Origin of the sequence: Mesorhizobium sp. M0030 (genome assembly GCF_040323695.1) — a bacterium.
Lineage (GTDB): Bacteria > Pseudomonadota > Alphaproteobacteria > Rhizobiales > Rhizobiaceae > Mesorhizobium.
Genome location: NZ_JAMYVE010000025.1, coordinates 1 through 44,214 on the forward strand (window position 1 = coordinate 1; position 44,214 = coordinate 44,214).

Here is a 44,214-nt window from a genome sequence, read left to right on the forward strand (position 1 = left end):
TCGAGACCAATGAAAACTGGATGGAGGCCAACCGATACATCAACATGGACGACCTGCGCGAGCACAAGAAGCTCGCTCTGCGCCAGCCGCATGACCAGCATCATGGCCGCCCCATTTTGCAGAACTTGACGCACACAACCTCAGAAAACATTCGAGGCATGTGGACAAGTCAGTCTGACATGTTGTGCATCCGACATTGTGGGCCATCGAACAGGGCTGAAGGCGACGCGAGCACGGCTGAGAATATCTTCTTCATTGGAAGACGATTGGGCGCGCTGCTGGGGAAGGGGGACGGGATGCGCTTCGAAGGCCGCTGCACCGACGGTCAGAATTGAAATGTTGTCGCTCCAGCGGACCGATGTCCTCGACAGTCAGACCGGGCGGTGCTGAAGGGTAGAGGCGTGAGCAGCGTAGCTAAGTGGGCGCGGACCCAGCTCGCGCGCGAAGACGGACCTGAAAAAAAACGGCGGGTGGCGACATTCGCGAGGCGCTGGAAAACGAGGTCGTAGGACTGGGCGGGAAAAACGATGCCGTTGCTGTCTTCTGGCGTGATGGCCTGCCGCGAGGCGGTTGAACCGTGATGAGTTGCTGCGGAAAGGGGAGTGTTTTCGCGGGACCTTGGTCAACGTAAGAAACAAACGTCGAGCTCGCCTTGGATGGGGGCATGCAGCACATTTGCCGCTGCAGGACAGCAGCACGGAAGCTGTCCGCGCTTGCCGTCGTCCATGGGAACCAAACAGCAGAATTTAGCGGTCGCGATTGATTTCATGTGCATAAAATACCGCCTGGTGCGCTCGGCTGCAAATGCACCCTGGCGAGTGGTCGCTTAGGTCAAGAGCATCGCGTGAGTAACAGCCTTACCTTGCTCAACCTGATGCGCGCTAACCGCCTCGCCGGATTGTGGAACTGCTCGGGGGTGGCTTCTACCACAAACAGCAAGGTCATGAAATCAAGCAGGAAGTCGTCAATCGCTTGGGCGATTGTTTCTGACTTGCCCTTGAACTGGTCCAGCAAAACGCGCGCGCTATCGATCGCTTCCACGCTGGTCGCATCGATCAACCCCTCGACCCTCTTGAAACAGTCCAACTCGAAACTCCTTAAAGCGCTTCCAAGCCGTTATGCACGAAGGCAGCTCCGTGAACTACCCGGCCTTTTACCTGACGGCACGAGCAGCAGTCGGCCTTACGTCTCGTGCCAAAGCACGAGCTATAGACCTGGGCGCTGAGGAGCGTTGGAAGATCGAGCGCTTCCGGCCTCTGAGCGGTAGTGTGGACAGTGCTTGCTGGCGGCTACGCCAACAATGGAGTGCGCCAGCTGATTGGGGCTTAACAATTTTTCGCTTTTTGCTGCGCCCAAGTCTCGGCTATGACTCGGACAGGCCCAATGGCCTGCCCCACGTTGCAATTGTAAAAGAGGAATAATTATATGCCGACTGGAACGGTAAAGTGGTTCAACAGCACCAAAGGGTTTGGATTTATCCAGCCCGACAATGGCGGTCCGGATGTTTTCGTCCACATTTCCGCTGTCGAACGCGCGGGCCTCTCGACCCTCGCTGACGGCCAGAAGATCAACTATGAGATCGAGCAGGACCGCCGCACTGGCAAGTCCTCAGCTGGCAGCCTGAGCAAAGCTGGTTGAAATTTTCTCCTGCGAAGTCGCAAGAGTGGGCGTGTAGGCACGGAAGTGCTCACTGCCGCTCGATAGGGACGAGCAAAAGTGAGGGCAGCAGATTGCTGCATGGGTCGCGAATTCCTCATGAAACAAGTTGTTGGAAAGGAAGGCGGGGTTGGCCCCGCCTTTTTTATGCGACGCCCAGATTAAGCCGACGGCTGCAACGCTGCAGAAGGAATTTCAATTGCCGCAATCAAGCCGCGACCTTCTTGCGAGTTCGCTTCGTCGGCACCGGCGCTTCCGGCTCTTTCGGCGCTTTCGGTTTGCGGCCGAGCCCCATCGTTTTCGCCAGTGACGAACGCTTCGCGGCGTAGTTCGGCGCCACCATGGGATAATCCACCGGCAGGCCCCATTTGGCCCGATATTCACCCGGCGTCAGCCCATAGTGGGTCGACAGATGGCGCTTTAAAGATTTGAATTTCTTCCCGTCTTCAAGGGAGATGATGTAGTCCGGTGTCACCGACTTCCTGATCGGGACTGCAGGCGTAAGGGCAACCGGCTCTTGTGCAGAGATACCTCCGGCCGTCGCTCTCAGAGCCGCATGCACTTGGCCGATGAGGGCAGGGAGATCCCCCACCGGGATCGGATTGTTGGACACGTAGGCCGACACGACGTCGGCGGCAAGCTCAATGAGGGTGTCGACGTTTTTTCCGGCTTCTTCTGTCATGAAACTCTCCAGGGGTGAAACATAGTCAGCGAAGCGTCGCTTCATAGGGCCGGTTGCCGCTGAAAGCAACAATGTCTCTGACTGCGTTATTGCCAATGCTCGTCCAGAAGCGACATCGATGCGCCATATTTCGCGGCGTGACCGCTGAGCCACTCGTTGTTGGCGACCCTGCCGAGGTGCGTGGCGCGTGCCGCTCTAACTTAGCGCCGAAGTCGCTAGTAGCCTCGAGGCTAAGCGCGCTGTTTTTGTCTCGCTTTGCTTCTTTGGACTGTGAAATCGAGCGATAGTGGTCGCTTGATGGTGGGCGTCAGGGACGATGGAACAAACGTTCATTGGCAATGGCCAAAGTGATGTAAGTTCATCGCCGGTGAGCCGCTCTTGCAAAGGGGCTGGGAACCGCCGCTGATAAACCTAGGACATCAATGTATTTCGAGGCGTTTCTTAGCCGGTCCTGGAGAGGCGGCAATGGCTGCGGATGACACCTGTCCAGGATATCAAACAGCGCGGCGACCGGCAGCTTCTCGAATCTGGAGCGGCTTCTCGCAAGTTGGCGCCGCGCCGAGAGGCCGGGCAAGGACAGTGAGCCGCCTGCATCAATGATATGCATCAACCAGCCAGCGACGCGTCCTCATACAGAATGCCGCGACCGGCCGTGTGATCTCGCCGGTAGTCGCCGAGGCCCTCTGCATGAAGCCTCGTGATGTGCTGACGATCAACCAGGCCAGAAAGGTCGACGTCCTGAAGCAGGGATGACATGAGTTTGCCACTATGCGCAGGCTTGCCATGCCCTTCCGCGGCATTTTGCGGGGCCTGTGAGTTGGGCAAGCTCGGCACTTCGATCGACTTGGCGTCACCCGGCTCATCGCCAACACGCGTTTCGGTCTGGTCCTACGCCGTGTGACGTTGACTCCGTTCGCGATGCCATTGAACTGCCGTGGAGAGCGGCCGAGGCGGAAGGGCTGATCAACCGCCTGAAGACGATCAAACGTACCATTAGGCAGCGCCGGCTGCGAACTCCTTAGGCACGCATGCTGCCACTCAGCCGGCCTGATCACCACACGAAGCGAGGAAGAACCTGGTCAAGTGCAAAGCGACAATTGCCTCGACAGCAGGTCCCGGAAGGTTTATGCTGCCCGATGTTACCGCAATCCTGAATGGCGATTGAGTACCTTCACGACTGAAGGGAGTGGAACTGCTTTGTCGGCCAAATTGTTGACGGAACGCCCGGCGCCCATTGTTGCTACATGTCTAGATTCTTGGGGCGTTTTGGATGATGCAATCCACCATCTCACTCCAAAGGGCAGTGGAATCTGGAACAACGTCGCTTTTGTACGCACTACATCCTTCGTGCCCGATTGGCATATTGTCTTTAACTCTGCTTCTCTTTTTGGGCTCCCTGTTGATATCGAGGCGAGCCCAAACAGGACAATCTTTGCAATCGGCGAACCGCCGACGAAAGCTCATCGTGCATTTCATGAAGGGCAGGGGAAGAATACTATCGTCCTGACGTCTGACGAAGAGCTGGCTGCTCGGCAGAATGCAGCGCGCCGATTCGTTTTGTCTCCACCTATCACTCGGTCTTGGTCTGTAAACAAGACATATGACCAACTTCTGGTCAGCGAAGTCGTGGATAAGCCGCTTCGGCTCTCATGGATTACCAGTAACATCGCCCTGCTAAAAGGACATCGATATCGGCTGGCGTTTCTGGAACGGCTGAGAAAGGAGCTCGATTTTGACCTGTTCGGCCGAGGTTTTCGGCTGATTGGAGATAAATGGAACGCACTCGCACCTTACCGTTACAGTATAGCGTTCGAGAATACTCGTGCTGACTACTATTTTACAGAGAAGCTTATGGACTGCTTCGTTGCTGAAACAATGCCGATCTATTACGGCAGCCCAGCAATCACGAGGTTCTTCCCTTCGGACTCTATGGTTCTGATTGACCCAGAGGACAAGAACGTAACCCAAAAAATTCAAGAAATCATCAACTCAGACCTCTGGAAGGAACGTCGCGGCGCAATAAGAGAGGCGAAGCGGCTAGTCCTCGAGAAATACAATACGTTTGCTTATCTCGCGGGCTTCATCGAAAGCGTTCAGGATAAACCCTTACCGCCAGAAATTATACACATCGAATCGCCTGAAGTTGATTTTGCAACAGACGAATGAATTAATCCAACGCTCGCTTCGCGTGCCCGGCGGTTGGTGGTCTGGCGAGATCGGTGCGGAGCGCTCGGCAGAGAATGCCTGCTGCGCAGACGGGCCGGCACGGGCGCACAAGGTCATGCGCCCCCGGCTGCCGCTGATCAGACGAACTGGGGAAGGCCAGGAACGGAATTGAGGACCTCGTCCACGAGTTCGTCGCCGGCATGTTCCTTGGCGCAGGCGATCGTCTCGTTGGCGAGGGCGGCGATCTTTGCCATGCTGAGACCCTCACCCATCAATTGCTGCCCGAGCCCCATAAGGCCGCCACCCTCTGGGTCGTCGCCATGATACTTCGCTACTAATTCCGAAGCTCCCGGAATGGCCTCGATCATGCGCGCGCCGGGACCGTCGGCCGCGTGGCTCCGCAGGAAACCCAGCATTAACCCAACGGCCTTCTCTGCGAGAGCCGGGCCGATGCCGGCACCAGTGGCGATGCGCGGTAAGATTTCTTCCATGCAGGGTCTCTCTCTCTTTGATTAGGTTTACAAGGGGCCGGTCCGGCGCCCCGCGCCCTTGGCCGAACCACAATGGAACTCCACTAAATAGGCCAGCGGAAGTGCTATTGCGCCTAAAACCGCCTCTGTCAACGCAAGCTGCGTCGGAAGTGCGTGTTTCGCAAACCGAAGATCATTGCAATTCACTTCAGTACGCATTGGCAACCGCACAGTTTGCGTTGGCTCGCTTATGGGCCAATGCCCCCCGCCCGTCAAATGATGACGACCAACGTGGTCGGCGCCTAGGATCTGTGGATCAAGGTGAGGCAGTTACAGCGGGTGGACCTGCTCAAGCGCGGCGCCGTCGACACAAAGGGCTAGATTGGCGATACTGCGCGTGTTGGCCATGTCTTTCCTGGCGTGATGGGATGTTCGTAGAAGCGGAGCTATATGCCGGTGTGACGGTCCACAAAGGCGGAACGCCTATTCCGATACGAGATCCATACTGTCGTATAGACCGTCGCTGCTTAGGTGTTGAAACCGCCATCGCTGGTGACATCACAATGTGCAGTCGGCGGGTCGACAAGGCCGATTGCGTAATCAGCAGGTCAGGAGGAACGAATGAACCCTGACGTTTCAGAAGCTCACTTTTCGCAAGGCGTGCAGCGCACATCGTGCAAGAGATTGCCAGTCTTGCGGATGCTGTCGACTTTCTCAGCCTTGGCTGGAAGATCGCAGTGACCGAATCTACGAAGCCGCCCTCAGGGCGTGCTTTGATGCATACAACCGGTTGCCGACCAGGGATACCCCTCCTCCCTGAAGTCCAATCGAGAAGAGCGATCCTTCCAAGAGGGTCCCAGCTCAGCTGCGAAAACAGGTGTGAGACCCCGTCCTCTCCCTCAAGCTGATCTAGCTCAGGGCGTTCATGAGCCGCAGATCGCATAATGGCTGCGTGGACGACGCAGGAAGACCAATTATGAAAATCCTATTCAGTACGATGGCTGTCACCTTGCTGGCACCCACCGCCTTTGCTGCGGATTCGATCCCCACCGACCTCAGAGATACGGCATTGGCCACCTTCACGGCTTTGCCATCCACCACGCCGACAGTCGCCAACAACCCGATCACCCCGGAAAAGATCGCTCTCGGCAAGGCACTGTTCTTCGATCCACGCGTCTCGGCGTCAGGCGTCTTGTCGTGCAATTCATGCCACAACCTGGCCACCGGCGGCGACGACAATCACGAAACCTCGATTGGCCATGGTTGGCAGAAGGGACAGCGCAACGCGCCGACTGTACTGAACGCTGTCTTCAACATCGCCCAGTTCTGGGATGGTCGTGCCGAAGACCTGAAGGCTCAGGCGAAGGGACCGGTCCAAGCCGGGATCGAAATGGCCAATACACCGGGCCAACTCATCGCCACTCTCAAGTCCATGCCGCAATATGTCGAGTGGTTCGATGCAGCCTTTCCGGCTGAAGCCGATCGGGTCACCTTCGACAACTTCGCCAAGGCGATCGAAGCCTTCGAGGCGACACTGGTCACACCTGCCCCGTTCGACAGCTTCCTGAATGGTGATGAGGTTGCCATGACTTCCGAACAGAAACAGGGCCTGGTGCTTTTCATGGACAAAGGCTGCTCGTCCTGCCATGCCGGCATCAACGTTGGTGGGCAAGCCTATTACCCATTCGGCCTCGTGGAACGGCCCAGCGCCGAAGTCCTGCCGGACAAAGACAAGGGCCGATTTGAGGTCACCAATGCAGCCGACGATTCCTATGTCTTCCGCGTGGCGCCGCTGCGCAACGTTGCACTCACCGCGCCATACTTTCATTCGGGCAAGGTTTGGGATCTGAAACAGGCCGTCGCCATTATGGGGACCACCCAGCTCGGCGTAGTACTGGCGGACGAAGAAGTTGACCTGCTTGTTGCCTTCCTCAACTCGCTGACCGGAGAGGCACCTGACGTCGCCTATCCCATCTTACCCTCAGAAACGGCGACAACGCCCCGGCCTGTAACGCAGATCTCAGGAAAATAAGGGCCAACTGGCTGCGGACTCGCAATCGAAAATGATTGGCGATTTTTACTTGGCGGCACGAATTGCGACGTCCATCTCCGAATTGGCGGGACGCTAGCGATACCCGAACCCTGCCACCTCGCCCGTAGTCTGCGCGATCAACTGGGGGCGGACAGACGCAGCACCATATATTGTCGCTGCCTGAGCGAACGCGCCAAGCAGTCTACTTTGAGAAACGACGCGTGTCCGATTTGTTCGAGGCGCGGGGCCTGTATGTCCCCAAGGAACCGATATTATAGCGTAGTGCCACATTTATATTTCTGCGGGATTAAGACACGTCCGTAGGGAAATTGCACATTTGCGCCGAGTGGCTCATTTCCAAGAGTGTGCCGGTTTGGCATGTTCACGGCCGACAGGAGCCAGCCGGTAGCTCACCACACGGTGAGGAAGGAGAAGCCTCAGGCCACTTTCTCCCGGAGCGCGCGCGCTGCAGCGACCATGTTCATGAGGGCAGGGCGGACCTCCTCCCATTTGCGTGTTTTGAGGCCACAGTCCGGGTTTACCCACAGTTGGCCGTCGGACAGTCGCTCGCGGGCAAGCATGATTAGGTCCGAAATCTCGCAGACCTCCGGCACACGTGGTGAGTGAATGTCATAGACGCCGGGACCGATCTCGTTCGGATATTTGGAGCTCGTGAAGGCGTCCAGCAGTTCCATCTTCGAGCGCGACGTCTCAATCGAAATGACATCCGCATCCATTCCAGCGATCGCGTCGATGATCTCGTTGAACTCCGAATAACACATGTGGGTATGGATTTGAGTCGCGTCCTTTACACCCGTTGAAGCGATCCGGAAGCATTCGACAGCCCAGTCGAGATAGGCTTTCCAGTCAGATTGGCGCAGTGGCAATCCTTCGCGAAACGCGGCCTCATCGATCTGGATCATCCTTGCGCCGGACCTTTCGAGATCCGTCACTTCGTCGCGGATGGCGAGCGCGATCTGGCGGCAGGCTTCGGAGCGGGGTACGTCGTCGCGAACAAAGGACCAGTTGAGAATGGTGACTGGGCCTGTGAGCATTCCCTTCACGGGCTTTTCCGTAAGCGACTGGGCGAATTGCCACCAGCGCACCGTCATCGGATTGCGCCTCGATACGTCCCCGAAGATGATGGGGGGACGCACGTAGCGCGACCCATAGCTTTGCACCCAGGCATGCTGAGTGAAGGCGAAGCCGGACAGCTGCTCGCCGAAATGCTGTACCATATCGTTTCGTTCGAACTCACCGTGCACCAGCACGTCCAGCCCGATCTCTTCCTGCCAACGAATTGCTGACTCGATCTCCTTCTTCAGGAAAATCTCGTAGTCGACATAACTGAGCTGGCCCTTCGCATGAGCGGACCGCGCGCGGCGTACCTGCGGCGTCTGCGGGAAGGACCCGATTGTCGTCGTCGGGAACGGCGGCAGCCCGAGCGTGCCGGCCTGGACTCTGGAGCGCTCGCCAAAAGCGCTCTCCCGTCGTTTCATGCTATGGTCAATGCTGGCGATCCGCCCCTCAACAAGCGGATCATGGATCTTCGTGGACGTCAAGCGAGTGGCGGCAGCCTCGGCAGTCGCTTTCAACGCGCCTGCCACCGCATCCCTGCCTTGGGACAGGGCCCGGGCCAGCAAGACCAGCTCGTCGGTCTTCTGGGCCGCGAAGGCGAGCCACGACCTGATGTCGGCCTCGAGTTCCGTCTCCATGCGCAGGTCAATCGGCACATGCAGCATCGAGCAAGAAGGCGCGATTTCGACGCGGTCCAAGGGCCAGCCGGCGACGATCGGTTTGATGCGGTCGAGAATGGCGGGCAGGTTCGCACGCCAGACGTTGCGGCCATCGATCAAGCCGAGCGAGAGCACCAGATCCTTCGGAGCGAGCCGACCCACCGTTTCCAGCTGCTCGGGAGCGCGCACGAGATCAATATGCAGGCCGGCCAGGGGCAGAGAAACCGCGGTTTCGAGATTGTCTCCCAGCGACCCGAAATACGTAGCCAGCATGATCTTCAGCTCGGGCGCGGCTTTCGACAGCTGGCCATAGGCGAATTCGAACGCAGCTCGTTCGTTCGGGTTCAGATCGAGGACAAGCGCTGGCTCATCGATCTGGACCCAGTCGGCTCCCGACAGCTTCAGCCTCTGCAGGAGCTGCTCGTAAACGGGCAGCAGCTGCGGTAGGAGCGCGATGGGACCGAACCCTTCGGCAGGCGATTTCGCCAGCTTGAGGAAGGTGATGGGTCCAAGGATGACTGGGCGTGTGTGAATGCCGAGAGCTTTAGCCTCGAGGAAGTAATCGACCGGCTTCGTTGACGAGAGGGCGAACGTCTGATCATCATGGAGCTCCGGCACAATGTAGTGGTAGTTGGTGTCAAACCACTTGGTCATTTCCATCGCGGCTACACCAGGTCCATGAGCCGCCTCCTGGTGACCAGCGTGTCCACAATCCTCCGTCTGACCCTGGTTGCCGCGCGCCATTGCGAAGTAGATGTCAAGTGGGACCTCGCCGCTATTCCAACCGTACCGGGATGGAATGGCGCCGACCGTGGCTGCGGTGTCGAGCACATGGTCGTAAAGCGAGAAGTCGTTCGAGGGGATTTTTGACACGCCGCGATCGCGCTGCTCCTCCCAGCTAGCGGCACGGAGTGCCTTCGACGTCCCAAGAAGGTCGCCAGCGGACGATTTTCCGGACCAGTAGCTTTCAAGGGCGAATTTCAGTTCTCGCCGACGACCGAAGCGCGGCACGCCGAGCGTTGCTACAGGAATTTGCTGAGAGACAGTCATGTCATACCCCGATGGTTGGGGGCGTCGGTGACAAGGAAGGCGCTAGCAGGCCGGCACGCCGGTTGCAGCGGCCACCGAGACACCCCGCCCGTGGACGTAATTCGTCGTGGCAGGTCTCCTGGCTCGCGGGGTCATAGCCTCTACCCATCTTCCCGAGGGTATTCGCCTCAGTGACATGAGTGGGTTGACTCGCCGCTAACAGTTGCGGGGGCAGCGCCGGCATCGCACCGGCTTCCCTCTTAGCTTCGCTGCGGCAGCGCCGCACGCGAAGAACCACGACACGCAGACAATCACAACAATCCGCTCTCTTGTCAATGACGCATAACGAAATGTTTATGTCGTTATGCGATCGCGCTTTTACGTTTGTCTAACATTGGTGAAATAGCCAGTCGCCCTTGGCGGCGCTGCTGCGCTGCCAGCATTGTCCAACTAATGGATTCCTGTCGGGCTGCGACATCCCTCGCAGGTCGCCCATGAAGGATCTCGGACGAGACTTCAAGCGCGTGACAACGTCGTTAGAATGCAGAAGATCCCAGCGAGCTTTGACACAGTTCCGCCACTGCGATGATCGCGTCAGTAGGGCGGCTGGTTAGTTGCCCGCATTCGGCATCGTGGGACGTGATCGCAAGTCAAGTCCGACGGACGCCGCGAGTTCTCCGTTACCTCAGGAACCTTACTGGCCTTCCCCAAGCTGAGCTTCTGGAAAATGCTGGTGACGATCTGGATGACGGTGAATGCCGTCATGGCAAGCACGCCTTGCACCGCTCCTCCAGCGAGCTTCACGGCAGCAGCATGGTCAGTTCTCCGAAGCGAATGGCTGTCGCTATCAGCGAGCTTTGACACAGTTCCGCCACTGCGGTCATCGCGTCAGTAGGGCGGCTGGTTAGTTGCCCGCGCATCTACAGCAACCCAGCCCCTTCCGCCTCGCGGCGCAAATTCTGCCTTGGCCTTGGGCCGATCTGCTGGATCACCAGGCCGGCCGCCAGCGAGCCAAGGTCGCCGCAATCCTTCAGGCTGCGCCCCGAGGTGTAGCCGTAGAGGAAACCGGCGGCGTAGAGGTCGCCGGCGCCGGTGGTGTCGACCAACTCCTTGATGGCGGTCGCCTCGATGACCACGGTCTCGTCGCCGCGCACGATCACCGAGCCTTTTTCGGAACGGGTGACGGCGGCAATCTTGCAGTCCTTGCGGATCTGAGCCAGCGCCTCGTCGAAGGATTTTGTCTGGTAGAGCGACTTGATCTCGTGGCTGTTGGCAAAGACGATGTCGACAGTGCCCGAGCGCATCAGCTCGAGGAACTCGTCCCGGTAGCGGTCGACGCAGAACGAATCCGACAACGTCATCGACACTTCGCGGCCGGCGGCATGCGCCAGTTTCGCCGTCTGCCGGATCGCCTCCTTGGCGCGCGGCGGATCCCACAGATAGCCCTCGAAATAGGTCACCTTGGCGCCGGACGCCTTGTCGGCCTCGACATCTTCCGGCCCGAGTTCGACGCAGGCGCCGAGATAGGTGTTCATCGAGCGCTCGCCGTCCGGGGTGACGAAGATCATCGAGCGCGCCGTCGGCGGCTGGCCCTCGAGCGGCCTGGTGTCGAAGGCGACGCCCTGGGCATGGATGTCATGCGCGTAGATTTCGCCGAGCGGATCGTTCGACACCTTGCCGAAGAAGGCGGCGCGGCCGCCGAAGCTGGCAATGCCCGCCGCCGTATTGCCGGCGCTGCCGCCGGAGGCCTCGATCGCCGGCCCCATGCGGCTGTAGAGCAGCTCGGCGCGCTTGGTATCGATGAGGTTCATCGCACCCTTGATGATGCCGTTGGTCTCGAGAAAAGCGTCGTCGCACTGGGCGATGATGTCGACAATGGCATTGCCGATGCAAAGCACGTCATAATCCGGCATCAATGTCTCCGCCAAAAACCCGAGCCGGCTTCTCGCCACCCTGCCAGGCGCGAGTCTGCCCGGTGGAAATGGGCTTTCCGCTTGCCAATCCGTTCGCCGGCGGCTTCACGGGGCGGCGAGTCCTGCCTCGCGACGCAATTCGTCCGCCCTGTCTGTCTTCTCCCAGGTGAAATCAGGCTCTTCACGTCCGAAATGGCCATACGTCGCTGTATTGCGGTATATAGGGCGTAAGAGATCAAGCATCTTGATAATGCCTTTCGGTCTGAGATCGAACAACTCAAGAATGAGGCGCTCGATCCTGCTTTCCTCAACCCTGGCTGTCCCGAACGTGTTGACCATGACGGAAACCGGACTGGCCACGCCGATTGCGTAAGCAAGCTGCACCTCGCACACGTCCGCAAGTCCGCTAGCGACGATGTTCTTTGCGACATAGCGGGCTGCATAGGCAGCCGAGCGGTCAACCTTGGACGGGTCCTTGCCCGAGAAGGCGCCGCCGCCATGACGACCCATCCCGCCATAGGAATCGACGATGATCTTGCGTCCAGTGAGACCGCAGTCGCCGCGCGGCCCGCCGACTACGAACCGCCCCGTCGGGTTGACCAGAATTCTGATGCCTTCCGTCTCCAGGTGGGTCGGCAGGACAGGCTTTATGATTTCCTCAATGACGCCCTCGCGGACAGTCTCTTGCGAGACCTGCTCGTTATGTTGCGTCGACACGACGATGGTATCCAGGGCGACCGGGCGCAACCCCTCATAGCGCACTGAGACTTGGGATTTCATGTCAGGACGCAACCAGCCAAGCTGTTGTGCCTTCCGGACATACGCCTGCCGTTTCGTCAAGCGATGAGCGAGCTGGATCGGCAAAGGCATCAGGGTATCGGTTTCGCGGCATGCGTAGCCGAACATGAGGCCCTGATCTCCCGCTCCCTGCTGGAGGTCTTGCCCTCTTCCCTCGTCAACGCCTTGGCTGATGTCGGGCGACTGCTCGGTGAGGGCATGAACGACGGAGCAACGCCGGCCGTCAAAGCCGACGGCCTCGTCGTCGTACCCAATGTCGAGAATCGTATCGCGCGCAACTTGGCTGTAATCCACCTGGGCATCGCTGGTGATCTCGCCAGCCAGAACGACTATCCCTGATTTTACCAACGCTTCACAGGCGACGCGCGCCTTGGGATCTGTGCGGAGGATGGCATCGAGGATGGCATCCGAGATGTTGTCGGCCAACTTATCCGGGTGCCCCGCGCCAACCGATTCGGAAGAGAACACGAACTGCCTAGCCATGAATACCTCGCTTCGGATGTTGGATGTGGTATGGGCATTTTGCTTGGCCCACCTTACTTGTCGGAGATGCCCGGGACCTCGAACGCAGCGCACAAGTCGGCAACGTCTCTTCGCACGCAGGCATGGAGATCTTCGTCGTCTGGCCGCTGGAGGACGGAGTCAATGAAGCCAGCAATTTGCACCATTTCCACATCGCGCATGCCCATTGACGTCACTGCTGGCGCCCCCAGGCGAATTCCGCTTGTGACCGCCGGATGCCGCGGGTCGCCAGGCACCATATTAAAGTTTGTGATGATTCCTGCCTTTGCTAGTCGCTCGGCATAGGCCTTGCCCGATAGTGGCCGATCGCGAAGATCAAGGATCAGCATGTGATTGTCCGTCCCCCCGGTAACCAGGTCATAACCTCGCTCAAGCAGTGCATGTGCCAGAGCCTTGGCATTCTTGACCGTCTGTTGGCCGTAGCCTCGGAAGGACGGGTTCGCGGCTTCGTGCAAGGCAACCGCTAGCGCAGCGATGGCATTCATGTGAGGTCCGCCTTGCAGGTGAGGGAAGACCGCCCGGTCTATTCGTCTGGCGAGATTGTATTTGCTCTTTGTATGATACAGGGCCTGATAGCGATCTTCGTTCCTTGACAAAATGAAGCCACCGCGGGGACCGCGGATCGACTTGTGGGACGTGCTGCTGACCACGTCGCAATGGCCCACGGGATTCGGGTGCGCTCCCGCGGCAATCAGGCCGCTGATGTGCGCAATGTCGGCTACGAGATAGGAGTTCGCTTCCAGGGCAATTTCTGCCATTGCCGCGTAGTCAAAGACACGCGGGTAAGCGGTTCCGCCGACCCAAATGAGCCGCGGCCGTTCCCGCTTGGCTGTCTCGCGCAAGCGGTCATAGTCAATCTGCTGTGTCTTTTCATCTAGTCCATAGGGCACGCGTTGATAGTCAGTTCCGGAAAAGTTGATGGCCCAACCATGAGTCAGATGGCCCCCTTCCGGAAGGGGCAAGCCCATGACTTTGTCACCGGGACTCAAAAGCGCACGATAGACAGCCTGGTTGGCCGGCGAGCCGGAATAAGGCTGGACGTTGGCATGCTCGCTGCCAAATAGCGTTTTCAGGCGCCCAATGGCCAGATCCTCAAGCTCATCAACGATCTCGTTTCCAGCGTAGTAGCGCGCGCCGGGGTACCCCTCGGCGTACTTGTTCGTGAAAATTGAGCCGTTCGCTTCCAGCACGGCCGAGGACGCAAAGTTCTCTGAGGCGATGAGCTTGAGGGTCGTCCGCTCCTGCTGCTCCTGTCTCAGAAGCAGCTCGTGAACGCGGCAATCAACCGCGGCCAAGGAAGACCGCCCATAGGTGTCGGGCTGTGCGATCGCGTCGTCGGCGGAGTTGTCCATGGTAGCTTCGCACTCCAATTGGATTGACCTACTTCACTATCAGGCATGCGGTACCCTTCGGCCGCGTGTTTCGTACCGCTTCAAGCCTTTGCAGGTCCTGTTTATGATAGCCGTCGCGATGGGGCAGGAGATCGACCAATAATCGAACCAGCCCGCCGTCGTTGGATTCTGCTTTGAGATGGTACGAGCGCCACGGAGGCTGTTCGTTGCAGCAAAGCAAGTCGGCTCTGGCGAGTAGCCGGACGTGTCGCGCAACCCGCTCTCGACACACGCCCAGAATCTCCGCTAGCTCGCAGACAGTTAGGTCCGCATGCGCACAAAGGCCCAGGATTCGAAGGCGATCAGAATGGGCTGCCATGCGCAGGCGACTGACCAGTGCCATCATGGGTCAGGCCCAAGTTCTACCGAATTTCTCATTTCCCGTTCTCCACAGAAGTTGCAGCTTTCGAAGGTTGTCCAACGACCAGACAAATCTTGGTGGCCGTGACCGACCGCCGAAATCGCTGTGTCGAACAAACTAATGGGCGCTCTTCTTGCCATTGCCTTTAGCCGAAATTTGCAAGCAGTTCGGCGAGTCGGAGGACAAGCGGCGCCACGGTTTGACCACTGATCTCAGACGTTGCAATAAGCCTACCATTCACAGCGAGCCGGAGTTGCTAAGAGTCTATGAATTTCCTTGAAGGATCTGTTGCAACGGTTGTCGATCTGGCCTGCTCCCGGTTTGCAGCGATCAATCTCGAGCAGACTGACCGTGATACAAAGATGAAGGAAGGTTCCCTTTCAATCCGATCTTCTTCCCGACCAAGAACCGTCCCGGTCTAAGTGAACTGACCCCCGAAAGTTGGACACAACCTTCGGGGGTTTTGCATGTCCAGACACGGCGAGAGTTTCAAGCGCTCGGTTGTCGATAGCTATTTAGGCGGGGATGAGAGCTACGCGAGTGCGGCGTCGATGCATGGCGTTGATGCGGCCACTGTTCGCAAGTGGGTTGCGTTGTACCAGGCGCATGGCGATGCCGGGCCCTGCGACGATGCTTGAAAGCCTACTCCTGGGGTGGCCGGAACATCCCCGCCTCGAAGCCCTGTTGCGCGATGCGCGATCGTCGATCTCCGCTCCCCTGCGGCTGGTCGGCATTGCCGGCCTTGCAGCGCGCGGCGAAACACCAGCGGAAACGCGCGACGAAGTGCTGGAGCTGTGCGGCTTCTGGTCGGGCCTCGACTACGCTGACCGGCCGCTAGCACTGCACTTGCTGATCAAATATTGGAAGGATGACGAAACGCTCATCACTGGCGCCGTGGACATGCTGGAGCAGCGCCAGTACCGGTCTGTGTGGGAGTTTACCGACGCCAAAGCCTACCTGCTGCATTGCTCGACCGACCAGCACAAGGTCAGGCAGTGGCTTCAGCGGGAGTTGGAAAAACCGCGCTCGATCAACATAATCGGACTGGACAATGTCTGGACCCGGGTCGGCCTCTTCGCCAAAGACGACCCGCGCCTCCTCGAGCCAGCGATCGCGTCATGGAACCAGCCTGAGCTACGCATGATGCATCTCCGCGAGATCGTCGGATTCGTGCAGTCGGTCCGGGCAGTCGGATTCGCGACATCTTGATTGACGTCGTGCGCGGCAAGGAGGATTTCCAGAAGCACTGGGCGGCAAAGGCGCTGGTCACCGCCTGGGGGAGGGACGACCCGGCCGTGGCGGGCCTGTTTGATGAGATCTTGAGTTGGCCGGCCGAACGGCTGATCAACCTCGCCGCCGTCTTACCGGACATAGATCCAGACCGCCGGGCCTGTCGGCAGCGCCTGCTCGACCTTAGCCGGGATCCACTGGTCAGACGCGACCTGCTCGCCGTCGGCCTCGAGGCCTGTGGTTGCGATGGAAGTGACGACGCGGCGGTTCAGGCGTTGCTCCAGCCCAGCCAGCGCAGCGTTTATTCGCCGATGGCAGTGCTGGGGCGGAGTTTCAACACCCACTCGGATGTCCGGGCGTTGGCCGGCACGTCCTTGAAGGCACCAGAGCAGCCCTGGGTGGTGCTCGCAACCGGCTTCGGTGACGAGCCTGAGGTACGCGAGGCGCTACTTCGAGCGGCTGCTCCACTCCCGCTCGAGCTGCGGACAGTGATCGCCGAAACCGCAGTCGCAGGCGGCGTTGGAACGTCGTTGGGCTCGACACTCCAGCACTATGAGCTTGAAAGTGACCCCGAGCTGATGGTGCGCCTGTCCATCGCATACCATCGCGCGTTGGTGGCGGGGGGTCGTCAGGCCGATGCCATTCCGAAACTAGAGGCCGAATTGCTGACCTATGGTTCCGACTTGGAACCACTTCGCGCCGCCGCGTTGGCGGGCGCCACGATCATTGGCGAGCTAACCCGCGTTGCGGGCCTGGAAGAGCAGGGTCGATTGGCCAATATTGTCTTCACAACGGCACTGCATCCGCTCCCCAGCATGGTGCGCCTCGTGAGCGAGCAATGGCAGTCCTTCCGAGCCGCTTTCGGCGACACGCTCGAAGAGCGGCTTAAGACCTTCAGCGAAAACGGCGTAAAGCACACCCTGGCTTACGGAGCCGCCTTGTCTGAGGCCGCATCCTCTGAGTTCCTGGCATCGGCAGAGGCCGGCACGATGGCTAGGAATCCGACTGCGCTCCGCACTCTTGCGATGCTGAGGCCAGCCAGCCCCTTGCTGCTCACCCGGTGCCTTGAAGCGCTGGACCTGGAACATGGCCGCAACGATTACATGACGGTCAAAGCAGAGATCGCGCTCATCCTCGCCGAGCAGTTCGGCGGCGACGCGGCGGTCCGCGACCAACTGGTGGAGCGGATGCGGCACAGCCACAGCAGCGCCTCCGTCCTGGCTCTTGCGCTCCATTCGCCGGGCGACCCCGCGCTTGCCGCGTTGCCTGAGATCCGTGTGCCCCAGCGGGAGCTCGGGCAATGGGCGACCATCGTCCATATCGCAGCGTCCTTTGCCAGCGCGACGGAATTTGCGCAACTCGTCGAGACGTTGGTGACGCGCTCCCGCCGGATTCAGTTTGATGCCCAGAAGATCAGCAATCTCGGAATCGAGCGCCGACTGCGTCGCGACCCGGAGGTTGCAGAGCTGTTGGGGCGAATGGTTGACCCAAAAGCCCATCCCAGCATCCTGGCCAGTATCCCCCGCTATCTTGCCGCGACTGGCACCCTTGGCGAGAAAGAGCGGGCGAAGGTCCTCGACGCGCTGGGGATGTTCGCTCGCGACCAGATCGTGCCCCTGGCAGGTTACGACGCCGTCGCCGACCGTGTCCGCTCAGTCAGGCTTTCGATGCTCGATGCGCTTCATTCTGGAGCCGAGATCTGACTGGCTAGAGTCGCTCACGTTCGCCTTTAGTCACCTATAGAGCCGGCCGGCATGACCGACACAAGGTGCACTGCGGCCCGGCAGCAACTGGGCCGGAAGCAGACCGCGTCATGGTTCCTTTTGTCCCTCGCGCCGCAAGGCAATAGAATAGCCCGATGACGCAACGATCTTCATGGAAAGCGTGCCGACCAGCTCAGGCTGTCCCAAAACGGCAGCAGCTGGCAGAAAGCAATGTGTCCCCATCCGACCCGCCTACCAGGCGGGTTTCTATTACAGGATGGTCTGGACCATCACGACGGCGACTCGATGCGTCGCCTCGCCTCATCTGTGAGAAACACATATCGAAGGCGTGGACGACGCAAACCCTGAAATTCCGTTGCGTAAACCCCTCGAGGGCCTTGCTTGAGGTCGCGGTCAAATGTTCAATCCTTTGTGTTTGAGGAGTGTCGCCAGCTCAACAATGAACATGGTCGACACCTCTGTACGCGGAAAGGATTCACTCACGATGGAGCAGATAAACCTATTATGCCGCGATGCAGTTCGACCATAGCGGGCCGGACATTCCTATTTCCCTGCTGCGTGCGCAGCGAGCAGGAAACTTGCTATTTATCGTCGGCGCCGGGGTTTCAAAGGCTGCCGGGCTTCCACTTTTTGGCGAGCTCGCCGATCTCGTCTATGCCCGCCTCGGGCAAGCGATTCCTGGCGCTCCGGGCAGTCTTGCTAGCCGGGCGGAGTTGGAGGCACGCCGGGACGGGCAATACGATCGGCTGATCGGGCTTCTAGAACAACGTTTGGTGTATCGCGGCGCCGATTGGCGACAGCCGCACAACAGGGTTCGAGAAGCCGTCGCAATCTTAGTTCAGCCGGGTCCGAGAGCTCGCGTCGCCGCACATACCGACTTGCTCGATCTCTCCCGCGCAACCGATGGTCGACCGCGGATCATTACCACAAATTTCGACACGCTCTTCGAACGAGCATGGCGGCGACGCACCGGCCAGCATCTGACCAGCACTGCGGGACAGGGTATGCCGACAGTTGGCTCACACGACTTCACGGGCGTGCTCCATCTCCACGGCCGGCTGGGCGACCGTCGCTATGGTCTTAGCGAAACCGATCTCGTGTTGACCTCGGCAAACTTCGGCGAAGCCTACATGCGCAGCGGCTGGGCCTCGCGCTTCGTGTACGATCTCCTGCGACGATACACGCTCGTGCTTGTGGGCTACTCCGCAGACGACCCGCCGATGCGCTATATGCTTGAGGCGACTGAGGAAGGGCGTCTCAACTTCCCGGACCTGAAGCCAGCGTTTGCGCTCGTGGGCGACACGGCCAACGATGCGGGGAGCTTGCGCGAGGCATGGCGCGGAAAGGGGGTTCAGCCTCTGGTCTATCACGCGCCCAATCATGACCATGGTGCCTTGTATCGTACGCTGGACGCTTGGGCGCAGCTGGCCCGCGAACCCCTGGAGTGGTCTGCGAGGCAGCTTGCACGTATCGCCGCTGCCAGCCGGAAGGACGCGACGGCGGAGGATAGGGCGACCTTCGCCTATCTAACCAAGGAAGTTTCCAGCGTGACGGTTGCCGCGGTGCACAGTAGTGATCCCGCGTGGATCGAGGAAATCTTGCCGCCCGATGCCGATGAAGGTTGGACGTTCATTGCTTGGTTCCGAGACCGACTGCAATCGGCGGCTGCAGCGCGTTACGCAGCTGCCACCGGCGAGGCCATCAAGCCACGGATCGCCCGCGCGGTCGACATTTTGCTACGCTCCCAACAGCATCCCTTGCCCGAACCCTATCAGCGTTTCTGGCTGCTTTACGTCCAAGCCAATCTGCGAATTGCCCCCAGTCCATACGGCAGGATGCGTGAGGGCACGGCGGTCACCACTAATCGCATTCAAGAGCTTGCGGGCCTGATCGAACCTCGGTTGCGGGTCGAGCGTAAGTTTCGTTGGCCCGAGACGGATGAACCCGAAGCCGAGCCCACCAATGTTCACGACATGGCCCAGTTCAGCTTTCGGGCTAGCGACCGCGATTGGCGTCGCCACCTCGATCGCTGGCCCACAGACGTTCGTGCCGAAGAACGCTTGCTCCTAGCGCTCGATCGCAGCCTGTGTGAAGCCATAGAGATCGGGAGCGACGTCGGGCTGGTTCAGGCGGATGGCGACCTGATGTCTTTCGACCTTGCACTGGTTCATGCGCCCGAGGCCGACGAAGGGCTCGTCGACCCAAATGATCGACACAAGAGTAGTTGGCGGCTTAACGAGCCTGACGCCCATAACGACCACTTCGCACCGCTCGTTCGCATGATGACTGGTCTATGGCGACGGCTGGCTGGCCGCGACGCACGACGCGCGAGCCGGATTGCGACGGTCTGGATCGAACGCGACCCACTGATCTTCAAGCGGCTCGCAGCTTGGGCTGCGACCGAAGGCGACAACGCTTCGGCAACCCTAGTTGAACGCTATCTGCTCGACACGAACCGAACGCGATATTGGCAGTCCGACAATAGCCCGGAGCTCGTGCGCTTCTATTGCAAACGCTGGAATCACCTCGCGCCTGAGACACGACATGCGATCGAGCGTGCGATTTTGGCCGGCATGCTCCCCGAAGTCATCCATCGCATCGCGACGCGAGGAAACCGAGATCATGCGCGGGCGCTCTACACCACGCGCGAGCTCGTTCGTATCAGGACAGCGGGCGGCCGACTGTCTCGCGAGGCGAGCCGGCGGCTGAATGGCTACTATCGTGCCTTTCCCGACTTACCCCGCCAAATGCCGATCTACGCCCACCTATATAATCCGAGTTGGTCAGGATCGGGCTATTCGGCCGACATTCGAGTACTCGATGAAGTCAGCGATTCCCAACTGCTCGAGAGCGCTGAAGCTTTCGAGACCAACAATCGCATTGAACAAGCCGACTTGTGGAGCGTATTCGCCCGAAACGAGCCCGTCCGAGCCTTTGCGGCGCTACGGGATGCGCAGGCTAAAGGGCAGTTTCCGTCGCATCGCTGGCAGCCCTTCCTGAGCCTCTACGCTTCCCCCGAGGCCGAGCATGCGCCAGAGACATGCCCGCCCTTAAACAATGTCTTGCAAGTCCTCGCGCAACTGCCGGGCGACGCCCTTGCTCCCGTCACACACCAACTTGCCCGTATCGTCGAGCGCCACGCCTATGCGATTGACAATCCCCTCTTCCCACAGATCCTTGCGCTATGGGACCAGTTGGCACCCGTCGCCGCTCACGAACAGGACGAGCGCGACTCCCCCCTATCCGAGTTGGTGTTCTCACATCCGCTAGGTATCATCGCCGACAGCCTCGTCAGCATGCTCGACAAGATGCAACTCGCACCTGGCAGCGGCATTGCCCTGCCGCTTGCGGGGCGTTTCGACATGTTGGCAAAGCTAGCGGGGCGGGCTGGACTGATCGCACGCGGTGCCCTCTTGCAGCAACTGGCGTTCCTTCACACGATTGCACCAGCTTGGGTGGACGCCAACCTGCTACCAGGCCTACTTGAGCAGAACGACGATGCGATCGATCTGATGAGCGTCGTCGCGCGCTCGGTCGCGCCGGGATATGCCGAGTTGTTTAATCTCCTGAAGCCGGCGATCTTCCACGCGCTCGAGCATGAGCGCACCGACGAAGCGATCCAAGAGCATCTCTCTGGCGCGTTGATCGGCGCTGCCTTCGCGATCATCGAAGGACAAGGCGGCTTCAATTTGACCGGGTTGGAGTGCCGGCAGACGCTGACCCGCATGCCCAATAACGTGCTCTCTCGCATAGCGTGGGAGCTTGGCTCACTGCTCCGCGACAAGAAAGACGCGGATGCGAAAGCGGCCTTTTGGGACGCGTCCATTGTGCCCTTCTTGCGCGATTATTGGCCGAACGACGTATCAGCCCGGACATCCGAGGTATCGGAAAACCTTGCGCACCTGCCCGCGCTGGCCGGTGAGGCCTTCGAACGCGCGGTTCCCACAATTCTTGACCTGGTCTGCCCGATCCAGCGATACGACTTGCGCTATGGGTTTGGGCTTGAGGATGAGGAGGATCTCCTGGCGCAGCAGCCGCGCGCCTCACTGCTGCTGATCAGTTCCATTCTTGATCGTTCTGCGCCGCCGCCTCGCGATATCGACGAGGTCATCGAACGGTTGCTCGCAGCCGATCCCGACATCGCATCGGAGCCTGCATTTTGGCGCCTGCGGCAGATGCGGCGAGCTGACTGAAGCAAGTTCTACACAGCGAACATTTCAACGCATGGCAGGCCGCTAGCAAAATTGCCGCTGTGGCGACAGAATTCCTTTTGGAGGCGAACCGAGAACAGGAATAGGCTCGGTGTTCGTCAGGCGGCATTGCCGAGCATCCCGGCTCTTCAACGGGGCAAACCGGAGGCGAGGTGGACGACCACGAAAATGCGAGAATATCTTTCGGCACCGATCGTGCACAGCTTGTCTATGGGCTGAGGCCGGACCGCACGTTGGCGCATATCAGCGAGGTTCAGCGCGGCATTGCTTGCGGATGCAATTGCCCTGCCTGCGGCGGTCGGTTGGTGGCTCGCAAGGGTGATGAGAACGTGCCGCACTTCGGGCACGACGGTGGCGACGCGTGCGGGGGCGGTCCTGAAACCGTTCTACATCTCCTTGCCAAGGAGGTGTTTCGAGCAGACCCGTCGCTACTCCTGCCGAAACGCCTTGGGCTCAATAAGGGCAGCGTCGTGACGAAGCCGGGTCAGCAGGTCACGACGCAATTCCTTCGAATCGAGTTCACTGACCCGAAGACGGTTATCCCGGACCTCTATGTTCGGGCGCTAGGGTATGACCTCTTTGTTGAAGTCGCGGTCACCCATGCGAGCGACGAAACAAAGATTCAACGCCTTCGGGAACACGGCGTCATGGCTGTCGAGATCGACCTGTCAAAGTTGCCCCGAGACTCGACACGTGAACAGATCGCGGATGCGGTGCTTCGATCCGCGCCACGGTGTTGGCTCTATCATCCCGATATCGACAAAGCGTTGGCGAAGACCCGCGCCGACGAAGAGATATGGCAGGCTGCACAGGAAAAGCGGTTCGCCGACTATCAGGCCAGGCATGAGAAGCGGGCAAATGAATTGGCGCGCGCCTATGTCGATGGGCTGAAACAACTGGCCGGAAAGAAGATTGCTGTTCCGCGTGATGCAGAACTCAAAGCAATCGGACTCGCCGAACATGTTGGTATCGAGGTCGCCGGCTATGCGTGTTTCACTGTCCCGCCTGCGGTATGGCAGGCGACAATCTTAGCGGAAGTCTTTCACGACCACTGCCTTGGTAGCGCAGCTACCAAGGCAGTGCCGATCGCCAAGCATTTGGAAAAGAGCGCGCTGATACGCCCGCAATTTCAGCGTGTTACTACCGAAGTAGCGTACGGTGTCGCTGTCGCCGAACCTCGCTTCGCGCCCGCTTGGAAGGCGATCGACAACTATTTGCAAAACCTGCTCGGAAAGGGCGTTCTGGTTCAGCAAGGCTACGGAGTGACGCTGGAGAGGTCCCTTGCGGACAAGTGGACCGCGCGCACGCTGGCAGAGACACAGAGAACCGCTGTCGTGCATGCCGCAGTGCAAGCAGTCGATTGGATCTTAGCCGAGCTTCCGGCCGAAGAGCGAGGGGACATGACGGGCGAGTCGTGGCTGAATTCTATCCACAGAGAGACGAACATGACATATCGGGCCGCGATCGAGTCTGATGTCGAAGCGCCGAAGATCGCCGCCGAAATAGAAGCCGTTGTCGCGATGTTCGGAAAGAGCGGCGCGATCCCACATGCTGCGTTGGGTTTGCCTATTCGAGGCGCAATCGAGCGCTGCAAGGCTCAGAGATCAAAGCAGGCCGAAGGGCTACGGCAGAAACAGATTCAGGAAGCCAACCGACTTAGGCAATCGCGTCGGGACCGGCTATGCGTTGACGCTGAAACGGAACTGAGCGGCCCCAATCTTGGGGCCTTTCTGAACGCGAAACGCGACGATCTGAGCGGCATGTCGCCGTTGGAAGCGGCGGAGGATAGCGAGTCGGGATTGACCAAGGCTCGAGGCGCGCTCTCCGCCGATGTCAAGCGCAAGCGATATCAGGAGAAAATCACTGCCGATACCAAGCAGTCTTTGTCAGCGAAGCATGTCGATGCTTTCCTTAACGGCCGGGATGACGACTTAGAGCGGACAACGCCACTCTTGTACGTCCGAGATGACGCCACCTACCGGAAGGCGCTCGGGAAGCTAGCTGAATGGCAGAGGGGGTTCGGCGGACCGTTTTGATCATAGGATCACCACCGTAAAAAATCATGGCTGGCAGGAGTCTCGGTCACTTTTCTGCGCTCATTTCACCTGGGGCCAGTGACCTGCGTTAGGATTGAGCCGTCCGTCCGCGTAGACTGCCGTAAAGCGTCGTAAATCAGCGTCAGCGGCGTGACCTTTCTCAGGCCGTTTCTAAGGCACGCCGCATTGATTTCAGTGCAGAGTCTCGTGGCAGCAGGAGAGCGCTACATCGCAAGACCCACTATTGAGCAGGCGCTGTTTTGTTATCGTTTACAGGGAATCGCGATCGAGGGTCACGGCGCTCGTCGAGGCTGACACCAAGCCAGCTCACTCATAGTAAGATCACCTAGGCGTCGCTCGCGCGCCTGTCGAACAGCCGATTTATCGAGGATGAGGTGCACGCGGAATCCAAATTGTTTAGAGCCCTAGTTCTGACCTATAGCAATAGCCCAATACCATTGGACCAAGTATTAGAACAAAGTAAAGCCAATATTCTGCGACGATCAGAGCCACGTAGCGAATAAACATTAAGGCGAGCGAAAATCTTCCAATTTGCATATCTTTATGAAACATCAATTCAAATCTAATGTAGTCAACATCTTTGTGATTTAGTTGATGTGTCTTCAGAATTTCACTGTAATTTGCGCTAAACTCAGGTCTACGGCTGTTTGCCTCCTCCAAAGTCAGCGCCTGAAATTGGTTGTATATGTCAGAAATGTCCAGCGCACACTTCTGCATCCTGTCTGCTTCGCCGCTGTAATTTTTGGCGCTCTCTAGCAAAGTGATGATAATTAGGAAAATGGATATAATTAGGGACACAACCGACAGAAACTTCGGTCCGCCCGGCGGGAGGCTTGCCTCATAGAGCAGAGGTATGAGCGCCACGATTACCAGGTAAAAGGCGAGGAAAGACGTTGCTGTGGTGGACAACGACTGTTTCGCTTTGAGTCGTGTGTGGGCGTTAAAGCGGGCACTTTTTGTTTTCCACATCTTTCCTAGTAGCGGGTCGGTGGTTCTGCCGGGATGTGGTTGCATGATCTTCTAAACTCGCGAATTAATGGATTGATGTAGATAGTGGATAATCATGGCCCGACGCAATCAGAGAATTCGACTGGAAGATACCTTCTCGCTTTCGGAAGATTATCTCCAACGTCCTCAAGTCGAAGAGCTGCGCCCTGGATTGATCACGGCCGTCGTCAAGGAGACAGGCGAAGATCGAACACTTAAGATCTGGTGGAAAGCTGGAGATCAGGCAGACGGGGAATTTAGGGAGCTCTGGAACCATGAAAGGCTTCAGGTTGATCGGGTAATGAACTATCCTGACGCCGATGAAGTCATGGTCGAAGTCATCGAGATGATTGAGACCGCAGATTCATTTTGCGTGGTATATGAGGCTGCAGCCACGCCGTTGGCGGCACGTCTGCGCACCCTAAGCTCTCGCCACTGGCTGAAGGGGCTGGACATCGTTTCCAATCGAGCAATCCTTTGGAACAACCTTTCCCGCTTAGCAAAGGCCATAGGGCTATTGCATGCCCGGGGACTGGTTCACGGTAGGCTTGACCGGCATGCAGTGTTCACGAACGGCAGCAATTCTGCGGACTTCAAACTTGGAGGCTTCGAGTGGTGCGTTGGCATGGGGGAGGCCAAAGCCCTTGATCCTATGTTGGCGAAAGCGCGCGCGCGGATCGACCGGTTGATTTATTCCTATGGTGACGATTGGAAAGCTCTAGGCGCGCTCTTTGCTGATATATTGGGTGTGGACGTGACTCGGCTTCGGTCGGATGACCCTTTTCAACGGGGCCGACCCGTAATTGATCTGAGCGAAGGCGAGATCGATTTTCTGCGTCGACTAACCGATCCCCATAGAGAAGACGCCGCTGATGCACGTTGGGTCATGCGTTCGGTCGACACGCTACTACGCGAGCTCGTCCGGTTTGGGACCACGAAAGCGGCCCGCTTCATTCTACTTGCCCGTCCTAACCGGAAAATGGCGGAAGCTATCGATCAGGCTACTGATGGCGGCATACCCATCGATGACTTGGATGGTCAAATAGCATACATAGAGGGCGATATTGCGAGCGGTGCCAAGATCGTCGTTTCCAACCAGAACGATTTGGAGACGCTCGATACTTTGACAATCATTACCGAGGCACTCTCGTACCGCGTTCGACAGTTCGCGGACGAAGGTCCACCCACCTGGCAAATCGCAACTGTGGTTTCGATCGTTCCGAGGGATCGAGCGCGACTGCCGGGCGATCGAGAGGTTCATCGCCTTAGCCACGAAGTCCTAGTTGCCCGCAACAAGCACGACGCGCTAGCATTGCTCGGCCGCTTGAGAAGTATGGCAATCGATTGGACGATTCCAATCGTCCCTCCAAAAGTCGACGATATTAATCGCGAGAGTGTGCCTTTGCAGCGAGCGGTACTGCTTGTTCAAGTCGTCGAGGCGTTAGTCAAATCGTTGGACATCCTGCCTGTCAGCGTCGCGTCAGCGAAGACGGATGGAGGGAGAAATGTTGTTCGCCTTGCCCCTCGCTTGGGTACAGCTCGCGACAATCTCGCGGCCGAAATTGAAGAGCGGAACACCGCCGAGGTTATGGATCGGATATTCGAAAAGGAAGATCTTGGAACTGACGTCGACTGGAGGCTCAGTGTATCAGGAACATTATCCTCAAAGAATGCAACTGAGATAAGGGCGCGTTTTCTCGGAGTAGTGGAAGGCGCCAACGGATCTCCGCTCTACGAGTTTGAAGTTCTGGATCTCATCCGTGACGAAAAGAACCTGTTTCTCAAGCGCAGCGGAGAAGCGGGGACGGAAGCTTTGATCCGGCGCCGTTTGCGAACAACCAAAGTGCTTGGCGAGCAGCGAGATTTGGCATCGCTGTTTGTCGACTTGAGAAGGCGGATAAGAAGCTCACAGGACGTCTTGGTAGAGGATAGTGAATATCGCGACCTAGATGGCCCAAAGCGGGAAGCATTGGAACAGATCTGGAAAACATTGCCTAACCATCTAGTCGTCGGACCCCCAGGAGTCGGGAAAACGCGACTAAGCGCCGAGGTAGTCAGGCGACGCCTTGAAGGCGACCCAGCCGCCCGAATTCTCCTGAGTGCTCAAAGCCATCAAGCACTTGATCACCTACTCTCAACGGTCCGAAAGAAGGTTGTCGCGGCGCTGCCGGAAACGATCATAGTTCGGTCTAGGGGAGGAGACGATTCAGTCTCGACGGATGAAGATCTTCGAAAGACCGCGGCTAGCTATCTCGATCGGGTTCTGAGTTCAGCTTTGATAAATGATGCTCCGGGCCCCTTGCAACTCGGGATATCGTCGCTCAAAGAGGCTGTGTTGCACGCCACATTTGATGATGAAGGTAAGGTCACCCGACCGCTTAACCGCCGTGAAGAAGTTGGCTTACGTGCATTAGACGCATTAGTTTTAGAATCGGCAAACGTTGTTTTTTCAACAAGTAATTCTTCCGACGTTGAGCGCCTATGTGAAGATGGTGCTCAGTTTGACTGGGTGCTAATAGAAGAAGCAGCTAAAGCGACAGGCCCTGAATTGATAGCCCCATTATCGCTGTCAGGGCGCCGACTGCTGATAGGAGATCATCATCAGCTCCCTCCCTTCGATTCGGAGCGGTTGACTTCAATTCTCTCAAATAACACCGCAGTCCGTAATGCACTACAGCAAGTCGAGCATGTACTTGGAGCCACGTTCTTTGAAAGCGGTTTGGACGAGCTTAGATCTGCCGTCCGAGACGAAGCGGTGTTAGAAACGACGACACAACTCGCACTTCGTATGCTCGAACCCTTTCGGTCCCTCGTTGAGGAGGAGGAGCGTAAGCGCGCCGTGGCTGGAGGGCAGAGACGCACGGTATCAAGCGAATTGTGGTGCCAACATAGAATGGATCCGGCGATCGCCGAGTTGGTCTCACGTTGCTTTTACAAAAACCGGCTTTACACAGGTGATGACAGGATTGAGAGCGCCAAGGTACCATTGCCTTTTACGTTCGATAGCAAAATTCCAAGCTCGCCTATCGTCTTCATCGACATGCCATTTGCCAGCCGATCCGGTCGAGCTGAGCCGGTTGAGAGGGGGCGGCCACGATGGCATAATCCATCTGAGCGCAGGATTGTATTAGAGATACTTCGTCGTCTGAAGGTCGCAGATTTGAAACCCGACCCTGCCGACCTGAATACTCTGGCTGTGTTATCCCCCTATAGGGCTCAGGTTGAGCGTATGGCGAGGGACCTGGACGTGTTGCGAAATAGCGGTGCGAGTTCCATCGCGCAGTTCTCAGGTTTCACCCACGATAGCCGCATGCATGGAACGGTCGATTCTTCTCAGGGCAGCGAGGCAGACTTGGTGATCGTTTCTTTAGTACGAAACAATCACCGCAATGGCGTCGCCTCGCTCGGCTTTCTAAGAGATCCGCGACGGATGAACGTGCTTCTAAGCCGGGCAAAAATGCAGCTAATCGTCGTCGGGTCTTTGGAGTTCTTGAAAGAAAGCACGCGGCACGCCTCCGCCGTCGAACAGGATGACCTCGCGTTCATACGTTTGTTCCTCGACACGCTAGAGCACCTTACTACACAAAAAGCATACCGAGGTGGACCTGCGGCGGTTGTCACTAGCGCGGCTGATGCTCTTGAAGGAGTGACATTTTGATCACGAGCAAAAGCCGTCCACTGGCGATTGCCGCAATCCCCATTCTTCGTGTTTCGGCCCGGGTTGTTCTTGAGAAGGGACGGGGCTGGAGCGCCATTGATGAACTTGTCCTATGGGCATTTTCAATTAAGGCACGATCAGCAACACAGATGGCGAGTGAGTTGAACCTCCCGAGGCGCGTTATCCTGGAAATCGTCTACAGGATGATGCGCTTCCGGCTGATCGAAGCGGTGTTGCTTCATGGTGTTCCGGCATTTCAGGCCACCGCATACGGGTCGGCAATCGTCCTTCATGGTGAGGAAATCCCCACGCTTCAGCGAAGATTTTCTCGCAAGATTGCCTTCGTGGTCGACAAGATAACGGGAACGGTCTTTCCTAAAAGGGACGTTCGCGTCGAGAATGCAGGGGCGCTGACGGCTTTCAAAGAGAGTGGGGCTGCTGTCCATGAGATCGAAGTACGTGGACAAAAGATTCAAACAAGTCCGTCTCAAAATGTCGCAAGATTTCAGGAGATTCTTAATCCCGATGAGACTTTAATTTATTTTGATGGCGATACTCTAATCGAGAGAGATGACGAATACATCATCGTGACTGCTGACGGTCATGATCTAAGGGGGCTGCCAGCAAAGGCACCTACGCAGCTAAAATCTCAAGTTGTTTATGCCCTTTCGCTTCCCGTATCGGGAAAGAAGGTCGTGATGAACTCTCTCATTTCGAAGGACGACGAACCGATCGTGCCATTGATGGCCCGAATTGATTTTGATCCGCGCACAGACCTGATCGTGGGTGGTCAAGAGCACCGGGATGCATTCCATGCCATTCTTGCGACGGCCAGCCGTCGAATATACCTCCACTCGTCGTTTTTGAAAAAGGACAGCTTCGACAATGTTGTAGACCTTTTGCGTGGCGCTGTAAGGAGGGGGGCGCGCATAGATATATTTTGGGGAGCCGGAAGCCCGAACGAGCCAAAAGAAAAGACTCTTTTGGAAGCGACGGCGATCTCAAAGGCGATCTCGGGTGATGACTCTCTCAGAGGAAGTGTCACTATTCATCTGCGCTCCACCGGGTCGCATGCCAAACTGATTGTTGCGGACGATGGGCTCGGTGGTTGGATCGGAGCAATAGGATCTTGCAGCTGGCTCTTCAGCAAGTTTGATCGCCTTGAAGTCACTGCAATATTGCGATCGCCTGGTGTCGTAGCGCAGCTGGTTAGCAGCTTCTGCAAACTTATAGCGCAACCCGGCTTTCGGCCCGAAGTCGGTAGTGAACTTTACCTTTTGGGTAACGCTCTCAGGCATCAGCCTCAACAAGGAAAAATGACCGCGGGAGTAGTATCGGGCCAGATGCATGAAGCCCTCTTGCGCCACGCGAGTGGGACCGCCGAAAAGCGCTTCCTGATTGCCAGTGATCGGCTAGGAAATGCCGCATTTGCCAATGCAATAATCCCTTCTGAACACTTCCATTCGAGGACAGGTTTAACCCCCGTAGTCGTATACAGTCAGAACTCCGGTGCCATGGCCGAGGCCGGAGCAGCTATGTCGGTCGCAGTGGAAGCACTGGCAAGAGGCGTTCAGGTCGTGTCCCCGTCAGAGAGTTTCCACGCGAAGTTCCTCCTATGGGGCGAGGACGACGTGGTGATCACGAGTCTCAACATGGGCTCTGCAACAATCAGTCCAGACCTTCCGATGGGGGAATTGGGCGTTCATCTGTCAGGTTCGCAGATTGCAAGCCACCTTATTGATAGGCTCCGAGGGTGGTGGGCCTTTCTTTAGGAAGTTTTTGCTCACTACGAGGATGTTGGCATGCTTTTTGATGTAACCACCTATGAAGTTAGCGTCGAAATTGGAAACAGGCTTGCTCTGGACATAGCGTAAGGCTGGCGCCGATATTGCGTCCGGATCGCTGTCGGCGGGCGCAAATATGCGCCGGTCGTCAAGCAGATCGACCGCCGTCATTCCATCCGGCGGCTGCATGAGGTCGCGCAGCAGAAGTGTCGCTGGATCGCCCTCGGTAAGTGCGACGAGCGCAACCTTGGCACGCTTCTTTTGCGCCACGCCCAACTGCACACGCCAGCGGAACACATGCCCGTTACGATCCCGCCGACGGGCAGAGTGACCTTGCCCCCAGTTTCTATCCAGTTTTGAGTTCGTTTCCGGCGTGGGTTGTGCCCTGCTGGGCGGGTGAAGGGGCGGGCGCTGGCGCGGAGCCTTTGGCATAGCGCAGCGCGAGCGACCGTCGCGGATTGAAGGTGCCGGCGAACTCGGCCGGTGTCTGCCAGGCGATTTGGGAGTGCGGCCGCGCGGTGTTGTAATCGGCGCGCCACAGGGCGATGGCTACGCGCGCCTGAGCCAGCGAGGTAAACAGCGTCTCGTTGAGCAGTTCATCGCGGAGTCGGCCGTTGAAGCTCTCGATGAAGCCATTCTGCATCGGCTTGCCGGGCGCAATGTAATGCCATTCGACGCGGCTCTGATCCGCCCAGGAAAGGATGGCGTTCGAGGTGAACTCGCTGCCATTGTCGCTGACGATCATCCTCGGCCGGCCGCGCTCGGTAATGAGCCGGTCCAATTCGCGGGCAACCCGCATGCCCGAAAGAGACGTATCAACGATGAGTGCCAGGCACTCTCTCGTGCAGTCGTTGACGACGGCCATGATGCGGAAGCGGCGCCCGTCGGTGAGCTGGTCCGATACGAAGTCGAGCGACCAGCGCTCGTCGGGCCTCAGCGGCACCAGCATCGGCGCCCTTGCCCCGATCGCCCGTTTGCGGCCGCCAAGGCGGCGAACGGCGAGCTTCTCCTCCCGATAGAGCCGGAACAGCTTCTTGTGGTTCCGATCAGGCCCTCCCGCCTCAGCATCACGAGAAGACGCCGGTAGCCGAACCGACGACGTTCCTGCGCGATCGCCTTCATCCGCTCGCGAACCTCGCGGTCGTCCGGCCTGCTGGTCTCGTAGCGAACCGTCATGCGGCAACAGCCGATGGCTTTACACGCCCGCCGTTCGCTCATCCCGAAGCCTTCCTTCAGGCGAGCGACACATCAGGATCTGAGGATCCGGAAGCTGCAGCGGGCGCTGCATGGTCAGAGTTCTGAACGTGCCGCCCGCCTGCACGAGCAGATGGAACTCACCTTCGAGGAACTCGAGAGCACGGCAACGGAAGACGAGATCGCCGCCGAGCAGGCAGCGGCCCGGACCACCGAGGTGGCGCCTGATGTGCGCAAGCGACCGACGCGCCAGCCATTTCCCGAGCATCTGCCGCGCGAACGCGTGGTCGAGCCGGCGCCGACCGCTTGCCACTGCTGCGGCGGTCATCGGCTGCGCAAGCTGGGTGAGGATATCACCGAGACGCTGGAGGTGGTGCCGCGGCAATGGAAGGTGATCCAGCACGTGCGGGAGAAGTTTACCTGCCGCGACTGCGAGGCGATCAGCCAGGCTCCGGCGCCGTTCCACGCCACCCCGCGCGGCTGGGCTGGCCCCGGCCTGCTGGCGATGATCCTGTTCGAGAAGTTCGGCCAGCATCAGCCGCTCAACCGCCAGGCTGAACGCTATGCCCCCGAAGGCGTGCCGCTCAGCCTGTCGACGCTCGCCGGCCAGGTCGGCGCCGGCGCCGCGGCGCTGACGCCGCTGTTCAAGCGGCTCGAAGCCCATGTGCTGGCCGCTTCACGTCTGCACGGCGACGATACGACGGTTCCGGTCCTGGCCAAGGGCAAGACCGATACCGGCCGATTATGGACCTATGTGCGCGATGACCGACCTTTCGGCGGCGCCGATCCGCCGGCGGCAGTGTTCTATTATTCTCGCGATCGTCGAGGCGAACATCCCGCGGCGCATCTCGCCGGCTGGAGCGGCATTCTGCAGGCCGATGCCTATGGCGGTTATGGCGATCTCTATGCGACGGGCCGTCAGCCGGCGCCTATTCTGGAAGCCAACTGCTGGGCCCACAGCCGGCGCAAAGTGTTCGAGCTAGCGATGTCGAAGCGGCGGCGCGCAAGAAGGGGCACGGCGAGAAGCCCAACCTGGTCTATCCGCTGGCGGTCGAAGCCGTGAAGCGCATCGATGCCCTGTTCGATATCGAGCGCGAGATCAACGGCCTGTCGCCGGCCCAACGCCACGCCGTGCGGCAGGAGCGGAGCGTGCCGCAGGTCACCGAGCTTGAGCGCTGGATGATCGAGACGCGCGACAAGCTCTCGCGCGGACACGATCTGACCAAGGCCTTCAACTACATGCTGCGCCGCTGGTCATCCTTCACCCGGTTCCTCGATGATGGGCGCATTTGCCTATCGAACAATGCCGCCGAGCGAGCCCTGCGCGGCATCGCTCTCGGCAGAAAGTCCTGGCTGTTCTGCGGTTCCGATCGCGGCGGACAGCGCGTTGCCGTTCTCTACAGCCTGATCTCAGCGCCAAGTTGAATGACATCGACCCTCAGGCTTGGCTCGCCGATATCCTGGCGCGCATCGCAGCCCACCCAGCCCATCGGATCGATGATTTGCTGCCGTGGAATTGGAGATCCGCACAACTGCGGACCCAACCAGCGGCGGCCTGATCATGCAGCGCAATAAGGTGCAACACGTATACACCGTCGAACGTGTCGCCAGGGACCTCGGCGTCAGCGAAGCGCTCATCCAGGACCTGACCCTCGGTCTCGAGCCCGAGGACGGCGTCATCTGGGTGTACGGGGCCATCGATGACGACGGGATCTTGGCCTTCACCGATGAAGGCATCGAGGAGGTCAAACTCCTCCTCGACGAATATCATCGCGTCTCCCCATCGAAAGCTTGACCCCAGCACCGCTGTGCTCAGGTGCTCATGGCCGCCGGATACGCACGTCTGCGGTCTTCACCGGATGCGTACGGGGCACCCCCAACACCCTCCCGTTCTCTGGCTCTACGCCACTCCATCCTCTCATCTGCCGGCGAGCGGCCTGTCGGGGGAACGCAGAAATTAGGGCTTGCCTGCCTTGGTGTAATACGTCTCGATCGCCACAGCGCTGATGCTCCCGACTACTTGCCCCGCCAGACGAGCGAGAGGGCACGCACCGTGACGAATAAAGCGAATACACTCAGCAGCAGCATGACAACCGGTTGGACGAATGCGAAGAAGGTTGTCGCGTCCTTGCAAGCATCTGGCCCGACGACTTCGCCGGCCAGCCGATAATAGTCGCCGAAGATATGTCCGAAGGTGGCATCTGCTGGAAATCGGAAGAAATCATTCGCTCCTGCGGCCAAGGGACCCCATTTGTCTTTGACTTCGGTACAGAGCTTGCCCTCGCCAAGGAACACGCGCCAGAAATGCCCGAGTGCAAAAAGCGGCAGGATCGAGAAGAAAACATAGGCGAGAAACTGGGCTTTTCGCCCAAGGCCTGTTGACGGCGACGCATCCCAAAGCCGGAACGGATATCGCTCGTACCAGGTTGGGCCTGAGCGATGGGCATGCTCGCGCATGACCGCTGCGTTGAGGATGAGCAAGATCGACACGATCAGGATGGCCCACATCGCTACGATCGAGTCCAGCAGACCTGGCACGAACGAAAAGCCGACAACTACACTCAGCTTGGGATCGATGTCCGAGCCTTGTGTTTGGCCATGCGCGACAATGACGAACAAGGTTGTCGCGAGGGCAATCGAGAGCCAAAGCTTCTGCGTTGTCGCAAGCGTAATGCCATTTGTCGCAGGATCATCGCTAGGATGTGGCTCGCCTGCATTCAGCTTCGAATTCATCTACGTCTCTCACTTCAGAGGTTGAGCAATAGTCCGGCTACGGCCGGCAAGGTGCCTTCGACGACCAGACTTGGCTTAGCGTCGATCATGACGAAGCTGGCGGTTGTGAGGGTCACGCCGAGGGCCTGCACCGCCGGTGGCAGAGCCAAGCCTGCACCTGGCGCGGCAAGTGCCTCATTCAGCAGGCCGCCCAACTGGTCCATTACCAAGTCGTCGAGATGTAACGCCTGAGCGGCATTTCGCGTGAAATCGTTCGAGATGTTGAACTCCGCGATACGACCGGTAAGCGCGACACGATTGTCCGCTACTGTCGGTTTGAAATAAGCCACAACGCTGCCATTGGAGCTTGGCACGACTTCGGGACGCACGTGAAAATGCACCTTGGCGCGAAGTGCCGGACTTTCGATCGAAAGGAGGGTGCCGTTGTGCGTCAGCCTGCCGCCAAGGTCGATGTGTCGCTTTGTCCAAACGGACCCGATCAAGGGATCGACCTTGGCCACAAGGTCGGACAGGCCAATCGTCAACGCGATTGCGACGGGCTGCGCTGGATCATTTCTGCTTGCAGTGATGCCAACTGGGAAATTGATCGCAATGCCTTCGATGGTTTTGGAAATGACGGCAGGCGGGAGGTCAACGCTTTTGGCGTATCCCGGTAACAGCCCAAGGATCATCCAGAAGCATGCCGTGACTGCTCTAAGGCCCATTCTCGCGCTCCACAGTGTTCTGTCCACCTGCTATTGCCGCTGTTGTCTTAGGATCACGATCAATCTCAACGCAGCCTAGTCGGTCGCCATCCAGTCTGCCGCGTAGGCACTACCCTCGATCCGGCTCTCGTCGGGCCGATCATAGACGATCAGGTGACCGGGCTTCCCGTTTCGCTCGAGAAAGCACAACCCTTCCGGCTTTTCGCTGCCAGTCGGCCAATCGTAGAGCTTTTCGGGGTGCTGGATAAGCGGGGTCACGTCTGGCTTCCAGCGATAGAGTCGAAACGGGCCCATGGCATCGCCCACCAGGCCCGCGATGATAAAAATGTCGGTTCCATTCTGGCTAAGGTCACAGATCGCCAAGCTACCGAGATCGAGAAAGGACAACCTGTAGCTCTTACCTCAAGGTCCTTGTTGAGACTTAGGTAAACGATGACGGCGCTATTGTCGAGCCGCGGACCGCGAAGCCCCAGAAGGACCTCGCTTTCAGTTACGATCAGACCTTCAATATCGAGGCCGTTCTCCTTGCTCGGCAGATCGAGGAATGGCTTGAGATAAGCATCGCCGGCCAGTACTCCGCGAATGGAACCTGGCCCCTTCCTTGGGACGACTTTCACCGCCCCCAGGCGCAATGCATCGTCCATGAGGGGGATGCGCGCCAGCAAATGCCGGCTTGGCCGGGGGCGTATCTTGGACCGGAGTTGATCCTTATCGTCGTCCTCGGAGGTCAGACGGACAAACAATGCGAGCCGCAAAGCCAGAGTGCTCCTTGAGCGACATTGACCGCTTCCAGGTCCAGATCCGCTCCCCCTTTCTTCTCCCCGGCGCCGGGCCAGCGCGCAATCAAGTCGTCAATTCGATACTGACCGGCGAGCACATATCCGGCTTCGTTCGCCTTCAGGCACTCGAAGGTCCGCCCTTCGTCCGAAACAGTCCACAACAAGCTCCTGTCGGCCGCTAGTTCGGACAAATTGTGCAGCACATCTTTGTGGCCGCCGCAGCGTAGTCGAGCCAGATGCGCTATGCCGGCTTCTTCGCCATGGCGCCCCTTCAACTCAAATTTCAGTGCTGCCCACTGCGCATGTTTTCGAGGCGCATCATTCTCCGGAATACTGCCATTTTCCAGTCTGCGTACAGCCAGATATTGGCATTTGCCGAATTTCTTGGCCGGAAAATTGACCATTTGCGCAAAATTTTTCTTATTCGATCGCCGATGCTTAGAATTCAGGAGATGCTATCCATCAGTACCTTGAGCTACTGGACCATTTCCAGAAAATGTTTCGAAAACAGCGGGCTTCGCGGTGAATGTCGGCGTGACCGTGCGACCGGTCGGACGAACTGGGAGGCCGGTAATGGGCTCCGATAGCACCCCACTCCGCCCAAAAACCCGTTCAACTACGATGCGTACGATCAACCGCGCATCGCGATCCCGCTTAGGCCCAAAAGTGCAAGAACCTGCAATCATTGTAGGATCATTCCTCGATGGGCCCCGTGCCGATGATGACGGCGTTGTCGGCCATCCTCGGAACGAGCTTCAAAGATTGATTCAGCACCATCACTTCGGTCGCGGGAATGTCCACCGACGTTGAAGGGATATTGCCCGAGGCGCGATACTCACCGTCGATTAGCAAGGCAGCCATTTTGGCATTCTTATCGCCCGGTAGCGCGGCCCGGATCGCATCGGCGAGCAAACCTTGTGTCAGTTTGGGCAGCGCGACGATTGTAAGGCCGACAATTGCCTGTCCCGCAGCGCAAGTGAGCAATCCAGGGTTGCTTGTAATAAGCTTCTCCAGCGGTGGATCGGACTTGAGTAGGACTTCTGCCTTGCCGAAAGAAAGAGTCGCCTTCAGCGTGTCCGGGCTCGGCGCCCAGGTGATGCTGCTCGTCAGCTTCGGCGTGGTCAGCGAAGCCGATGCGTCGAGATGAACCGCGAGCTTGCCGCTCGGACACGCCAACAAGTTCCCGAAATCGGTCCATACGATGTTCAGCCAAGCGTCGAGACCCGCCTGCGCGGACGCTTCGATCGTCAGGTCCAGACCTGTAAGATCGGGTTTTACGACGAGACGTGCGCTGGGCATGGTCGCCGCCGAAGCATCAAACGCCGTACCGCCGGATACTTTGGCAAGCCCTCTCAGATCCGTGGCCTCGATCGTCTGTAGAGCAGCTTCGCAAGCCAGTTGCAGCCCAGATGACCAAGCCGTGGTGCATTTGGTCACCTCTTCGCCACAAGACTTTATGCGGTCGATGCAATTGCTGTCGTCATGAGATTTGCAGATCAGTTCCTTAATGGGTTTACAGACTTCCGAGCAACCTGGAACAAACCGGGGGCAAAAGCTGCACAGTGTTCCAGTAACGGTCTCTTCGCAGATGTTAATTTTACAGCTCAGAATGTCGCCGCAGCTTTCCACGCCCTTGCACGGATTGCCGCACGACGCATCGGCGGGTACAATCTGGATTTCGCCGGCATCGAAGGTGGTGTCATCCTTGAAATGAGCTGAGATGCTCGGGTCCAGTTTGATCCACGCCGCCTCAAGGAGATGTGCAAAACCCGGCTTTGCAACCGCAAGTGACAGGCTGTCATTGGTTTCTCCGACGACCGATAGACGTGCTTTCTCCGACAGCGCGATTAGCCGGGCCAGCTGACCGGGTTTGAGCTCCGGCTGCGGAAGTTGGGCCGGTTCCTGTTCAAGCGAAGGAACTGCAAAGATCTCGACACCCTCTGGGGAGATCACGGCGGCGCGTCCGGTGAAGTTGATCGTGGTCGAGGGGATTGTCGTGGCAAGCTTGAAGGCGCCGTCGTCGCTCGCGACCTTGATGTCGATCGCCGGAATTTTCAGCAGGGATTCCGGAAGATTGGCGATAAGCCGCGCCACGACCTGGCCCAACCCGTCCTCGTAGGGGATTGTGAGCGTGGTTCCCCGATCGCCCCAGGCCACGCTCAGGTTTGATATTCGGATTTCGCGGGGCGCATAATTGACAATTACCCCGCCCGGTGCTGCGCGCATCACCGCCCAGGCCGTCAGGCTGAAGTCGACGCTAAGCTTGCCGCCGCCGAGAACGGCCTTGCCGGACGCGGTGGCTTCGGCGACGCCGTCCTGTAGTTTGACGATCACGTCGTCCGGCTTCACCGTCAAGACGACGTCTTCTACCTTAATCTTGGCGATCGCATCGAGGACGATCCCCTTCAGCCGACGCTCGAACCATCGTCCTTCCGCGTTGGCGATGGCCAAGCCAGCGAAAGTGGTAGGCGCGATCGTTTCCGGCGGAACAGAACCGTCCATGGCAAGCATCGCTTCGAAGGCTGCGAGATTGCTCGCGGCGGAATCATCGCGCAAGGCGTCACTGACATCGTGAAGACTTGCCTTTCGGCTTTACCGCGACAACGCCTTTCCCAGGCGCGTATGATGGCAAGATGGTCTTTGCCGTCTCAACGAAGGCGTCGCCATAGTTTGCGACTTGCGCGCCCGGACTTGCTGCAAGCGATCCGAGAAGCACCGCGATACCTGCGTTGCTGACATAGACCGCGGGCCGCGCCTTAGCTTGTTCCAGAAGATTTATGCTGAGTGGGGATCTTCGCATTGAGCGCAGCGAGCGACGCCGTGACGACATTCTCAAAAAGGCCCGCCACTGCGTCAGGGAATTTCAGACCTCGCGCCCTGAGCGAGCGGATCTTGACGCCAGTGACGACAGGTTTTGCATGCAGCGCATCGTCCGAAACGAAAGGCACCACATCGAGGGTCAAGGTGAGGCTCGCGGACCCGATCTTGTCGCTCGAAAGTGTGACCGGCGCCGCGACGCGGAGATCGGAGGGATGGAAACTGACGACGACGGGTCGGGCAAGAGTACGCTTCTGGCCAGGCTCGCCCGTGTCATTCACGCTTCGCAAGCCGAACGGGCTGGCGATCTCATTTCCCGACTAGGCACGATTGAGCCGGTCGGAATCGGCTTCTCCCGGATCATCGCTGTTGCATACAGCGCCTTCGATACCTTCCAAGTGCCAGGCGTCAGCCCGCAGGACAAACGCCAGATCGTCAGCGACCTGAGATCCGGCACCGGCCGCTACGTCTTTTCTGGATTTCGCGATATTGCGCGCGAACTGGAGGAGCGGCTCGACGAGGAGGCGGCCCGCCAAGGGCCTGGGCCCGACGATCCCTTCGCGCTCGACCGGCAAGATCGAACATACCTGAAGTCGGCCGATCAACTTGCGGACGAGTGCGCGAATATCATCAATCTAATCATGAACTCCGACAGGTGGCGGTTGCTCGATCGGGTCTTAAAGCTGCTCCTTACCGATCCCTCGTTTTCCGACGTTCTGAATCAATCCCCCGATGCTTTGCTCGGCGATGATCGTAGGGCCACGTTCATGACTTGGAGCACGGGACACAAGATTGTCCTGCACACAATAGCAACCTTGGTCGCGTACACCCAGCCCAAGGCGATCGTACTGATAGACGAGCCTGAGAGCCATCTTCACCCGCCGCTGTTAGCCACGTTGATGCACGCCGTCCGCATTATCCTTGTTCGAAATGACTCCTTTGCCGTCGTTGCTACTCATTCGCCGGTCGTTGCTCAGGAGACGCTTGGCCGTCATGTCTCGGTGATCAACCGCTCCGGCGACGTAGTGACGATAATGCCCTCCAGGATCGAAACCTACGGCGAGAGCATCGGCGAGATCACGGACGAGGTATTCGGCTTGAATGCCGGATCGGCAGATTTTCATCAGACGCTTCGTACGCTCGTCGAGCGCAAGCTCACTCTCGCCGACATTGAGAAGCTGTTCGACCGGGGATGAGCCTGTGAGCGTCTGAAATTCCAGCTCCACCGCCTTAAGCTCAACGACCGCTATTTTGATCCGATCAACATCTTCCTCTTCAATCTCAAGCCGTCCTTACGAATGTTTCGTGGCAAGCCGAACGAAGCCGAGCTCATCAAGGCATTCTTCCTTGCATCCGCAAACTCGTATGACTGCGATTACGGTTTCAACCATTGGCGTGCGGCTCTGATGCGTTGCCTCGCGACCAGCGATGATTTTCTGGCCGATCCATGGTCCTATCTCGACAAGCCGCTGCTTTCTTTAAAGGCGGGTTGAGTGACGAGTAATAGCCAAGTTTGGGAATCGGCAAGCCAAGAAATCCTCTGCAGGGCGGTCCGTCAGCTAGTCAAGAGCCCATATTTAACGAAGAGTCTTTCCGGCGTGGGCCGTTCGCTCCCAGGTGACGGCGATCTGCAGATCAGTCTGGCGATTGGGTAGTCGGCTTGAGTCCCTAAATTCATCCCATACGCGCTGCAGATCGGCCGTCGGTAGGACCTCAGTTTGTTAGATGAACATTGAGGCTGACTGCCCCGCGCTTGGTCCCCTGATGTTCAAATTAGAAGCAGCTTCTGGCGGGACCTACCACCAATCTGTTCTTGAGCAGTCGCAGAAACCAAACTTAGTGGTGGAGTTGAAGTACGAAGCGGACCGGTAGGTAACGCCGAGAGCCGATGCAAACAGGGCTGAAACGCGTGATGCTCTTTAGTGGATGTTGCGCCGTCGCACCTGGACAGAGTTGTCTGAGGATAAGTATGTTCGCCGGATGATCGGACAGAACGAAATAAAGGCCAAGGCCATTGAGTTTGACATCCTTCATCCGAATGTCGAACGCGATTATGTTTTTGGCTGGCTGCTAAAATCATTCTACGAAAATGACTACGGGCTGTTCACACGCGAGCGTTATGCCTGCCTCAACCAACAGCGGCGGGGCATCTGCGACAACGGCCGTACCATCACCCGCGAGAAGATCGAGCAGCGCGTCCTCGCAGGCCTAAAGGAAAGGCTCGTCTCGGCAGATGCCGTGGGCGAGGTGATCGGAGCCTATACGCAGGAGACCAGCCTCGCCGCGCCAACGACGGCCATGGCTCGTTCGCTTCCATTTGTTCCTCCTGACCAGTTCGCGTGTGTTGCCGCGATAAAAAAGGCGAAATAACCTCTGGCTGCGCCGGTCGCGATCGACTTTTCGGTCACATCCTGATGTAAACGGAGTCGGCTTCAACCTTCACTTGATAGCTTTTGAGGTCGATACAGGCCGGCAGGGCGCGTGACTCTCCAGATCGATAATCGAAGGTGCCGAAATGATTGGGACACCGTAGACTATACCATCGGCGAGATGCACCTTTTCGTGCGAGCAGTGGCCATCCATCGCGAAGAACTTGCCGTCGGGCGACCGCACGACACAAACGTTCGGGAGCCGACATCGACCCTCAGGGCTTCCTCGGGTTGGAGTGCGTCGACGGTGCACGCGACTACCCAGTTTTCTCACTTGTCATAAGAGCTCCTTGAACATGGGTCGGTTCGAATACTCGCCGACATTGCTAGAGGTCGGCCCCGTCACAGGGCCGAGATTTTGATGTTGGATTGCTGGAAAATGCGATGTGTCTTGATCAGGCGGAGCCACCGCGGGTGTATTTCTTCGCCTTGATCCGCCTAGAGCATAATCTGACCTGATGGAATCGCGAGGGATTCCCATTGGGGAGAATATCTGATTCATCATGTCGGCTGGGTATGGAGGCCAGCAGGCATGGTTAGAGCCATATCGGAGGATTTGCGTTCGCGAGTGATCGCAGCGGTTGAGAGTGGCCTGTCGCGGCGGGCTGCGGCGGATCGTTTCGGTGTTGCCGCGGCAAGCGCGGTCCGCTGGGTCCGCGAATGGCGAGAGAGCGGCGCGACGCGGGCAAAGCCCCAAGGCGGAGACAAGCGCTCCCAGCGGATCGAAGCCTACCGGGATACGATCCTAGCGGTGATCGAAGGTCAGGACGACATCACACTGGTCGAGTTGGCTGAATTTCTCAGGGCGGAGCATGCGGTCGTGTTCGCGCCGAGCACGATCTGGCGCTTTCACTCGATAACCTTCAAAAAAAACAGCGCACGCCAGCGAGCAGGATCGGCCCGACGTGCTCGCGCGGCGACGCGCCTGGTTCAAGGCCCAGCCTGATCTCGATCCCGAACGGTTGGTCTTTATCGACGAGACCGGCGCATCGACGAAGATGGCTCGCCTGCGTGGACGGGCAAAGCGGGGCATGCGGTGCCGATCTCCGATCCCGCACGGGCACTGGAAAACGACTACTTTTACAGGCGCATTGCGCCTGACGGGCATGACTGCGCCGATGGTCCTCGACGGACCGATGACGGGTGAATGGTTCGCCGCTTATGCCGAGCATGTATTGGCGCCTACGCTTCGAGTTGGTGACATCGTCATCCTCGACAACCTGCCCGCTCACAAAGCCGCCGCCGCCCAAGCGATCGAAGCGGCCGGCGCGCGAATGCTCTTCCTACCGCCTTACAGCCCCGACTTTAACCCGATCGAGAATGCCTTCTCCAAGCTGAAGTCGATCCTCAGGAAAGCCGCCGCACGCAACATCCCCGAGCTTTGGGACGCAATCCGCGACGCCTTGCCACGCTTCACCGCCGAGGAGTGCTCAAACTACTTCTGCGCCGCAGGATACGAGCCTGAGTGATCAGATTCTGCTCTAGGAGCCAACCAACTCTGCAAACATTCCTATCCCCCTCGGAAACCGTCCAGAGTTCCGTTGGAGATAGGGAGCGTAGAACCCTGCAGAGAGCATCGGATGATCCGGAGGCAACGTGAAGAAGCCTCCGGCAGATTTTCGGCAATTTGCCGCTGAACAAAGACAGACTGGTACCGCGATACTCTCGCTCTCTGAGGTAGCATAATCCCAGGTCAATTCGACGTCACGAGAGATTTCCTGAATGGCGATAAAATCATAGGCTCCGAATCGGTTAGGCACGATCGCTAGATTAGGATTACAAGAATGGTTCGAACGGATAGCTGGCTCCTCAAAGAGAGCGTGGACATTCCAATCCATTTGAATTGTGTATATCGTCCTCACTTCCTCCAAACGGTCGATTAAACCAATCATGACAACCTCACCTGGCAAGAATTGACGAGCAGAGAAGACGCCATTCCCTTTGTTGCTGCCTGTATCGACGATTTTCGTGTTACGTGTATTGATTATTCTTGCGCATACAGCATCATCTTTCAATAGGGAATAGGATTTCTTCTTTTTATTCGGCATAACGCGATCCTTTTAATTAGACGCTGATCTAGAGCATCTAATGCTTTCGAACGCCTGCCGTGTGAATGGCGGCAGGCGGTACCGGTTCGGCAACGAAGTACATTCAAAATTTGTGCCCATTAGGATGACACGAGCTGAAGCAAGAGGTTTCCTTGCTGTTCAGCTATTTTTCCCGAGACCGGACATGAAAAGGCTTTGCAGCCGGTCGGGCGGACTCGACAAACCCGACAGAAATGTCGGTAAGCGTTCAATTTCTGCACATAGGCCTTTGTGAGCAGGATCGCAGAGATGTGTCCATTATCAATGCAAGAGATGGACGAACTTGGCAGTGGAAAGGTTGCGGTTATCACGGTGCTGGGGACGGCAATCGTCAGTCTGACCCGGTCGTGAGGCCCGTCTGATCAAAGCGTGTCTTGAGCCCGGGGTTTCGGTCGCGGGCTTGCGCTGGCGTACGGCGTGAATGCGAACCTGTTGCGCAACTGGATTGCGCTGCGTACGCCTCCGGCTAGGCCTTCACCGCCTTTCGATTACCCACATCGTCGGCTTGATTCAATGGAGATGCCGAAGGCGATGTCGTGCAAGCGGGTCATGCCGCGCCGGGCGACCATGTTGCCGGGAGGCGGATTATGTTTGCCGGCGAGATAGCCTCCACGCATGGCGATTTGCAGCAGGTAGGCGGCGAGCGTGGGCCGTTGGAGGCGCGGTCGCGTTCGGGACGCGTTGACGCACCAACTCGACCAGGCGCGGGTCCATCAGCGGCACCCGCGACGTCAAGTTGGGCCCGGTTGATCGATAACACCCTATTTGAGGCAGGTTCAGTCGGGGTGGATCTGCCCACTCCGATCACAAGCCGATCTTTCGACCCCGTGGTCGGCAATCCTCCATGGACCTTCGTGAAGAAGGAAGGCGGCGCCGAAAGGCGACGCGCTTCCGATACATCGACGCCCCTTCCGAGACGGAGCCCCGATTAGGCATTCCTGCCACTCTATCTAGCTGTTTGATCCCAGGCTTTGATGGTGCATACTTTTCGTCCGAATCAAAGGATGCGCTATGGGCCAGGTTCTTCATGGGAGCGCCACGACGACAGAGGCGATCCGTCGAGC

Annotated in this window: 33 protein-coding genes, 3 pseudogenes and 1 riboswitch; of the genes and pseudogenes, 17 read left to right on the forward strand and 19 right to left on the reverse strand. The window is 58.3% G+C overall.

Annotation, left to right across the window (positions count from 1 at the left end; all coding sequences use genetic code 11):
* Positions 1-335 (forward strand): hypothetical protein (locus tag NKJ80_RS29960; protein WP_352498897.1); only part of this gene is annotated, 335 nt, incomplete at its 5' end.
* A 496-nt stretch (positions 336-831) separates the two neighbouring features.
* Here NKJ80_RS29960 and NKJ80_RS29965 read toward each other — a convergent pair.
* Entirely contained in the window at positions 832-1,086 is a 255-nt protein-coding gene (locus NKJ80_RS29965; protein WP_023707826.1) for a hypothetical protein, read from the reverse strand.
* 339 nt (positions 1,087-1,425) lie between these two features.
* On the opposite strand from NKJ80_RS29965, the gene NKJ80_RS29970 reads away from it, so the two are divergent.
* Positions 1,426-1,638 carry a cold-shock protein gene (locus NKJ80_RS29970; protein ID WP_023679670.1) on the forward strand — a complete coding sequence of 71 codons (213 nt, stop codon included), beginning with the start codon at positions 1,426-1,428 and terminating at the stop codon, positions 1,636-1,638.
* 226 nt (positions 1,639-1,864) lie between these two features.
* On the opposite strand, the gene NKJ80_RS29975 is transcribed toward NKJ80_RS29970, so the two are convergent.
* Positions 1,865-2,338 (reverse strand): Ros/MucR family transcriptional regulator, encoded by a 474-nt coding sequence (locus NKJ80_RS29975; RefSeq protein WP_023702968.1) that lies wholly within the window; start codon positions 2,336-2,338, stop codon positions 1,865-1,867.
* 1,161 nt (positions 2,339-3,499) lie between these two features.
* Between NKJ80_RS29975 and NKJ80_RS29980 the strand changes: the two genes are divergently transcribed.
* Positions 3,500-4,504, forward strand: coding sequence for a glycosyltransferase family 10 domain-containing protein (locus NKJ80_RS29980; protein WP_196815046.1), 1,005 nt, complete (start codon positions 3,500-3,502; stop codon positions 4,502-4,504).
* Between the two features lie 137 nt (positions 4,505-4,641).
* On the opposite strand, the gene NKJ80_RS29985 is transcribed toward NKJ80_RS29980, so the two are convergent.
* Entirely contained in the window at positions 4,642-4,995 is a 354-nt protein-coding gene (locus NKJ80_RS29985; RefSeq protein WP_023690586.1) for a hypothetical protein, read from the reverse strand.
* A 955-nt stretch (positions 4,996-5,950) separates the two neighbouring features.
* On the opposite strand from NKJ80_RS29985, the gene NKJ80_RS29990 reads away from it, so the two are divergent.
* Positions 5,951-7,006 carry a cytochrome-c peroxidase gene (locus tag NKJ80_RS29990; protein ID WP_023685632.1) on the forward strand — a complete coding sequence of 352 codons (1,056 nt, stop codon included), beginning with the start codon at positions 5,951-5,953 and terminating at the stop codon, positions 7,004-7,006.
* A gap of 437 nt (positions 7,007-7,443) precedes the next feature.
* On the opposite strand, the gene metE is transcribed toward NKJ80_RS29990, so the two are convergent.
* The 4 genes from metE to glyA form a co-directional block, all read right to left on the reverse strand.
* Complete coding sequence (metE, locus tag NKJ80_RS29995; protein WP_352498874.1) at positions 7,444-9,792, reverse strand: 5-methyltetrahydropteroyltriglutamate--homocysteine S-methyltransferase; 2,349 nt, start codon at positions 9,790-9,792, stop codon at positions 7,444-7,446.
* A 91-nt stretch (positions 9,793-9,883) separates the two neighbouring features.
* Positions 9,884-10,085: riboswitch (cobalamin riboswitch) on the reverse strand.
* Between the two features lie 606 nt (positions 10,086-10,691).
* On the reverse strand, positions 10,692-11,684 hold the full coding sequence (locus NKJ80_RS30000) for an adenosine kinase (protein WP_352498875.1): 993 nt from the start codon (positions 11,682-11,684) through the stop codon (positions 10,692-10,694).
* Between the two features lie 105 nt (positions 11,685-11,789).
* Positions 11,790-12,965 carry a methionine adenosyltransferase gene (gene metK, locus NKJ80_RS30005; RefSeq protein ID WP_352498876.1) on the reverse strand — a complete coding sequence of 392 codons (1,176 nt, stop codon included), beginning with the start codon at positions 12,963-12,965 and terminating at the stop codon, positions 11,790-11,792.
* A 53-nt stretch (positions 12,966-13,018) separates the two neighbouring features.
* Positions 13,019-14,356, reverse strand: a complete 1,338-nt coding sequence (glyA, locus tag NKJ80_RS30010) for a serine hydroxymethyltransferase (RefSeq protein ID WP_352498877.1) — start codon at positions 14,354-14,356, stop codon at positions 13,019-13,021.
* An 867-nt stretch (positions 14,357-15,223) separates the two neighbouring features.
* Between glyA and NKJ80_RS30020 the strand changes: the two genes are divergently transcribed.
* The 5 genes from NKJ80_RS30020 (at position 15,224) to NKJ80_RS30040 (ending at position 23,957) form a co-directional block, all read left to right on the forward strand.
* Complete coding sequence (locus tag NKJ80_RS30020) at positions 15,224-15,394, forward strand: helix-turn-helix domain-containing protein (protein ID WP_084565917.1); 171 nt, start codon at positions 15,224-15,226, stop codon at positions 15,392-15,394.
* The gene (locus NKJ80_RS30025; protein WP_352498898.1) at positions 15,363-15,965 is read left to right on the forward strand and encodes a hypothetical protein; all 603 of its coding nucleotides are present in this window, start codon (positions 15,363-15,365) and stop codon (positions 15,963-15,965) included. The genes NKJ80_RS30020 and NKJ80_RS30025 overlap by 32 nt, the downstream gene beginning before the upstream one ends.
* Positions 15,962-17,689, forward strand: coding sequence for a hypothetical protein (locus NKJ80_RS30030; protein ID WP_352498878.1), 1,728 nt, complete (start codon positions 15,962-15,964; stop codon positions 17,687-17,689). Before NKJ80_RS30025 ends, NKJ80_RS30030 begins: the two co-directional genes overlap by 4 nt.
* A 533-nt stretch (positions 17,690-18,222) precedes the next feature.
* A complete protein-coding gene (locus tag NKJ80_RS30035) occupies positions 18,223-21,903 on the forward strand; it encodes an SIR2 family protein (RefSeq protein WP_352498879.1) in 3,681 nt (1,226 codons plus the stop codon).
* 170 nt (positions 21,904-22,073) lie between these two features.
* Positions 22,074-23,957 (forward strand): competence protein CoiA family protein, encoded by a 1,884-nt coding sequence (locus NKJ80_RS30040; protein WP_352498880.1) that lies wholly within the window; start codon positions 22,074-22,076, stop codon positions 23,955-23,957.
* Between the two features lie 417 nt (positions 23,958-24,374).
* Here the strand turns inward: NKJ80_RS30040 and NKJ80_RS30045 are convergent, their stop codons facing one another.
* Complete coding sequence (locus NKJ80_RS30045) at positions 24,375-24,992, reverse strand: SLATT domain-containing protein (RefSeq protein WP_352498881.1); 618 nt, start codon at positions 24,990-24,992, stop codon at positions 24,375-24,377.
* A 49-nt stretch (positions 24,993-25,041) separates the two neighbouring features.
* On the opposite strand from NKJ80_RS30045, the gene NKJ80_RS30050 reads away from it, so the two are divergent.
* Positions 25,042-28,623: an AAA domain-containing protein gene (locus NKJ80_RS30050; protein ID WP_352498882.1), complete on the forward strand. Its 3,582-nt coding sequence runs from the start codon at positions 25,042-25,044 to the stop codon at positions 28,621-28,623.
* Positions 28,620-30,395: a phospholipase D-like domain-containing protein gene (locus NKJ80_RS30055; protein WP_352498883.1), complete on the forward strand. Its 1,776-nt coding sequence runs from the start codon at positions 28,620-28,622 to the stop codon at positions 30,393-30,395. Before NKJ80_RS30050 ends, NKJ80_RS30055 begins: the two co-directional genes overlap by 4 nt.
* Here NKJ80_RS30055 and NKJ80_RS30060 read toward each other — a convergent pair.
* The gene (locus tag NKJ80_RS30060; protein ID WP_352498884.1) at positions 30,333-30,704 is read right to left on the reverse strand and encodes a hypothetical protein; all 372 of its coding nucleotides are present in this window, start codon (positions 30,702-30,704) and stop codon (positions 30,333-30,335) included. The two genes, NKJ80_RS30055 and NKJ80_RS30060, sit on opposite strands and share 63 nt — an antisense overlap.
* Before the next feature lie 49 nt (positions 30,705-30,753).
* Positions 30,754-31,652 (reverse strand): annotated as a pseudogene (locus NKJ80_RS30065) (IS3 family transposase); the annotation flags it as partial.
* A gap of 4 nt (positions 31,653-31,656) precedes the next feature.
* Between NKJ80_RS30065 and tnpC the strand changes: the two are divergent.
* Both tnpC and NKJ80_RS30075 read left to right on the forward strand, forming a co-directional pair.
* A pseudogene (gene tnpC, locus NKJ80_RS30070) lies at positions 31,657-33,160 on the forward strand (IS66 family transposase); the annotation flags it as partial.
* A gap of 2 nt (positions 33,161-33,162) precedes the next feature.
* Positions 33,163-33,396, forward strand: a complete 234-nt coding sequence (locus NKJ80_RS30075) for a hypothetical protein (protein ID WP_502902252.1) — start codon at positions 33,163-33,165, stop codon at positions 33,394-33,396.
* A gap of 221 nt (positions 33,397-33,617) precedes the next feature.
* On the opposite strand, the gene NKJ80_RS30080 is transcribed toward NKJ80_RS30075, so the two are convergent.
* The 7 genes from NKJ80_RS30080 to NKJ80_RS30110 all read right to left on the reverse strand — a co-directional run bounded on the left by NKJ80_RS30080 (position 33,618) and on the right by NKJ80_RS30110 (position 38,780).
* A complete protein-coding gene (locus tag NKJ80_RS30080) occupies positions 33,618-34,334 on the reverse strand; it encodes a hypothetical protein (protein ID WP_352498886.1) in 717 nt (238 codons plus the stop codon).
* 14 nt (positions 34,335-34,348) lie between these two features.
* Complete coding sequence (locus tag NKJ80_RS30085) at positions 34,349-35,038, reverse strand: hypothetical protein (RefSeq protein WP_352498887.1); 690 nt, start codon at positions 35,036-35,038, stop codon at positions 34,349-34,351.
* A gap of 75 nt (positions 35,039-35,113) precedes the next feature.
* On the reverse strand, positions 35,114-35,401 hold the full coding sequence (locus tag NKJ80_RS30090; protein ID WP_352498888.1) for a DUF3616 domain-containing protein: 288 nt from the start codon (positions 35,399-35,401) through the stop codon (positions 35,114-35,116).
* A complete protein-coding gene (locus NKJ80_RS30095) occupies positions 35,293-35,793 on the reverse strand; it encodes a DUF3616 domain-containing protein (RefSeq protein WP_352498889.1) in 501 nt (166 codons plus the stop codon). Before NKJ80_RS30095 ends, NKJ80_RS30090 begins: the two co-directional genes overlap by 109 nt.
* The gene (locus NKJ80_RS30100) at positions 35,766-36,221 is read right to left on the reverse strand and encodes a DUF3616 domain-containing protein (RefSeq protein ID WP_352498890.1); all 456 of its coding nucleotides are present in this window, start codon (positions 36,219-36,221) and stop codon (positions 35,766-35,768) included. Before NKJ80_RS30100 ends, NKJ80_RS30095 begins: the two co-directional genes overlap by 28 nt.
* 289 nt (positions 36,222-36,510) lie before the next feature.
* Complete coding sequence (locus NKJ80_RS30105) at positions 36,511-38,373, reverse strand: hypothetical protein (protein WP_352498891.1); 1,863 nt, start codon at positions 38,371-38,373, stop codon at positions 36,511-36,513.
* 200 nt (positions 38,374-38,573) lie between these two features.
* Complete coding sequence (locus tag NKJ80_RS30110; protein ID WP_352498892.1) at positions 38,574-38,780, reverse strand: hypothetical protein; 207 nt, start codon at positions 38,778-38,780, stop codon at positions 38,574-38,576.
* Between the two features lie 69 nt (positions 38,781-38,849).
* Here NKJ80_RS30110 and NKJ80_RS30115 point away from each other — a divergent pair, with 69 nt between their 5' ends.
* From NKJ80_RS30115 to NKJ80_RS30125, 3 genes are all read left to right on the forward strand, one after another.
* Positions 38,850-39,830 carry an AAA family ATPase gene (locus tag NKJ80_RS30115; RefSeq protein ID WP_352498893.1) on the forward strand — a complete coding sequence of 327 codons (981 nt, stop codon included), beginning with the start codon at positions 38,850-38,852 and terminating at the stop codon, positions 39,828-39,830.
* 102 nt (positions 39,831-39,932) lie between these two features.
* Positions 39,933-40,127: a hypothetical protein gene (locus NKJ80_RS30120; RefSeq protein WP_352498894.1), complete on the forward strand. Its 195-nt coding sequence runs from the start codon at positions 39,933-39,935 to the stop codon at positions 40,125-40,127.
* A gap of 487 nt (positions 40,128-40,614) precedes the next feature.
* Complete coding sequence (locus NKJ80_RS30125) at positions 40,615-41,004, forward strand: hypothetical protein (RefSeq protein ID WP_352498895.1); 390 nt, start codon at positions 40,615-40,617, stop codon at positions 41,002-41,004.
* A 34-nt stretch (positions 41,005-41,038) separates the two neighbouring features.
* Here NKJ80_RS30125 and NKJ80_RS30130 read toward each other — a convergent pair.
* Positions 41,039-41,282, reverse strand: a pseudogene (locus NKJ80_RS30130) (Rieske 2Fe-2S domain-containing protein).
* Between the two features lie 313 nt (positions 41,283-41,595).
* Between NKJ80_RS30130 and NKJ80_RS30135 the strand changes: the two are divergent.
* Positions 41,596-42,532 (forward strand): IS630 family transposase gene (locus tag NKJ80_RS30135; RefSeq protein WP_352498896.1). Its coding sequence is split into 2 segments (ribosomal slippage): positions 41,596-41,930 and positions 41,929-42,532, totalling 939 coding nucleotides; the frame shifts between segments, so codons are not numbered across the junction.
* A gap of 12 nt (positions 42,533-42,544) precedes the next feature.
* On the opposite strand, the gene NKJ80_RS30140 is transcribed toward NKJ80_RS30135, so the two are convergent.
* A complete protein-coding gene (locus tag NKJ80_RS30140) occupies positions 42,545-43,111 on the reverse strand; it encodes an SET domain-containing protein-lysine N-methyltransferase (RefSeq protein WP_084565921.1) in 567 nt (188 codons plus the stop codon).
* Positions 43,112-44,214: the final 1,103 nt, after the last annotated feature.

Excerpts from the sequence above, each read along its gene's own strand:
- NKJ80_RS29970 (WP_023679670.1), top strand. The coding sequence starts at position 1,426 with ATGCCGACTGGAACGGTAAAGTGGTTCAACAGCACCAAAGGGTTTGGA.
- NKJ80_RS29975 (WP_023702968.1), bottom strand. The coding sequence starts at position 2,338 with ATGACAGAAGAAGCCGGAAAAAACGTCGACACCCTCATTGAGCTTGCC.
- NKJ80_RS29985 (WP_023690586.1), bottom strand. The coding sequence starts at position 4,995 with ATGGAAGAAATCTTACCGCGCATCGCCACTGGTGCCGGCATCGGCCCG.
- NKJ80_RS29990 (WP_023685632.1), top strand. The coding sequence starts at position 5,951 with ATGAAAATCCTATTCAGTACGATGGCTGTCACCTTGCTGGCACCCACC.
- metE (WP_352498874.1), bottom strand. The coding sequence starts at position 9,792 with ATGACTGTCTCTCAGCAAATTCCTGTAGCAACGCTCGGCGTGCCGCGC.
- NKJ80_RS30000 (WP_352498875.1), bottom strand. The coding sequence starts at position 11,684 with ATGCCGGATTATGACGTGCTTTGCATCGGCAATGCCATTGTCGACATC.
- metK (WP_352498876.1), bottom strand. The coding sequence starts at position 12,965 with ATGGCTAGGCAGTTCGTGTTCTCTTCCGAATCGGTTGGCGCGGGGCAC.
- glyA (WP_352498877.1), bottom strand. The coding sequence starts at position 14,356 with ATGGACAACTCCGCCGACGACGCGATCGCACAGCCCGACACCTATGGG.
- NKJ80_RS30020 (WP_084565917.1), top strand. The coding sequence starts at position 15,224 with ATGTCCAGACACGGCGAGAGTTTCAAGCGCTCGGTTGTCGATAGCTAT.
- NKJ80_RS30025 (WP_352498898.1), top strand. The coding sequence starts at position 15,363 with ATGGCGATGCCGGGCCCTGCGACGATGCTTGAAAGCCTACTCCTGGGG.
- NKJ80_RS30035 (WP_352498879.1), top strand. The coding sequence starts at position 18,223 with ATGCAGTTCGACCATAGCGGGCCGGACATTCCTATTTCCCTGCTGCGT.
- NKJ80_RS30045 (WP_352498881.1), bottom strand. The coding sequence starts at position 24,992 with ATGCAACCACATCCCGGCAGAACCACCGACCCGCTACTAGGAAAGATG.
- NKJ80_RS30050 (WP_352498882.1), top strand. The coding sequence starts at position 25,042 with ATGGCCCGACGCAATCAGAGAATTCGACTGGAAGATACCTTCTCGCTT.
- NKJ80_RS30075 (WP_502902252.1), top strand. The coding sequence starts at position 33,163 with ATGCAGCGCAATAAGGTGCAACACGTATACACCGTCGAACGTGTCGCC.
- NKJ80_RS30080 (WP_352498886.1), bottom strand. The coding sequence starts at position 34,334 with ATGAATTCGAAGCTGAATGCAGGCGAGCCACATCCTAGCGATGATCCT.
- NKJ80_RS30085 (WP_352498887.1), bottom strand. The coding sequence starts at position 35,038 with ATGGGCCTTAGAGCAGTCACGGCATGCTTCTGGATGATCCTTGGGCTG.
- NKJ80_RS30100 (WP_352498890.1), bottom strand. The coding sequence starts at position 36,221 with ATGGTCAATTTTCCGGCCAAGAAATTCGGCAAATGCCAATATCTGGCT.
- NKJ80_RS30115 (WP_352498893.1), top strand. The coding sequence starts at position 38,850 with ATGGAAACTGACGACGACGGGTCGGGCAAGAGTACGCTTCTGGCCAGG.
- NKJ80_RS30120 (WP_352498894.1), top strand. The coding sequence starts at position 39,933 with ATGTTTCGTGGCAAGCCGAACGAAGCCGAGCTCATCAAGGCATTCTTC.
- NKJ80_RS30125 (WP_352498895.1), top strand. The coding sequence starts at position 40,615 with ATGATCGGACAGAACGAAATAAAGGCCAAGGCCATTGAGTTTGACATC.
- NKJ80_RS30140 (WP_084565921.1), bottom strand. The coding sequence starts at position 43,111 with ATGCCGAATAAAAAGAAGAAATCCTATTCCCTATTGAAAGATGATGCT.